46 protein-coding genes, 1 tRNA gene and 2 pseudogenes (1 of these 49 running past the window's edge) are annotated in these 57,671 nt (G+C 73.7%); 9 read left to right on the top strand and 40 right to left on the bottom strand.

What is annotated here, in order from left to right; genetic code table 11:
* The 5 genes in view from tal to pgl are tightly spaced (at most 35 nt apart) and all read left to right on the top strand, a layout consistent with a single transcriptional unit that may run on beyond the window.
* Positions 1 to 825, top strand: the 3' portion of a protein-coding gene (gene tal / locus ACYVI6_RS02830) for a transaldolase (RefSeq protein ID WP_460444911.1). 285 nt of this gene lie to the left of the window's left edge; the window shows 825 of its 1,110 coding nt (coding positions 286-1,110); its start codon lies beyond the left edge, outside the window; it ends in the stop codon at positions 823 to 825.
* A gap of 35 nt (positions 826 to 860) precedes the next feature.
* Complete coding sequence (locus tag ACYVI6_RS02825; protein ID WP_460444934.1) at positions 861 to 2,519, top strand: glucose-6-phosphate isomerase; 1,659 nt, start codon at positions 861 to 863, stop codon at positions 2,517 to 2,519.
* Positions 2,516 to 4,057 carry a glucose-6-phosphate dehydrogenase gene (zwf, locus tag ACYVI6_RS02820; RefSeq protein ID WP_460444910.1) on the top strand — a complete coding sequence of 514 codons (1,542 nt, stop codon included), beginning with the start codon at positions 2,516 to 2,518 and terminating at the stop codon, positions 4,055 to 4,057. Before ACYVI6_RS02825 ends, zwf begins: the two co-directional genes overlap by 4 nt.
* Positions 4,054 to 5,349: a glucose-6-phosphate dehydrogenase assembly protein OpcA gene (locus ACYVI6_RS02815; RefSeq protein WP_460444909.1), complete on the top strand. Its 1,296-nt coding sequence runs from the start codon at positions 4,054 to 4,056 to the stop codon at positions 5,347 to 5,349. The genes zwf and ACYVI6_RS02815 overlap by 4 nt, the downstream gene beginning before the upstream one ends.
* On the top strand, positions 5,346 to 6,134 hold the full coding sequence (pgl, locus tag ACYVI6_RS02810) for a 6-phosphogluconolactonase (protein WP_460444908.1): 789 nt from the start codon (positions 5,346 to 5,348) through the stop codon (positions 6,132 to 6,134). The genes ACYVI6_RS02815 and pgl overlap by 4 nt, the downstream gene beginning before the upstream one ends.
* A gap of 338 nt (positions 6,135 to 6,472) precedes the next feature.
* On the opposite strand, the gene ACYVI6_RS02805 is transcribed toward pgl, so the two are convergent.
* The 11 genes from ACYVI6_RS02805 to uvrA form a co-directional block, all read right to left on the bottom strand.
* Positions 6,473 to 6,823, bottom strand: a complete 351-nt coding sequence (locus ACYVI6_RS02805) for an RNA polymerase-binding protein RbpA (protein WP_460444907.1) — start codon at positions 6,821 to 6,823, stop codon at positions 6,473 to 6,475.
* 52 nt (positions 6,824 to 6,875) lie between these two features.
* Complete coding sequence (gene secG / locus ACYVI6_RS02800) at positions 6,876 to 7,121, bottom strand: preprotein translocase subunit SecG (protein WP_284287084.1); 246 nt, start codon at positions 7,119 to 7,121, stop codon at positions 6,876 to 6,878.
* Between the two features lie 98 nt (positions 7,122 to 7,219).
* Positions 7,220 to 8,071, bottom strand: coding sequence for a triose-phosphate isomerase (gene tpiA / locus ACYVI6_RS02795; RefSeq protein WP_460444906.1), 852 nt, complete (start codon positions 8,069 to 8,071; stop codon positions 7,220 to 7,222).
* A 39-nt stretch (positions 8,072 to 8,110) separates the two neighbouring features.
* Entirely contained in the window at positions 8,111 to 9,298 is a 1,188-nt protein-coding gene (locus tag ACYVI6_RS02790) for a phosphoglycerate kinase (RefSeq protein ID WP_460444905.1), read from the bottom strand.
* Positions 9,298 to 10,302 (bottom strand): type I glyceraldehyde-3-phosphate dehydrogenase, encoded by a 1,005-nt coding sequence (gap, locus tag ACYVI6_RS02785; RefSeq protein ID WP_460444904.1) that lies wholly within the window; start codon positions 10,300 to 10,302, stop codon positions 9,298 to 9,300. The genes ACYVI6_RS02790 and gap overlap by 1 nt, the downstream gene beginning before the upstream one ends.
* Positions 10,303 to 10,429: 127 nt before the next feature.
* Complete coding sequence (gene whiA, locus ACYVI6_RS02780) at positions 10,430 to 11,410, bottom strand: DNA-binding protein WhiA (RefSeq protein ID WP_460444903.1); 981 nt, start codon at positions 11,408 to 11,410, stop codon at positions 10,430 to 10,432.
* 108 nt (positions 11,411 to 11,518) lie between these two features.
* Positions 11,519 to 12,577, bottom strand: coding sequence for a gluconeogenesis factor YvcK family protein (locus ACYVI6_RS02775; RefSeq protein WP_460444933.1), 1,059 nt, complete (start codon positions 12,575 to 12,577; stop codon positions 11,519 to 11,521).
* Positions 12,466 to 13,344 (bottom strand): RNase adapter RapZ, encoded by an 879-nt coding sequence (gene rapZ / locus ACYVI6_RS02770; protein ID WP_460444902.1) that lies wholly within the window; start codon positions 13,342 to 13,344, stop codon positions 12,466 to 12,468. The genes ACYVI6_RS02775 and rapZ overlap by 112 nt, the downstream gene beginning before the upstream one ends.
* A 90-nt stretch (positions 13,345 to 13,434) precedes the next feature.
* On the bottom strand, positions 13,435 to 15,378 hold the full coding sequence (gene uvrC, locus ACYVI6_RS02765) for an excinuclease ABC subunit UvrC (protein ID WP_460444901.1): 1,944 nt from the start codon (positions 15,376 to 15,378) through the stop codon (positions 13,435 to 13,437).
* Between the two features lie 75 nt (positions 15,379 to 15,453).
* On the bottom strand, positions 15,454 to 16,038 hold the full coding sequence (locus ACYVI6_RS02760; RefSeq protein WP_460444900.1) for a Rieske (2Fe-2S) protein: 585 nt from the start codon (positions 16,036 to 16,038) through the stop codon (positions 15,454 to 15,456).
* A 188-nt stretch (positions 16,039 to 16,226) separates the two neighbouring features.
* Positions 16,227 to 19,331, bottom strand: coding sequence for an excinuclease ABC subunit UvrA (gene uvrA, locus ACYVI6_RS02755; RefSeq protein WP_460444899.1), 3,105 nt, complete (start codon positions 19,329 to 19,331; stop codon positions 16,227 to 16,229).
* Between the two features lie 130 nt (positions 19,332 to 19,461).
* Between uvrA and ACYVI6_RS02750 the strand changes: the two genes are divergently transcribed.
* Both ACYVI6_RS02750 and ACYVI6_RS02745 read left to right on the top strand, forming a co-directional pair.
* Positions 19,462 to 20,175 (top strand): maleylpyruvate isomerase family mycothiol-dependent enzyme, encoded by a 714-nt coding sequence (locus tag ACYVI6_RS02750; RefSeq protein ID WP_460444898.1) that lies wholly within the window; start codon positions 19,462 to 19,464, stop codon positions 20,173 to 20,175.
* Positions 20,176 to 20,184: 9 nt separating this feature from the next.
* Positions 20,185 to 20,850, top strand: a complete 666-nt coding sequence (locus ACYVI6_RS02745) for an MBL fold metallo-hydrolase (protein WP_460444897.1) — start codon at positions 20,185 to 20,187, stop codon at positions 20,848 to 20,850.
* Positions 20,851 to 20,864: 14 nt separating this feature from the next.
* On the opposite strand, the gene ACYVI6_RS02740 is transcribed toward ACYVI6_RS02745, so the two are convergent.
* From ACYVI6_RS02740 to ACYVI6_RS02705, 8 genes and pseudogenes are all read right to left on the bottom strand, one after another.
* Positions 20,865 to 21,644 (bottom strand): MBL fold metallo-hydrolase, encoded by a 780-nt coding sequence (locus ACYVI6_RS02740; RefSeq protein ID WP_460444896.1) that lies wholly within the window; start codon positions 21,642 to 21,644, stop codon positions 20,865 to 20,867.
* A gap of 5 nt (positions 21,645 to 21,649) precedes the next feature.
* Positions 21,650 to 23,758 (bottom strand): excinuclease ABC subunit UvrB, encoded by a 2,109-nt coding sequence (gene uvrB, locus ACYVI6_RS02735; protein ID WP_460444895.1) that lies wholly within the window; start codon positions 23,756 to 23,758, stop codon positions 21,650 to 21,652.
* 57 nt (positions 23,759 to 23,815) lie between these two features.
* Positions 23,816 to 24,421, bottom strand: a pseudogene (gene coaE / locus ACYVI6_RS02730) (dephospho-CoA kinase); the annotation flags it as partial.
* A gap of 31 nt (positions 24,422 to 24,452) precedes the next feature.
* Positions 24,453 to 24,977: an SRPBCC domain-containing protein gene (locus ACYVI6_RS02725; RefSeq protein WP_460444894.1), complete on the bottom strand. Its 525-nt coding sequence runs from the start codon at positions 24,975 to 24,977 to the stop codon at positions 24,453 to 24,455.
* Positions 24,974 to 25,291 (bottom strand): ArsR/SmtB family transcription factor, encoded by a 318-nt coding sequence (locus ACYVI6_RS02720; protein ID WP_460444893.1) that lies wholly within the window; start codon positions 25,289 to 25,291, stop codon positions 24,974 to 24,976. Before ACYVI6_RS02720 ends, ACYVI6_RS02725 begins: the two co-directional genes overlap by 4 nt.
* 119 nt (positions 25,292 to 25,410) lie before the next feature.
* A complete protein-coding gene (rpsA, locus tag ACYVI6_RS02715; RefSeq protein ID WP_460444892.1) occupies positions 25,411 to 26,946 on the bottom strand; it encodes a 30S ribosomal protein S1 in 1,536 nt (511 codons plus the stop codon).
* A gap of 110 nt (positions 26,947 to 27,056) precedes the next feature.
* Positions 27,057 to 28,115: a phosphotransferase gene (locus ACYVI6_RS02710; RefSeq protein ID WP_460444891.1), complete on the bottom strand. Its 1,059-nt coding sequence runs from the start codon at positions 28,113 to 28,115 to the stop codon at positions 27,057 to 27,059.
* 91 nt (positions 28,116 to 28,206) lie between these two features.
* Positions 28,207 to 30,018, bottom strand: coding sequence for a VWA domain-containing protein (locus tag ACYVI6_RS02705; RefSeq protein WP_460444890.1), 1,812 nt, complete (start codon positions 30,016 to 30,018; stop codon positions 28,207 to 28,209).
* 224 nt (positions 30,019 to 30,242) lie between these two features.
* Between ACYVI6_RS02705 and ACYVI6_RS02700 the strand changes: the two genes are divergently transcribed.
* On the top strand, positions 30,243 to 31,061 hold the full coding sequence (locus tag ACYVI6_RS02700) for a class I SAM-dependent methyltransferase (protein WP_284287096.1): 819 nt from the start codon (positions 30,243 to 30,245) through the stop codon (positions 31,059 to 31,061).
* A gap of 100 nt (positions 31,062 to 31,161) precedes the next feature.
* On the opposite strand, the gene ACYVI6_RS02695 is transcribed toward ACYVI6_RS02700, so the two are convergent.
* The 10 genes from ACYVI6_RS02695 to ACYVI6_RS02650 all read right to left on the bottom strand — a co-directional run bounded on the left by ACYVI6_RS02695 (position 31,162) and on the right by ACYVI6_RS02650 (position 44,367).
* Positions 31,162 to 33,957 carry a hypothetical protein gene (locus ACYVI6_RS02695; RefSeq protein ID WP_460444889.1) on the bottom strand — a complete coding sequence of 932 codons (2,796 nt, stop codon included), beginning with the start codon at positions 33,955 to 33,957 and terminating at the stop codon, positions 31,162 to 31,164.
* The gene (locus ACYVI6_RS02690; protein ID WP_460444888.1) at positions 33,957 to 34,538 is read right to left on the bottom strand and encodes a hypothetical protein; all 582 of its coding nucleotides are present in this window, start codon (positions 34,536 to 34,538) and stop codon (positions 33,957 to 33,959) included. Before ACYVI6_RS02690 ends, ACYVI6_RS02695 begins: the two co-directional genes overlap by 1 nt.
* A gap of 452 nt (positions 34,539 to 34,990) precedes the next feature.
* Positions 34,991 to 37,726 carry a DNA polymerase I gene (gene polA, locus ACYVI6_RS02685; RefSeq protein ID WP_460444932.1) on the bottom strand — a complete coding sequence of 912 codons (2,736 nt, stop codon included), beginning with the start codon at positions 37,724 to 37,726 and terminating at the stop codon, positions 34,991 to 34,993.
* Between the two features lie 85 nt (positions 37,727 to 37,811).
* On the bottom strand, positions 37,812 to 38,393 hold the full coding sequence (locus ACYVI6_RS02680; RefSeq protein WP_460444887.1) for a GNAT family N-acetyltransferase: 582 nt from the start codon (positions 38,391 to 38,393) through the stop codon (positions 37,812 to 37,814).
* 148 nt (positions 38,394 to 38,541) lie between these two features.
* Positions 38,542 to 39,261, bottom strand: coding sequence for an ABC transporter ATP-binding protein (locus ACYVI6_RS02675; RefSeq protein ID WP_460444886.1), 720 nt, complete (start codon positions 39,259 to 39,261; stop codon positions 38,542 to 38,544).
* Entirely contained in the window at positions 39,258 to 40,025 is a 768-nt protein-coding gene (locus ACYVI6_RS02670) for an ABC transporter ATP-binding protein (protein ID WP_460444931.1), read from the bottom strand. Before ACYVI6_RS02670 ends, ACYVI6_RS02675 begins: the two co-directional genes overlap by 4 nt.
* A 55-nt stretch (positions 40,026 to 40,080) precedes the next feature.
* Positions 40,081 to 41,250, bottom strand: coding sequence for a branched-chain amino acid ABC transporter permease (locus ACYVI6_RS02665; RefSeq protein ID WP_460444885.1), 1,170 nt, complete (start codon positions 41,248 to 41,250; stop codon positions 40,081 to 40,083).
* The gene (locus ACYVI6_RS02660) at positions 41,247 to 42,242 is read right to left on the bottom strand and encodes a branched-chain amino acid ABC transporter permease (protein WP_460444884.1); all 996 of its coding nucleotides are present in this window, start codon (positions 42,240 to 42,242) and stop codon (positions 41,247 to 41,249) included. Before ACYVI6_RS02660 ends, ACYVI6_RS02665 begins: the two co-directional genes overlap by 4 nt.
* A 107-nt stretch (positions 42,243 to 42,349) precedes the next feature.
* Positions 42,350 to 43,495 carry a branched-chain amino acid ABC transporter substrate-binding protein gene (locus ACYVI6_RS02655; RefSeq protein WP_460444883.1) on the bottom strand — a complete coding sequence of 382 codons (1,146 nt, stop codon included), beginning with the start codon at positions 43,493 to 43,495 and terminating at the stop codon, positions 42,350 to 42,352.
* A gap of 260 nt (positions 43,496 to 43,755) precedes the next feature.
* Complete coding sequence (locus ACYVI6_RS02650) at positions 43,756 to 44,367, bottom strand: ANTAR domain-containing response regulator (RefSeq protein ID WP_460444882.1); 612 nt, start codon at positions 44,365 to 44,367, stop codon at positions 43,756 to 43,758.
* Positions 44,368 to 44,415: 48 nt separating this feature from the next.
* On the opposite strand from ACYVI6_RS02650, the gene ACYVI6_RS02645 reads away from it, so the two are divergent.
* Positions 44,416 to 44,498 (top strand) — tRNA-Leu (locus ACYVI6_RS02645).
* Between the two features lie 25 nt (positions 44,499 to 44,523).
* On the opposite strand, the gene pyk is transcribed toward ACYVI6_RS02645, so the two are convergent.
* From pyk to ACYVI6_RS02590, 11 genes and pseudogenes are all read right to left on the bottom strand, one after another.
* Entirely contained in the window at positions 44,524 to 45,993 is a 1,470-nt protein-coding gene (gene pyk, locus ACYVI6_RS02640) for a pyruvate kinase (RefSeq protein ID WP_460444881.1), read from the bottom strand.
* Positions 45,994 to 46,071: 78 nt separating this feature from the next.
* Positions 46,072 to 47,529 (bottom strand): glutamate synthase subunit beta, encoded by a 1,458-nt coding sequence (locus tag ACYVI6_RS02635; protein WP_460444880.1) that lies wholly within the window; start codon positions 47,527 to 47,529, stop codon positions 46,072 to 46,074.
* The gene (gene gltB, locus ACYVI6_RS02630; RefSeq protein WP_460444879.1) at positions 47,522 to 52,087 is read right to left on the bottom strand and encodes a glutamate synthase large subunit; all 4,566 of its coding nucleotides are present in this window, start codon (positions 52,085 to 52,087) and stop codon (positions 47,522 to 47,524) included. The genes ACYVI6_RS02635 and gltB overlap by 8 nt, the downstream gene beginning before the upstream one ends.
* Positions 52,088 to 52,239: 152 nt before the next feature.
* On the bottom strand, positions 52,240 to 53,163 hold the full coding sequence (lgt, locus tag ACYVI6_RS02625) for a prolipoprotein diacylglyceryl transferase (protein ID WP_460444878.1): 924 nt from the start codon (positions 53,161 to 53,163) through the stop codon (positions 52,240 to 52,242).
* Positions 53,160 to 53,990 (bottom strand): tryptophan synthase subunit alpha, encoded by an 831-nt coding sequence (gene trpA / locus ACYVI6_RS02620; RefSeq protein ID WP_460444877.1) that lies wholly within the window; start codon positions 53,988 to 53,990, stop codon positions 53,160 to 53,162. The genes lgt and trpA overlap by 4 nt, the downstream gene beginning before the upstream one ends.
* Positions 53,987 to 55,294 (bottom strand): tryptophan synthase subunit beta, encoded by a 1,308-nt coding sequence (gene trpB / locus ACYVI6_RS02615; protein WP_460444876.1) that lies wholly within the window; start codon positions 55,292 to 55,294, stop codon positions 53,987 to 53,989. Before trpB ends, trpA begins: the two co-directional genes overlap by 4 nt.
* A 61-nt stretch (positions 55,295 to 55,355) precedes the next feature.
* The gene (trpC, locus tag ACYVI6_RS02610) at positions 55,356 to 56,165 is read right to left on the bottom strand and encodes an indole-3-glycerol phosphate synthase TrpC (protein WP_460444875.1); all 810 of its coding nucleotides are present in this window, start codon (positions 56,163 to 56,165) and stop codon (positions 55,356 to 55,358) included.
* Positions 56,166 to 56,303: 138 nt separating this feature from the next.
* Positions 56,304 to 56,741: a DUF2752 domain-containing protein gene (locus tag ACYVI6_RS02605; RefSeq protein ID WP_284287117.1), complete on the bottom strand. Its 438-nt coding sequence runs from the start codon at positions 56,739 to 56,741 to the stop codon at positions 56,304 to 56,306.
* A 2-nt stretch (positions 56,742 to 56,743) separates the two neighbouring features.
* On the bottom strand, positions 56,744 to 57,100 hold the full coding sequence (locus ACYVI6_RS02600) for a CD225/dispanin family protein (RefSeq protein ID WP_284287118.1): 357 nt from the start codon (positions 57,098 to 57,100) through the stop codon (positions 56,744 to 56,746).
* Positions 57,101 to 57,222: 122 nt separating this feature from the next.
* Positions 57,223 to 57,456 (bottom strand): HGxxPAAW family protein, encoded by a 234-nt coding sequence (locus ACYVI6_RS02595; RefSeq protein WP_460444874.1) that lies wholly within the window; start codon positions 57,454 to 57,456, stop codon positions 57,223 to 57,225.
* 35 nt (positions 57,457 to 57,491) lie between these two features.
* Positions 57,492 to 57,671: pseudogene (locus tag ACYVI6_RS02590) on the bottom strand (hypothetical protein); the annotation flags it as partial.

Here is a 57,671-nt window from a genome sequence, read left to right as displayed (position 1 = left end):
TACGACGCGACCGACGGTCTCGACGGCCGGGTGTCGCTGGAGGTCGACCCGCGGCTGGCGAAGGACACGGACAAGACGGTCGAGACCGCGAAGCTGCTGCACGCCGAGGTCGACCGGCCCAACGTCATGATCAAGATCCCGGCGACCGTCGAGGGGCTGCCGGCCATCACGCAGGTCACGGCCGAGGGCATCAGCGTCAACGTGACCCTGATCTTCAGCCTGGACCGCTACCGGGGTGTCATGAACGCGTACCTCACCGGCCTGGAGCAGGCCCGCGAGGCCGGCAAGGACCTGTCGCAGATCCGCAGCGTCGCCTCCTTCTTCATCAGCCGCGTCGACTCCGAGGTCGACGGCCGGCTGGACGCGATGGGCACCGACGAGGCCAAGGCGCTGCGCGGCAAGGCGGCGCTGGCGAACGCCCGCCTGGCCTACCAGGCGTACGAGGAGGTCTTCTCGACCCCCCGCTGGCAGGTGCTCGCCGACGACGGCGCGCACACCCAGCGCCCGCTGTGGGCCTCGACCGGCGTCAAGGACCCGGCCTACCCCGACACCATGTACGTCACCGAGCTGGTCGCGCCGAACACCGTGAACACGATGCCCGGCAAGACGATCGACGCCGTCGGCGACCACGGCGAGGTGCACGGCGACACGATCCACGGCACCTACGACGAGGCGCGCGCGCAGCTCGACGCCCTCGAGCGCCTCGGCGTCTCCTACGCCGAGGTCACGGACCAGCTCGAGCGCGAGGCCGTCGAGAAGTTCGAGAAGAGCTGGGGCGAGCTGCTCGAGACCGTGCAGGGCGAGCTGCAGAAGGCCGCCAAGTGAGCGCCGCCGACGCCGGGCGCCCCGGCTCCGGCTGGTTGCTGGCCTGGGCCGGTGACGACGGTGCGGCGCAGCTGGAGGTGACGGCCAGCGGTGACGCCGCCGTCGCCGTGCGCACGCACGTGCCGCAGCTGGTCGCCGACCAGGTCGCGTCCAAGCTGTTCGCCCAGGACGCCACGCTCTGGGGCCCGGACGCCGAGTCCGAGTCGGCGATCCGGCTGTCCTGGACCGGGCTGGCCCGCTCGTCCCGGCCGCTCGTGGGCGAGATCGCCGCGATCCGCGAGGAGCTGCAGGCGGCCGGAGTCGACCACGTGGTGCTGGCCGGCATGGGCGGCTCGTCGCTGGCTCCCGAGGTCATCTGCGCCACGGCCGGCGTGCCGCTGACCGTGCTCGACAGCAGCGACCCCGACCAGGTGTCGGCCGCCGTCGCCGAGCACCTCGAGCGCACGGTGCTCGTGGTGTCGAGCAAGTCCGGCGGCACCGTCGAGACCGACAGCCAGCGCCGCGCCTACGAGGACGCCTTCGCGAAGGCGGGCATCGAGGCCACCGGTCGCATCGTCGTGGTCACCGACCCGGGCTCCCCGCTCGAGCAGAGTGCCCGCGAGGCCGGCTACCGCGTCGTGCTCGCCGACCCGAACGTGGGCGGCCGCTACTCGGCGCTGACGGCCTTCGGCCTGGTGCCGAGCGGCCTGGCCGGCGTCGACGTCGGCGCGCTGCTCGACGAGGCCGAGTCGGTCACCGACCTGCTCGCCGACGACGGCGAGGGCAACCCCGGCCTGGTGCTCGGGGCCGCGCTCGGCGGCACGTCGCCGCTGCGCGACAAGATCGTGCTCGCCGCCGACGGCACCCCGCTCGCCGGGTTCGGCGACTGGACCGAGCAGCTCATCGCCGAGAGCACCGGCAAGCTGGGCACCGGCGTGCTGCCCGTGGTGGTCGAGGGCCCGCAGGCTCCCGAGCTGCAGCAGCGCGCGGCCGACGTGCTGCCGGTGCGCCTGGTGTCCGGGGCCGACGAGACCGGTGACGAGGCCGACGGCAGCGAGTCGAGCGACCCGCTCACCGAGGTCACCGTCGCCGGCACGCTCGGCGGGCAGCTGCTGCTGTGGGAGGTCGCGACCGCCGTCGCCGGCCGCCTGCTCGGCATCAACCCGTTCGACCAGCCCGACGTCGAGAGCGCCAAGAAGGCGGCCCGCAGCCTGCTCGACGGCACCCCCGACGACACCCCGGCGGCGTTCGTCGACGGCGGCATCGAGGTGCGCGGCACCGAGGGCCTGCTGGACGGCGTGAGCGACCTCGAGGGCGCCGTGGCGGCGCTGCTCGGGCAGCTCGACCCCGAGCACGGCTACCTCGCCGTGATGGCCTACCTCGACCGCCTCGTGCAGGCCGAGCTGGCCGACGTCCGGCCGCGGCTGGCCGAGCGCACCGGGCGCCCGACCACCTTCGGCTGGGGCCCGCGGTTCCTGCACTCCACCGGGCAGTTCCACAAGGGCGGCCCCGCGGTCGGCGTGTACCTGCAGGTCACCGGCGCCCCGGCGTCCGACCTCGAGGTGCCGGGCCGGCCGTACAGCTTCGGCAAGCTCATCTCGGCGCAGGCGGCCGGCGACGCCAACGTGCTCGCCGACCACGGCCGTCCCGTGCTGCGCCTGCACCTGACCGACCGCGCCGAGGGCGTGCGGCGGCTGCTGGAGGCGCTGCGTTGAGCCCTGCCCGGGTGACGAAGGACCGCAACCCCCTGCGGGACCCCCGTGACAAGCGGCTGTCGAGGATCGCCGGGCCCAGCAGCCTGGTGATCTTCGGCGTCACGGGGGACCTCGCCCGCAAGAAGCTGCTGCCCGCCGTGTACGACCTGGCGAACCGCGGCCTGCTGCCGCCGGGCTTCTCGCTGGTCGGCTTCGGCCGGCGCGACTGGACCGACGAGGGCTTCGCGCAGGTCGTGCACGACGCCGTCCGAGCGTCGGCCCGCACGCCGTTCCGCGAGGACGTGTGGCGTCAGCTCGCCGAGGGCGTCCGGTTCGTGCAGGGCGGTTTCGACGACGCCGAGGCGTTCGACCAGCTCGCCGAGACGCTGGCCGCCCTCGACGTCGAGCGCGGCACCGGCGGCAACCACGCCTTCTACCTGTCGATCCCGCCGCGCAACTTCGCGCAGGTCTGCGAGCAGCTCGAGCGGTCCGGCCTCGCCGTCGCCGGCGACGACCGGTGGCGGCGCGTGGTCATCGAGAAGCCGTTCGGCCACGACCTGGCCAGCGCGCGCGAGCTGAACGAGGTCGTCTCGCACGTCTTCCCGGCCGACGCCGTGTTCCGCATCGACCACTACCTGGGCAAGGAGACGGTGCAGAACATCCTGGCGCTGCGCTTCGCGAACCAGATGTTCGAGCCGGTGTGGAACGCCCACTACGTCGACCACGTGCAGATCACCATGGCCGAGGACATCGGCATCGGCGGGCGCGCCGGGTACTACGACGGCATCGGCGCCGCGCGCGACGTCATCCAGAACCACCTGCTGCAGCTGCTGGCGCTCACCGCCATGGAGGAGCCGGTCTCGTTCGACGCGCAGGACCTGCGCGCCGAGAAGGAGAAGGTGCTCTCGGCGGTGCGGCTGCCCGACGACCTCGGCGAGGCGACGGCCCGCGGGCAGTACGCCGCCGGGTGGCAGGGCGGGCAGCCGGTGATCGGCTTCCTCGACGAGGACGGCATCCCCAAGAGCACCGGCACCGAGACCTACGCCGCCGTGAAGCTCGAGATCGACACCCGGCGCTGGGCCGGCGTCCCGTTCTACCTGCGCGCCGGCAAGCGCCTCGGCCGCCGCGTCACCGAGATCGCCGTGGTGTTCAAGCGGGCGCCGCACCTGCCGTTCGAGTCGACGGCCACCGAGGAGCTCGGCCGCAACGCGCTCGTGGTGCGCGTGCAGCCCGACGAGGGCATCACCATGCGGTTCGGGTCGAAGGTGCCCGGCACCGCCATGGAGGTGCGCGACGTCACGATGGACTTCGGGTACGGGCACGCCTTCACCGAGTCGAGCCCCGAGGCCTACGAGCGCCTGATCCTCGACGTCCTGCTGGGCGACCCGCCCCTGTTCCCGCGGCACGAGGAGGTCGAGCTCAGCTGGAAGATCCTCGACCCGATCGAGGCGTTCTGGGCGACGCAGGCCCAACCCGAGCCCTACCCCGCCGGCACCTGGGGCCCGGCCGGTTCCGACGAGATGATGGCCCGCGACGGCCGCGCCTGGAGGCTCCCGTGATCGTCGACCTGCCCGGCACGACGACCGCCGCCGTGGCGCGCGAGCTCGTCGACCTGCGGGACGCCGGCGGGGCCATCGCCCTGGGCCGGGTGCTCACGCTGGTCGTCGTGTCCGACGAAGCCGGCGCCGAGGAGGCCATCGACGCCGCGAACGAGGCGAGCCGCGAGCACCCCTGCCGCGTCATCGCCGTGGTGCAGGGCGACCGCCGCGGCGACGACCGCCTCGACGCGCAGCTGCGGGTCGGTGGCGACGCCGGTGCCAGCGAGGTCATCGTGCTGTGCCTGCACGGGCGGCTCACGAAGCACGGTGCCAGCACCGTCACCCCGCTGCTGCTGCCCGACTCCCCCGTCGTGGCGTGGTGGCCCAGCAACCCGCCCAAGGTGCCCAGCCAGGACCCGATCGGCCGGATGGCGCAGCGGCGCATCACGGACGCCGCGACCGCCCGCAACCCGCGCCGGGCGCTGGCCGACCGCCGCGACGGCTACGCCGCGGGCGACACCGATCTGGCCTGGACCCGCGTCACGAAGTGGCGCGGCCTGCTGGCCGCCGCGCTCGACCAGCCGCCGTACGAGTCGGTCGAGCAGGCGACCGTCACCGGCGCGTCCGACTCCGCCAGCACCGACCTGCTCGCCGCCTGGCTGGGCGACCGGCTCGGCTGCACGCTGGTACGTGGACGCGACGGCGCCGGCAGCGGGCTGCACAGCGTACGGCTGCACCGGTCCGGCGGGTCGATCGACCTGGTGCGGTCCGACGGCAGCGTGGCGGTGCTCGTCGCCCCCGGGCAGCCCGACCGGCGCATCCCGCTCCCCCGCCGGCCGCTCGCCGAGTGCCTCGCCGAGGAGCTGCGCCGACTCGACCCCGACGAGACGTACGAGCGCACCCTGCGCGCCGGGCTCGACCGGCTCGCGGCAGGTCGCCAGGTCACCGCGCGACAGGCCGCCGCCGAGGGCACCGGCGTCCAGCCCGGCGCTGCCGCAGCCGCCACGACGAGGGCCGCCAGGCGCACGACGGCGACCGCCGGGGCCGAGACGGCATCCAGCAGCACACAGGCTCAGGGCACGTCGGCGTCGCGCGGCAGCGCGAGCACCAGGTCCGCTACGAGAACCGAGGCAGCCACCGGCACCAGGGCCACGGGCAACAAGGCCTCGGGCACCAGGGCCACGAACACCGAGGCGGCCACGAGGACCACGGCCGCCACGGGCGCGAAGACCGTCGGCAGGACGACGGCACCTGCTGGTGCAGCTGCCTCGAAGCGGACGCCGCGCCGCCGAGCGAACGGAGCATCGTCATGAGCCCTTCCCCCCGCGTCGTGGTGCACCGCGACAAGCAGCTGCTGGTCGAATCGGCGGCAGCGCGACTCGTCACCCGCCTCGTCGACGCGCAGGCGTCTCGCGGCGTCGCCAGCGTCGTGCTGACGGGTGGCGGGGCCGGTACCGGCCTGCTCGCCGCGCTCGCCGCGAGCCCGGCGCGCGACGCCGTGGACTGGTCGCGCGTCGACGTGTGGTGGGGCGACGAGCGCTTCCTGCCGAGCGGTGACCCGGAGCGCAACGAGACGCAGGCGCGCGAGGCGCTGCTCGACCACGTGCCGGTCGACCCGGCTCGGGTGCACGCCATGGGGGCGAGCGACGGCCCCGATGCCGACGTCGACGCCGCAGCAGCCCGCTACGCCGACGAGCTGGCGGCCGCGGCCCGTGCGTCCGGCACCGCCCGCGACACCGTGCCCGCGTTCGACGTGCTCATGCTCGGTGTCGGACCGGACGCCCACGTGGCGTCGCTGTTCCCCGAGATGGCCGGCGTGCACGAGACCGAGCGCACCGCGGTCGGGGTGCACGGGTCGCCGAAGCCACCGCCGCTGCGCGTCTCCCTGACGCTGCCGGCCATCGCGCACGCCGAGGAGGTCTGGCTCGTGGTCGCCGGCGCCGACAAGGCCCAGGCCGTCGGCCTCGCCCTCAGCGGCGCCGGACCGGTGCAGGCGCCTGCAGGAGCGGTCGCCGGCCGACGGTCCACCCTGTGGCTGCTCGACCGCGACGCCGCAACGCACGTGCCAGCCGCCCTCGTGCGCATCGCCAGCGCCTAGGTCCCCAACGCTCCCTGCCGCTGCGGGGCGTCGCGGGCCGCCAGCTGTCGTCCGCAGCAGCCCCGACCGAGCGTGCTGCTCGCCGTACGAGCAGCGCATGCACCGGCCCACGACACAAGGACCCGGACTGCCGAGTTGCCACTTCCGGGGGTCGCCAGGCTCCAGACGACCCCCGAAAACGGCAACTCGGCTGGTGGGACCACGTCGTGCGCTGGGGCGACGTGCCGGTCCTGACGCGCCGGTGCAGACCTCGGCCGGTCCAGAGCCACGAACTTCCCCAGAGACGCCGACGGCGGCGCCCCGTGCGGGACGCCGCCGTCAGCGGTGGTGCGGGTGGGTCAGCGGATGAGGCCGCGACCGCGGAGCTGCTCGAGGGCCTCGTCGAGGATCGCCTTGCCGTCGGTGTCGGAGCGGCGCTCCTTCACGTAGGCGAGGTGCGTCTTGTAGGGCTCGACCTTCGGCGGTGCCGGGGGGTTCTGCTCGTCCTGGCCGGCGGGGAAGCCGCAGCGCGGGCAGTCCCAGGTGACCGGGGCCGAGCTGCCGGACTCCTCGGCGAAGCTGGGGCGCGTCTCGTGCCCGTTCGCGCACCAGTACGAGACGACGAACCGCGGTGCGGCGTCACCCCGCTCGGCCTCGCCCATGGGGCCTGCGCCCACCCGGCTGCCTCGGATCGCGTTGCCGCCAGCCATCACAGACCACCCTTCGTGCCGTCGTCATGGACCTGCACACCGTGCCCACCGGTCATCGGGTGAACCGCTCGATCAGCCCGAGGCCCACGACCGCCGTGATCCACACGAGCGCGATCGTGATGGTGAACCGGTCGAGGTTGCGCTCGGCGACCGACGAGCCACCGAGGCTGCTCGAGACACCGCCGCCGAACATGTCGGACAGGCCCCCGCCCTTGCCCTTGTGCAGCAGGATGAGCAGGACCTGGAACAGGCTGGCGATGACGAGCACCACCTGCAGGGCGATGCGGACTGCGGTCACGAGGAGTCGCTCCGTGCGGGTCGAGGGCGGATCGAGAACGGTCGGACGGGCCGTGGGGCCGGGCGTGCAGCCACCAGGATAACGCGCCGGTCGGGCGCTCAGGAGCCCGACGCGGCGGGGGCCGCCCCGGCGGTCGCACCGGTGCGGTGCGAGTGGTAGCGGCAGATGCTGGCGAACTCGCCCGCCTGCAGGCTGGCGCCGCCCACCAGCGCGCCGTCGACGTCCGGCTCGGCCATGAGCTCGGCGACGTTCGCGGCCTTCACCGAGCCGCCGTAGAGCACGCGGACGGCGTCGGCGACCCCGCCGCTGAACCGCTCCGCCAGGCGGGTGCGCAACGCGGCGCAGACCTCCTGCGCGTCGTCGGCCGTCGCGGTCTCGCCGGTGCCGATGGCCCAGCGCGGCTCGTAGGCGACGACGAGCGTGGCGGCCTGGTCGTCGGTCACCGACGCCAGGGCCGCGTCGAGCTGCGCCAGCACGTGCTCGACGGCGCCGCCGGCGTGCCGCACCTCGAGCGGCTCGCCGACGCACACGATCGGCGTCAGGCCGTGCCGGAGCGCCGCCTGCACCTTGGACCCGACCACCTCGTCGGACTCGCCGTGGTGCTCGCGCCGCTCGCTGTGCCCGACGACGACGTAGGTGCAGCCGAGCCGGGCGAGCATCAGCCCGCTGACGTCACCGGTGTGCGCGCCCTCGTCGTGGGGCGACAGGTCCTGCGCGCCGTACCGGATGTCGAGCCGGTCGCCGTCGACCAGCGTCTGCACGGTGCGCAGGTCGGTGAACGGCGGCAGCACCACGACCTCGACGGCACCGAAGTCGTGCTTGGCGTCCTTCAGCGTCCAGTCGAGCTTCTGCACCAGGTGGGCGGCCCCCACGTGGTCGAGGTGCATCTTCCAGTTGCCGGCCATCAGGGGCGTGCGCCCGCCGGGGGCGGCCGCCTTCGATCGGGACATCGTCGTCCTCCGCGGTCTGGGACGGGCAGGTCGGGTGCGTCAGTCGAGGACGGTGAGGCCGGGCAGCGTCCTGCCCTCGAGGTACTCCAGGCTCGCGCCGCCGCCGGTCGAGATGTGGCCGAAGCCGGCCTCGTCGAACCCGAGGGTGCGCACCGCCGCGGCCGAGTCGCCGCCGCCGACGACGCTGAACGCGTCGGCGTCGACGAGGGCCTGGGCGACGGCACGGGTGCCGTGGCTGTACGGCTCGAGCTCGAAGACGCCCATCGGGCCGTTCCAGAACACCGTGGCCGCCCCGGCGAGCTTCGCCGCGAACGCCGCGCCGGAGTCGGGCCCGATGTCGAGCCCGAGACGGTCGGCGGGGATCTGGTCGGCCGGCACCACGTCGTGCTCGGCGTCGGCCGCGAACGCCGTGGCCGCGACGACGTCGGTGGGCAGCACGATCTCGACGCCCTGCTGCTGCGCGCGCTCGAGGTAGCCGCGCACGGTGTCGAGCTGGTCGGCCTCGAGCAGGCTCTTGCCGACCTCGTGGCCCTGGGCGGCGAGGAAGGTGAACACCATGCCGCCGCCGACGAGGATCTGGTCGGCCAGCCCGAGCAGGTTGTCGATGACGCCGAGCTTGTCGGACACCTTCGAGCCACCCAGGACGACGGCGTACGGCCGCGCCGGGCTCTGCGTGAGCCGCTGCAGCACCTCGACCTCGGCCAGCACGAGCCCGCCCGCGGCGTGCGGCAGCAGCTTGGCCACGTCGTAGACGCTGGCCTGCTTGCGGTGCACCACGCCGAAGCCGTCGCTGACGTAGGCGTCGGCCAGCGCGGCGAGCTGCGCGGCGAACGCGCCGCGCTCGGCGTCGTCCTTGCTGGTCTCCCCCGCCTCGAAGCGCAGGTTCTCGAGGAGCACGACGTCGCCGTCGGCGAGCGCGGCGACCCGCTGCTGCGCGTCGTCGCCGACGGTGTCGGACGCCACGGCGACCGGTGCGCCGAGCAGCTGCGAGAGCCGCTCGGCGACCGGCGCCAGGGAGTACCGGGCCTCGGGCGCGCCCTTGGGCCGCCCGAGGTGCGCGCAGACGACGACCCGGGCACCCGCCTCGCGCAGGCGCTGGATCGTCGGCACGGACGCGCGGATGCGCCCGTCGTCGGTGATCGTCGTGCCGTCGAGCGGGACGTTCAGGTCGCTGCGGACCAGCACGCGCCGCCCGCGCAGGTCACCCAGGTCGTCGATCGTGCGCACTACAGGCTCGCCCCGACCTTCACCACCAGGTCGACGAGGCGGTTCGAGTAGCCCCACTCGTTGTCGTACCAGCCGACGACCTTGACCTGGTTGCCGGTGGCCTTCGTCAGGCCCGCGTCGAAGATGCAGGACGAGGGGTCGGTGACGATGTCGCTGGAGACGATCGGGTCCTCGGTGTACTTGAGGTAGCCCTTCAGCGGGCCCTCGGCGGCGGCCTTGACGGCGGCGTTCACCTCGGCCGCGGTGACCTCGCGCGACAGGTTGACCGTGAGGTCGGTGGCCGAGCCGGTGGGGATCGGCACCCGCAGCGCGTAGCCGTCGAGCTTGCCCTTGAGCTCGGGCAGCACGAGGCCGATCGCCTTCGCCGCACCGGTGGACGTCGGCACGATGTTCAGCGCGGCAGCCCGGGCGCGACGCAGGTCCTTGTGCGGACCGTCCTGCAGGTTCTGGTCCTGCGTGTACGCGTGGATCGTGGTCATCAGACCGCGCTCGATGGTGAACGCGTCGTGGATGGCTTTCGCCATGGGCGCCAGGCAGTTCGTGGTGCACGAGGCGTTCGAGATGATCGTGTGCTTCGCCGGGTCGTACTGGTCGTCGTTGACGCCCAGCACCACGGTGAGGTCCTCGTTGGTGGCCGGCGCGGAGATGATGACCTTCTTGGCACCGCCGTCGACGTGCGCCTGCGCCTTCTGCGCGTCGGTGAAGAAGCCGGTCGACTCGATGACGACGTCGACGCCGAGGTCGGCCCAGGGCAGCGCCTTCGGGTCGCGCTCGGCGAGGACCTTGATCTCCTTGCCGCCGACGGAGATGCCGCCGTCGGTGACCGCGACGTCCTGCTGCAGGCGGCCCAGGATCGAGTCGTACTTCAGCAGGTGGGCCGTGGTCGTGTTGTCGGTGAGGTCGTTGGCGGCGACCACCTCGAGGTCGGCGCCGGACGCGAGCGCGGCGCGGAGGAAGTTGCGACCGATGCGGCCGAAGCCGTTGATGCCGACGCGAACAGTCACGCTGGAGCCTCCTGGAAGGTGTTCGGGGTGGGCGCTGCGTCGAGCCCGTTGACGTCGTCCCGACCCTATCCCCCGACGACGTGACCCCCGTCACGTGGGTCGCATCGTGGACCGTGTGCTCCGGTGGTCAGGCGTCCAGCATGTCGGGCGTCAGGTTGGCGTCGGTGCCCGGCACACCGTCGTCCTGCGCGCGCTTGTCGGCCATCGCCAGCAGCCGGCGGATCCGGCCGGCCACGGCGTCCTTGGTCATCGGCGGGTCGGCGAGCTGCCCGAGCTCCTCGAGGCTCGCCTGCTTGTGCGCCAGCCGCAGCTCGCCGGCCTCCTTCAGGTGGTCGGGCACGTCGGCGCCCAGGATCTGCAGCGCCCGCTCGACCCGTGAGCCCGCGGCCACGGCGGCGCGCGCCGAGCGGCGCAGGTTGGCGTCGTCGAAGTTGGCCAGCCGGTTGGCGGTGGCCCGCACCTCGCGGCGCATCCGGCGCTCCTCCCAGGCCATGAACGCGTCGTGCGCGCCGAGCCGGGTGAGCATGGCCCCGATGGCGTCGCCGTCGCGGATCACCACCCGGTCGACGCCGCGCACCTCGCGGGCCTTCGCCGCGATGCCGAGCCGACGCGCGGCACCGACCAGCGCGAGGGCCGCCTCGGGACCGGGACAGGTCACCTCGAGGGACGACGAGCGGCCGGGCTCGGTGAGCGAGCCGTGCGCCAGGAACGCGCCGCGCCAGGCCGACTCGGCGTCCTGCAGCGCGCCGCTGACCACCTGCGGCGGCAGGCCGCGCACCGGGCGGCCGCGACCGTCGATCAGCCCCGTCTGGCGGGCGAGGGCCTCGCCGTCCTTCACGACGCGGACGACGTACCGGGTGCCACGACGCAGGCCGCCGGGGGCGAGCACCACCACGTCGCTGGCGTGCCCGTAGACGTCGGCGATGTCGCGCCGCAGCCGTCGGGCGGCCTGCCCGGTGTCGAGCTCGGCCTCGACCACGATGCGCCCGGCGACGATGTGCAGGCCGCCGGCGAAGCGGAGGATCGTCGACACCTCGGCCTTGCGGCAGCTCGTCCTGGTGATCTGGAGCCGGCTCAGCTCGTCCTTGACCATCGCCGTCATCGCCATGGGGGTCATCCTGCCACCGGCGCGCGAGGTGCAGACCCCCCGCCCGGAGATCGTTGTGCCGCACCGCCTCTGGGCCCACGACGCCTCGCGCGGGGGCCGTCTGGTGTGCTAACGGAGCAGGTCGCGGTAGGCCGCGGCGAGCCGGAACGGGTCGTGGGTCGCCGCGGCGAACGACGCCGCGACGGGCAGCACGACGAGCCGGGCGCCCAGGGCGGCGGCCGCCTGCTCGAGCGCCGGCCGGTCGGTGACCACCCCGGGGTCGGCCAGCACGACGTCGAAGCGCAGGTCGGGTGCGTGCCGGGCCAGCACCTCGACGAGCGCGGTGGTGCTGAACCCGCCGGTCTCGTCGTCGCTCGACACCAGGTTGAGGGTGAGCACCCGACGGGCGGTGGTCTCGCACAGCGCGGCGGCGAGGTCGGGCACCAGCAGGTGCGGCATGACCGAGGTGAACCACGACCCGGGGCCGAGCACGACCCAGTCGGCGGCGCGCACCGCCTCGACGGCCTCGGGGCGGGCCGGCGGCTGCTCCGGCAGCAGGTGCACCGACTCGACCCGACCGGGCGTGGTGGCGACGGCGCTCTGGCCGCGCACCGTCTGCAGGTCGTCCGGGCGCGCGGGGTCGATGCCGCGCACGACGGCCTCGATGTCGAGGGGGACGGCGCTCATCGGCAGCACCCGCCCGCGGGCGCCGAGCAGCCGGCCCACCCAGTCGAGGCCCTCGACGCTGTCGCCCAGCAGCTCCCACAGGGCCACGATGAGCAGGTTGCCGACGGCGTGGTTGTGCAGCTCGCCCTGGCTGGCGAAGCGGTGCTGCAGCACGTCGCGCCAGGTGCTGCCCCACTCGTCGTCCGCGCACAGGGCGGAGAGCGCCATCCGCAGGTCGCCGGGCGGCAGCACCCCCAGCTCGCGGCGCAGGCGGCCGCTCGACCCGCCGTCGTCCGCGACCGTGACGATCGCGGTGAGGCGGTCGGTGAGGTGCCGCAGGGCGGCGAGCGAGGCGGCCAGCCCGTGCCCGCCGCCGAGGGCGACGACCGCGGGCCGGCTGACCGGGGCGATCACTCGCGACCCAGGTCGCGGTGCAGCGTGCCGACCTGCACGCCGAGCCGGCTCAGCCGGCCGGCCAGCTCGCGCACCATCGCCACCGACCGGTGCTTGCCGCCGGTGCAGCCGACGCAGATCGTGACGTAGCGCTTGCCCTCGGCCTGGTACCCCGCGACGACCGGCTCGAGGCTCTCGACGAACCGGTCGAGGAAGACCTGCGCGCCGCCCTGGGCCAGCACGAACGCGCTCACCGGCTCGTCGAGCCCCGACTGCGGGCGCAGCTCGGGCACCCAGTGCGGGTTCGGCAGGAACCGCACGTCGACCACGAAGTCGGCGTCGAGCGGCACCCCGTACTTGAACCCGAACGACATCACGGTGGCGCGCAGCAGCGGCAGACCGCCCGCCTCGAACACCTGCGACACCTTCGCGCGCAGCTGCGTGACGTTCAGGCCGGAGGTGTCGACGAGCACGTCGGCGTCCTCGCGCAGGTTCTCGAGCAGCTGCCGCTCGCGGTGGATGCCGTCGAGGATGCGGCCGTGGCCCTGCAGCGGGTGCGGTCGGCGCACGCTCTCCTGGCGGCGCACCAGCACGTCGTCGCTCGCGTCGAGGAAGACCACCCGAGGGTGCACGCCGCGCTCGCGCAGCTCGGCGAACGACTGGCGCAGCGCCTGGAAGAACGACCGGCTGCGGACGTCGACCACCGCCGCCAGCTGCCGGACGCCCGCGGAGGGTGCCGACGTGACGTCGAGCATCGTCGGCAGCAGCTGCGGCGGCAGGTTGTCGACGACGTACCAGCCGAGGTCCTCCAGCACGGACGCCGCGGTGGAGCGACCGGCGCTGGACATGCCGGTGACGATGACGAGCTCGGGCGGCACGGGACCGTCGTGGCTCACGGGCGTCCCCTTCGGGTGGCGACTCGGGCGGGCGGGGTCTGGCAGGACCGGCGGGCTGCGGCGCGGCAGGGCCTCGCCGACGGGTGCAACCTATCCGTCGAGCACCTCGCCCGTCGTGACGTTGACGGCGGGTTCGGGCCGCGACCCGGCGAGGGCGGCCACGACCGCGTCGGCGGTCGCCGGCCCGATGCCCGGCACGGCCGCGATCTGCTCGGCGTCGGCCGCCCGCAGCTTCTTCAGGCTGCCGAAGTGCTTGAGCAGCGCGGCGCGGCGGGTCTGGCCGAGCCCGGGCACGTCGTCGAGCGCCGACGTGGTCATCTTCTTCGAGCGACGACGACGGTGGCTGGTGATGGCGAACCGGTGCGCCTCGTCGCGGACGCGCTGCAGCAGGTACAGGCCCTCGCTGGTGCGGGGCAGGACGACGGGGTGGTCGTCGCCCGGCAGCCAGACCTCCTCGAGCCGCTTGGCGAGCCCGACGAGCGCGATGTCGTCGACCGCCAGCTCGTCGAGCGCGGCCTTCGCCGCCGCGACCTGCGGCGGGCCGCCGTCGACGACGATGAGCTGCGGCGGGTACGCGAACCGCCTGGGTCGGCCGGTCTCGGGGTCGATGGGGCCGTCGAGCTCGCCTCCGTCCTCGACGCGGTCGTCGAGCAGGCGGCGCAGCCGCCGCACCATCACCTCGTGCATCCACGCCGTGTCGTCCTGGCCGTCGGTGCCGCGCACGTTGAAGGTGCGGTACTCGGACTTGCGGGGCAGGCCGTCCTCGAAGACCACCATCGAGGCGACGACCTCCGACCCCTGGATGTGCGAGACGTCGTAGCACTCGATGCGCAGCGGCGCCTCGGGCAGCTCGAGGGCGTCCTGCAGCTCCTGCAGCGCCTGCGAGCGGGTGGTGAGGTCGCCAGCCCGGCGGGTCTTGTGCAGCGTCAGCCCCTGGCCGGCGTTGCGCTGCACCGTCTCGAGCAGGGTCCGCTTGTCGCCGCGCTGCGGCACCCGCAGGTCGACGTTGGCCCCGCGCAGGCCGGTGAGCCACGCGGTGACCTGCTCGGCGTCCGGCGGCAGGGCCGGCACCAGCACCTCGCGCGGCACCGACTCGGGCGACTCGCCGTACACCTGCTGCAGCAGGTGCTCGACCAGCCCGTCGGTGCCGACGTCCTCGACCTTCTCGACGACCCAGCCGCGCTGGCCGCGCACCCGGCCGCCGCGCACGTGGAACACCTGCACCGCGGCCTCGAGCTCGTCCTCGGCCAGGGCGAACACGTCGGCGTCGGTGCCGTCGGGCAGCACCACGGCGCTGCGCTCGAGCGCCCGGTTCAGCGCGCCCAGGTCGTCGCGCAGCCGGGCCGCCTTCTCGTACTCCATCGCGGTCGACGCGGCGCGCATCTCGGCCTCGATGCGCTTCACGAAGCGGCCGGTCTGCCCGGCCATGAAGTCGCAGAAGTCCTGGGCGAGCTCGTGGTGCTCGTCCTGCGTGATGCGGCCGACGCACGGCGCCGCGCACTTGCCGATGTAGCCGAGCAGGCACGGCCGCCCGACCTGACCCGCCCGCTTGTAGACGCCGTTCGAGCAGGTGCGCACCGGGAAGACGCGCAGCAGCTGGTCGACGGTCTCGCGGATCGCCCACGCGTGCGCGTACGGACCGAAGTAGCGGGTGCCCTTGCGCTTGGCGCCGCGCATCACCTGCACGCGCGGCACCGCGTCGCCCATCGTGACCGCGAGGTACGGGTAGGACTTGTCGTCGCGGTACTTGACGTTGAACCGCGGGTCGAACTCCTTGATCCAGGAGTACTCGAGCTGCAGCGCCTCGACCTCGGTGGTGACCGTCGTCCACTCGACGCTGGCCGCCGTGGTCACCATCGTCTGCGTGCGCGGGTGCAGCGCGGCGACGTCCTGGAAGTAGCTGTTCAGCCGCTGCCGGAGGCTCTTGGCCTTGCCGACGTAGATGACCCGGCGGTGCGCGTCGCGGAACCGGTAGACGCCCGGATCGACCGGGATCTCGCCCGGTGCGGGGCGGTACGTCGACGGGTCGGCCACGTCGACAACCCTACGATCCGCCACCGACAGCGACGCCCCCGGGCCGCCGCCCGCGGCGCGCCGCGAGCGGGCCGGCTAGCCCAGCACGACCTCGCCGCCGGAGACGGTGACGGTCTTGGCCTCGAGGGCGCTCTTGGCGGGGCTGTCGGACGTCGGGGCGCCGTCGGCCACCGCGAACCGGCTGTTGTGGCACGGGCAGACGATGAAGCCGTCGGCCACCGACGTGACGGCGCACCCCTGGTGCGGGCACGTGGTCGAGAAGGCCTTGACCTCCCCCTCGGTGGGCTGCGTCAGCACGACCTTCTGCGCCGCGACGATGAGCCCGCCGCCGACCGGCACGTCGGCCACCTTCGCGATGGCGCCGCCCGCACCACCCGAGCCGGCGGACCCGCTCGCCGCACCCGAGGCACCACCCGAGCCGGCGTCGCTGCTCGCGTCGTCGGAGCCGCAGGCGGCCAGCGCCAGGCCCCCGGCCCCCACGGCCGCGACGACGCCCGCGCCGCGCACCACGGCCCGTCGGCTGCTGCCCGAGGGCCGCGGGGCTGCGCACGACCCGCACGCGTCGGCGCAGCCCCCGGCGTCGCTCGGCGCACCGCTGAGGCGCTCCGTGCGGTCGTCGGGGCGGTCGTCGGTGCGGGTGTCGGTCGAGGTGGCGGTCATGGTTCCTCCAGGTCGGCGCGAGCGGTCGGCGCCGCTCCGTCGCGGCCGTACGGTGACGCTGGCAGCCCAGCCTGTGAGCCACCTGCGTGCCACCTGCAGCGCCCCGGGGAGCCGGCCACCCGGGACGCGCTCCACGTCACGACGGACCGCGGCGCGGCACCGCGCCCGCGGGGCCGCGACGCCCGACGTCAGGCCGACCGGCGCCCCGCCGCGCCGCGCTTCGCCGGCGCCGTGCTCTTCGCCGCGGTCTTGCTCGCGGTCTTGCTTGCGGTCTTCGCGGTGGTCTTGCTGGCGGTCTTCGCCGGCACCTTGGACGTGACCCCGGTGCCGCCCGTCGCCGCCTTCGTCGTGCGTCGGGTGGTGGCCGTCGTGGTGCCGGTCGTCGAGGTCGCCGCCGCGACCCGGCCGACCGCCGCGCGCGCCGCCACCGTGCCCGAGCCGCCGACGCGCGTCGTCTCGGCCAGCACCGGTCGCAGGAACGCACCGGTGTGGCTGCCCTCGTGCTCGGCGACCTGCTCGGGCGTGCCCTCGGCGACCACGAGGCCGCCCCCGGAGCCACCCTCTGGCCCCATGTCGACGACCCAGTCGCTGCTCTTGATCACGTCGAGGTTGTGCTCGATGACGATGACGGTGTTGCCCTTGTCGACCAGGCCCTGCAGCACCAGCAGCAGCTTGCGGATGTCCTCGAAGTGCAGACCGGTGGTCGGCTCGTCGAGCACGTAGACCGTGCGGCCGGTCGACCGCTTCTGCAGCTCGCTGGCCAGCTTCACGCGCTGCGCCTCGCCCCCGGACAGGGTGGTGGCCGGCTGACCCAGCCGCACGTAGCCGAGGCCGACCTCGACCAGCGTCGACAGGTGGCGGCTGATCGCCGGGACGGCCTCGAAGAAGGTGGCCGCCTCGCTGATCGGCATGTCGAGCACGTCGGCGACGGTCTTGCCCTTGAAGTGCACCTCGAGCGTCTCGCGGTTGTAGCGCGCGCCCTGGCAGACCTCGCACGGGACGTAGACGTCCGGCAGGAAGTTCATCTCGATCTTGATGGTGCCGTCGCCGGAGCAGGCCTCGCAGCGGCCGCCCTTCACGTTGAACGAGAAGCGCCCGGGCTGGTACCCGCGCACCTTCGCCTCGGTCGTCTGCGCGAACAGCTTGCGCACGTGGTCCCAGACGCCGGTGTAGGTCGCCGGGTTGCTCCGCGGCGTGCGGCCGATGGGGCTCTGGTCGACGTGCACGACCTTGTCGAGCTGGTCGAGGCCCTTGACCGTGCGGTGCCGGCCGGGCACCCGGCGGGCACCGTTCAGCTTGTTGGCCATGACGTTGTAGAGGATGTCGTTGACCAGCGTCGACTTGCCCGAGCCGGACACCCCGGTGACCGAGACGAAGCAGCCCAGCGGGATCGACACGTCGATGCCGCGCAGGTTGTGCTCGCGGGCGCCCACCACGGTCACCTGCCGCTTGGGGTCGATCGGACGACGGACGGCCGGCATCGCGATCTCGCGACGGCGGGACAGGTACTGACCGGTCAGCGAGGTCTCGTGCTCGAGCAGACCCTGCACGGTGCCGGAGTGCACGACGTGGCCGCCGTGCTCGCCGGCGCCCGGGCCGATGTCGACCACCCAGTCGCTCGCCTGGATGGTGTCCTCGTCGTGCTCGACGACGATCAGCGTGTTGCCGAGGTCGCGCAGCCGGGTGAGGGTGCCGATCAGCCGGTGGTTGTCGCGCTGGTGCAACCCGATGCTCGGCTCGTCGAGCACGTAGAGCACGCCGACCAGGCCGGAGCCGATCTGCGTCGCCAGCCGGATGCGCTGCGCCTCGCCGCCGGACAGCGTGCCGGACGGGCGGTCGAGCGAGAGGTAGTCGAGCCCGACGTCGAGCAGGAAGCCCAGGCGGGCGTTGATCTCCTTCAGCACGGCGTCGGCGATGCGGCGCTCGCGCGGCGACAGCTCGAGCTCGGCCAGGTAGGCGGCGCACTCCCGGATGGGCAGCGCGCAGGCCTCGGCGATCGAGCGGCCGCCGACCAGCACGGCCAGCACCTCGGGCTTGAGCCGCGCGCCCTTGCAGGTCGGGCACGGGATCTCGCGCATGTAGCCCTCGTAGCGCTCGCGCGACCACTCGGAGTCGGTCTCGCCGTGCCGCCGCTGCACGAACGGGATCGCACCCTCGAACCCGGTCGTGTACGACCGCTCGCGCCCGAACCGGTTGCGGTAGCGGACGTGCACCTCGTAGTTCTCGCCGTGCAGCAGGGCGTCCTTCGCCTTCTTCGGCAGCGCGCGCCACGGCACGTCCATCGAGAAGCCGAGCTGGTCGGCGAGCGCTGCCATCAGGCGCTGGAAGTAGTCGGCGGAGCCGAGCGTCCACGGCGCGATCGCGCCCTCGGCGAGGCTGATCTCGTCGTCCGGCACCAGCAGGTCGGGGTCGACCTCGAGCCGGGTGCCGATGCCGCTGCAGACCTCGCAGGCGCCGTACGGGGCGTTGAAGGAGAACGTGCGCGGCTCGATCTCGTCGAGCGAGAGCGGGTGGTCGTTCGGGCAGGCCATCTTCTCGCTGAAGCGGCGCTCGCGCTCGGGGTCGTCGGCAGGGAGGTCGACCAGCTCGACGGTCAGCAGGCCGCCCGCAAGGCCGAGCGCCGTCTCGACGGAGTCGGTGAGCCGCTGCTTGGCGGTCGACTTCGCCACCAGGCGGTCGACCACGACGTCGATGCTGTGCTTGAGCTTCTTCTCGAGAGTGGGGGGGCTGGACAGCGAGACCACCTCGCCGTCGACGCGCGCCCGGGACAGGCCCTTGGTCTGCAGCTCGGCGAAGAGGTCGGCGTACTCGCCCTTGCGGCCGCGGACGACCGGCGCGAGCACCTGGAAGCGGGTGCCCTCGGGCAGCTCGAGCAGCCGGTCGACGATCTGCTGCGGGGTCTGCCGGCCGATCGGCTCGCCGCAGACCGGGCAGTGCGGGCGGCCGGCGCGGGCGAACAGCAGTCGCAGGTAGTCGTAGACCTCGGTGATGGTGCCCACCGTGGACCGCGGGTTGCGCGAGGTGGACTTCTGGTCGATCGAGACCGCCGGCGACAGCCCCTCGATGAAGTCGACGTCCGGCTTGTCCATCTGCCCGAGGAACTGCCGGGCGTACGCCGACAGCGACTCGACGTAGCGGCGCTGCCCCTCGGCGAAGATGGTGTCGAACGCCAGCGACGACTTCCCCGACCCGGACAGGCCGGTGAAGGTGATCATGGCGTCGCGGGGCAGGTCGAGCGAGACGTCCTTGAGGTTGTGCTCGCGGGCACCGCGCACGATGAGGCTGTCGGCCACGAGGGCGTGCTCCTGAGGTCTGGGAACCGGTCTTGTGAGGTCGCCGACCACTGTAGGCGGCACCACCGACAACGCCGAGCGAGCCGCTGGGCTTCCGGTCACCGGGCCGACCGCGCGCTAGGTTCGGGCCGTGCCCACCCTCGGTGACGACGTCCTGACCCGGCTCCTGCACGAGCAGACCGACGTGCTGCTCGCCGCGGTGGGCCGGCTCTCCGACGACGAGGTCGCGGCGCGGTCCGGGCTGCCGGGCTGGACCCGCGGCCACGTGCTCACCCACCTGTCGCGCAACGCCGACGGGCTGGCCCGCGTGCTGCGCAGCGCGATGACCGGTGAGGTCACGCCCATGTACGCGTCCGCCGCGGCGCGCGACGCCGACATCGAGGCCGGCGCCGCGCGAGACGCGAGCGAGCAGCTCGCCGACCTGCGGCGCGGCTCCGAGGAGCTCGCCGGGCTGCTCGCCGAGGTGCCGGACGACGTGCTCGACGTCACGGTGCCCGACGGCCGCGGCAAGCGGGTGCGGGTGCGCGCGGTCCCCTGGCTGCGGCTGAAGGAGGTGGCGCTGCACCACGTCGACCTGCGGCTCGCTCACCGCCTCGCCGACGCGCCGCAGCAGCTGCTGCGGCGGGCGATCGAGGAGTGCGCAGACCGCTTCGCCGACCTCTCCCCCGGCGTCGACGTGCAGGCGCTGCTGCCGGACGGGCTCGTCGTCGAGGTGCGGCTCGGCGACGGGCGGGTGCGGGCACAGGGTGACGCCGCCGACGTGCTCGGCTGGCTGACCGGGCGCACCGACGGCGTCGGCCTGCGCTCGGCCGACCCGCTGCCCGACCTGCCGAGCTGGGGCTAGGTTCGACGCGTGCCCGACTACACCGGTGACGTGCGGCCCGGCGGCCCCGCCGACGTCCGCGAGCTCGACGCCCTCACGATCCGCAAGGTCAGCGTCGGCGACATGGACAACGACGCCTACCTGCTCACCTGCCGTGCCACCGGCGAGCAGCTGCTCGTCGACGCCGCGGACGACGCGCCCCGGCTGCTGCGGCTGGTCGAGGAGGGTGGCGGCGGCCTCGCCCTCGTCGTCACCACCCACCAGCACCGCGACCACCACCGCGCGCTGCCGGCCGTGGTCGAGGCCACCGGTGCCCGCACGGCCGCGGGTGCGGAGGACGCCGACGCCCTGCCGGTGCCCGTCGACGTCCGGCTCGCGGACGGCGACGAGGTGCGGTTCGGCGAGGTCGTGCTGCAGGTGACGCACCTGCGCGGCCACACCCCCGGCTCGGTCGCCCTGCGCTACGACGACCCGGCCGGACGCCCGCACCTGTTCACCGGCGACTCGCTGTTCCCCGGCGGCGTGGGCAACACCCGCGGCGACGCGGCGGCCTTCACCTCGCTGCTGCGCGACGTCGAGGAGCGGCTGTTCGACGTGCTGCCCGACGACACCTGGGTGTACCCGGGGCACGGCGCCGACACCACGCTCGGCGCCGAGCGCCCGCACCTCACCGAGTGGCGCGAGCGCGGCTGGTAGACCGGGCCGCCGGATCAGCGCCCGATGAGCTCGCGGGCCAGTGCGGCGACCCGGTCGTGCACGGCCGCCATGCCGGGGTTCGCGCGGCGCGGGTCCGCCGGGTCGCGGCCGGCGAGCAGGTCGTCGAGGTAGCGGCGGTCGGCGTCGAGCCGGGTGAGGGGCTCGGACGTCCGGTGCCCGTGGCCCGGCACCAGCACCTCGGCCCGAGCCACGACGGGTGCCAGCCGGTCGAGGCCGGCGAGGTAGGCCGGCAGGTCGTCGGGCCACAGCGGCAGCGGCAGCTCGACGTCGCTCAGCAGGTCGCCGGCCAGCAGCACCCGGCGCTCGGGCGACCAGACCGCCGCGTGTCCGGGCGCGTGCCCGTCGTGCACCACCAGCTCGACCGGCTCGCACCACGGCACGACGTCACCGGGCGCCTCGCCCACGTCGGCGAACACCGTGAGCAGGTCCGCGGGCCACGACGGTCCGAGCGCCTCGACCAGCTCGACGCGGTGGGTCGCGACCGTCTGCACCGTGCCAGCCGAGGCGTACCGCGGTTCGGTGCCGAGCGCCGGGTGCCACAGCAGGTGGTCGTGATGGGCGTGCGTCGCGACGCCGGCGGTGACCCGGAGCCCGCGCTGCTGCACGAGCACGGCGAGCGCCGCCAGCTCGTCCGGGTCCCAGGCGGGGTCGACGACGAGCACCTCGTCGCCGTGCACCACCAGGGTGCTGGTGGTGAGCTCGCGACGGCTGGTCGCGACCAGCACGCCCGGCGCGACCTCCTCGACCGCGCGCGGCTGCGGCAGACCAGGCACCCGGTCTAGGCGTGCCCGGCCGACTGCATGCCGCGCAGCTCCTTCTTCAGGTCGCCGATCTCGTCGCGCAGCCGCGCGGCCAGCTCGAACTGCAGCTCGGCGGCCGCGCCCTTCATCTGGTCGGTCAGCTGCTGGATGAGGTCGGCCAGGTCGGCGGCCGGGAGGTCGGCGAGCCGAGGCTCGTGGGTGCCGTGGCCGGCCCTCGACGAGAGGCCGGGGACCGGCGCCTTGCCACGGGACTGCTGCCGGCCGGATCCGCCGAGCAGCGCCTCGGTGTCGGCGGCCTCGCGGTTGATCAGGTCGGTGATGTCGCCGATCTTCTTGCGCAGCGCGGTCGGCTCGATGCCGTGCTCGGTGTTGTAGGCGACCTGCTTCTCGCGCCGCCGGTTCGTCTCGTCGATCGCACTCGCCATCGACGGGGTCACGGTGTCGGCGTACATGTGCACCTGGCCCGAGACGTTGCGGGCCGCGCGGCCGATGGTCTGGATGAGCGACGTCGCCGAGCGCAGGAACCCCTCCTTGTCGGCGTCGAGGATGCTGACCAGCGACACCTCCGGCAGGTCGAGGCCCTCGCGCAGCAGGTTGATGCCGACCAGCACGTCGAACTCGCCCATCCGCAGCTCGCGCAGCAGCTCGACCCGGCGCAGCGTGTCGACCTCGGAGTGCAGGTACCGCACCCGCACGCCGTGCTCGAGCAGGTAGTCGGTGAGGTCCTCGGACATCTTCTTCGTGAGGGTGGTGACCAGCACCCGCTCGTTGCGCTTCGACCGCTCGCCGATCTCGTGCAGCAGGTCGTCGATCTGGCCCTTCGTCGGCTTGACGACCACCTCGGGGTCGATGAGGCCGGTCGGCCGGATGACCTGCTCGACGTACCCGTCGCCCTTCGCCAGCTCGTAGCTGCCGGGGGTGGCCGACAGGTAGACGGTCTGCTCGATGCGCTCGAGGAACTCCTCCCAGCGCAGCGGACGGTTGTCCATCGCGCTCGGCAGCCGGAACCCGTGGTCGACCAGGGCGCGCTTGCGGCTCATGTCGCCCTCGTACATCGCACCGATCTGCGGCACGGTCTGGTGCGACTCGTCGATGACCAGCAGGAAGTCGTCCGGGAAGTAGTCGAGCAGCGTGTTGGGCGCCGTCCCGGGGCCGCGGCCGTCGATGTGCCGGCTGTAGTTCTCGATGCCCGAGCACGATCCGACCTGGCGCATCATCTCGATGTCGTAGGTCGTGCGCATGCGCAGCCGCTGCGCCTCGAGCAGCTTCTGCTGGCTCTCGAGCTCCTTGAGCCGCTCCTCCAGCTCGGCCTCGATGCCCGCGATCGCCCGCTCCATCCGCTCGGGCCCGGCGACGTAGTGGGTGGCCGGGAAGACGTACATCTCGGTCTCGTCGTGCACCACCTCGCCGGTCAGCGGGTGCAGCGTGGAGATCGCCTCGATCTCGTCGCCGAAGAACTCGATGCGGATCGCGAGCTCCTCGTAGACCGGGATGATCTCGACCGTGTCGCCGCGCACGCGGAACGTGCCGCGCTGGAAGGCGAGGTCGTTGCGGGTGTACTGCATGCCGACGAAGCGGCGCAGCAGCTGGTCGCGCTCGATCTCCTGCCCGACCTTCAGCCGCGCCATCCGGTCGACGTACTCCTGCGGGGTGCCGAGGCCGTAGATGCACGACACCGACGCCACGACGATGACGTCGCGGCGGGTGAGCAGCGAGTTGGTCGCCGAGTGCCGCAGCCGCTCGACCTCGTCGTTCACCGACGAGTCCTTCTCGATGTAGGTGTCGGTCTGCGCGATGTACGCCTCGGGCTGGTAGTAGTCGTAGTACGAGACGAAGTACTCGACCGCGTTGTTCGGCAGCAGCTCGCGGAACTCGTTCGCCAGCTGCGCGGCCAGCGTCTTGTTCGGCGCCATCACCAGGGTGGGCCGCTGCACCTGCTCGACCAGCCAGGCCGTGGTCGCGGACTTGCCGGTGCCGGTGGCACCCAGCAGGACGACGTCCTGCTCCCCGGAGTTCACCCGGCGGGTCAGCTCGGCGATCGCCGTCGGCTGGTCACCGGACGGCGTGTACTCGGACACCACCTCGAACGGTGCCACGCGGCGCTGCAGGTCGGTCTTCGGACGCATGGCTCCACGGTAGGCGGCGCCACCGACAACCACCGCACCGCGTGCTCCGCCGGGTCAGCGGGTGGCGCGCTCGGCCGGCAGCAGGCGCTCGGTCCAGAGCCGGTCGACGTCGGCCAGCACGTCGGCGACGGGCCGGTCGGTGTCGACCCACACGTCCGCCACGGCCCGGCGGGCGGCGTCGTCGGCCTGCGCGGCGATCCGGCGGCGGACGTCGTCCTCGGCCATGCCGCGCTGCTCGACCAGCCGGCGCACCCGCACCTCGACCGGCGCGTCGACCACGACCACCACGTCGTAGCGTGCAGCCAGGTCCCGCTCGACGAGCAGGGGCACGTCGTGCACCACCACGGCGTCCGGCGCCGCCTGCTCGAAGGCCTGCTGCGTGGCCGCGGCGATCCGCGGGTGCGTGATCGCCTCCAGCGCGCGGCGCCGGTCGTCGCTGCTGAACGCGGCGCGGGCGAGGGCGGCCCGGTCGAGCACGCCGTCCTCGGTGAGCACCGCGGCGCCGAACTCGCGCACGACCTCGGCCAGCCCCGGTGTGCCCGGCTCGAGCACCTGGCGGGCGAGCACGTCGGCGTCGACCACGACCGCGCCCAGCTCGGCCAGCCGGCGCGCGACGGTCGACTTGCCCGCACCGGTCCCGCCGGTCAGCCCCACCCGAAGCACGACGCGAGCCTAGCCGGGCCCGAGGGCCCGGTCAGCCGACCGGCTGCCCGCCGTCGGCCGGTGTCAGCTGCTGCCAGCGGGCGTGCCAGGCGGGCGCCGGGGCCTCGCCGGACCAGCCGTCGACGTGCACCGGGCCGTCGAGCTCGAGGGACCGCGCCAGGTCCTCGAGGTGCACCTGCCACCCGGCGTCGTAGAAGTGCAGGGCCGCGATCGGCAGCCCGCGCTCCTCGACGACGAGCCGGGTGCCGGCACCCTCGGCCGTCAGCCAGACCTCGATCTGCGTCTCGTCGTCGGTGCCCGGCTGGCCGGTGACCAGCAGGTGGTGCGGGGCCTCGCACACGTCGACGCGCAGGGGTCCGTTCCACGAGCTGGTGAAGACCGCCTGCACGGTGCTGCCCTCGTGCAGGTCACCCGTCACCCGGGCGATCCAGCGCGCCAGCCGGTCGGGCGTCGTGCACGCGGCCCACAGGTCGTCGATGCCGGTGTCGTAGCGCTCCTCGAGGCGCACCGCGCCGCGCTCCTCGTCGAGCGCGCTCGTCGTGCCGTCGGTGGTCATGAGCCTGCCTTCTTCCCTCGGGCGATCTCGGTGTGCAGGGCGTCGAGTCGGTGCTGCCACAGCGCCCGGTACCCGGCGAGCCACTCGTCCACCTCGACGAGGGCCTCGGGGCGGAGGCGGTAGATGCGTCGCTGCGCGTCCTGCCGGACGTCGACCAGGCCCGCCTCGCGCAGCACCCGCAGGTGCCGCGAGACGCCCGGCCGGGCGATGGGCAGCGCGTCGGACAGCTCGCCCGCCGTCGCCGGGTGGTCCCGGAGGATCTCCAGGAGCGTCCGGCGGCTCGGGTCGGCCAGGGCCTGCAGCACCGCGTCCACCCCACCAAGGTAACGCCTCGGGTACGTAACCACAAGGGTACGGAAACGCCACCGGGACGCACGAGGGGCCCCGCACCGGTCGGTGCGGGGCCCCTCGGGTCATGCGGTGGTGCCGTGGATCAGGCGCCGGTGAGCTTCTCGCGCAGGGCGGCGAGCGCCTCGTCCGAGGCCAGCGTGCCCTCGTTCGCCGGCTCGGCCGGAGCGGCCGAGCTGGTCGAGCTCGAGCTGCTGGACGAGCTCGAGCTGCTGCTGCTGGTGCTGCTCGAGGTCTCCGAGGAGTACGACGTCGCGCCGTCGCCGCCGTCGCGGGCCTCCGAGTCGGCCTTCGCGGCGTCCTCGACCTGCTGCTTGTGCGCCTCCCAGCGGGAGTGCGCCTCGGCGTACTGCTTCTCCCAGACCTCGCGCTGCGACTCGTAGCCCTCGAGCCACTCGTTGGTCTCGGAGTCGAAGCCCTCGGGGTACTTGTAGTTGCCCGCGTCGTCGTACTCCGCGGCCATGCCGTAGAGCGTCGGGTCGAACTCGGTGACCTGCGCCGACGCGGCGTCGTTGGCCTGCTTCAGCGACAGCGAGATCCGCCGACGCTCGAGGTCGATGTCGATGACCCGCACGAAGATCGAGTCGCCGACCTGCACGACCTGCTCGGGGATCTCGACGTGGCGCTCGGCCAGCTCGGAGATGTGCACCAGGCCCTCGATGCCCTCGTCGACGCGCACGAACGCACCGAACGGGACGAGCTTGGTGACCTTGCCGGGCACGACCTGACCGATGGCGTGCGTGCGGGCGAACTGCTGCCAGGGGTCCTCCTGCGTCGCCTTGAGCGACAGCGAGACCCGCTCGCGGTCCATGTCGACGTCGAGGACCTCGACGGTGACCTCCTGGCCGACCTCGACGACCTCGCTGGGGTGGTCGATGTGCTTCCACGACAGCTCGGAGACGTGCACCAGACCGTCGACCCCACCGAGGTCGACGAACGCGCCGAAGTTGACGATCGAGGAGACGACGCCCGACCGGACCTGGCCCTTCTGCAGGGTCTGCAGGAAGTTCTGGCGGACGGCGGACTGGGTCTGCTCGAGCCACGCGCGGCGCGACAGCACGACGTTGTTGCGGTTCTTGTCGAGCTCGATGATCTTGGCCTCGAGCTGCTGACCCACGTAGGGCTGCAGGTCGCGCACGCGCCGCATCTCGACGAGCGACGCCGGCAGGAAGCCGCGCAGGCCGATGTCGAGGATCAGGCCGCCCTTGACGACCTCGATGACGGTGCCGGTGACGATGCCGTCGTCCTCCTTGACCTGCTCGATCGTGCCCCAGGCGCGCTCGTACTGCGCGCGCTTCTTGGACAGGATGAGCCGACCCTCCTTGTCCTCCTTCTGGAGGACCAGGGCCTCGACCTCGTCGCCGACCTTGACGACCTCGTTCGGGTCGACGTCGTGCTTGATGGAGAGCTCGCGCGAGGGGATGACGCCCTCGGTCTTGTAGCCGATGTCGAGCAGGACCTCGTCACGGTCGACCTTGACGATGACGCCCTCGACGATGTCGCCGTCGTTGAAGTACTTGATCGTCTCGTCGATGGCGGCGAGGAAGTCCTCGGCCGACCCGATGTCGTTCACCGCGACCTGGGGGGCGCGGCGGGTCTGCTCAACAGTGGGGGCAGTCATGTAGTTGGGGCTCCGATGCGGACAGGAAGTCGGGGACGTGGTGCGTGTGCCGCACAGGACGTGCGGACCCTCCATGCTACCCGATCCGGCCAGCCCCCCGCGAGGTCGCCTCAGGCGTCGCCGAGCACGCGGTCGGGCACGCCGGCCAGGCGCCGCAGCGAGGCGCGGGCCCGGGCCACGGGCGCCGGCGCGGCGGGCCCGCGAGCCGGGCGGGCGGCCAGCTCCAGCAGCGCGAAGAGGTCGGCGTCGGCGGCCTGCCGCAGCCAGTCCTCCGACCCGGGCGCCCGGCCGGTGCCACCGACCAGCAGCCCCTCGTGGAGGCCGTCGACGAGGCCGTGCCGCAGCGCCTCCCACGAGCGGACGACGTCCGCGCGCGACGTCGCGCCGCGCGGCAGCGGCGCCTGCTCGGCCAGGTGCAGGCCCTGGTCGACGGCGCGCAGCAGGTTGCCGACGTCCTCGAGCCAGCTGCCCCCGTGCGCGTGCTCCCAGTCGAGGACGGCGCGCAGCCGGCCGGTGTCGGGGTCGACCACGAGGTTCTTCGGGTTCAGGTCGCCGTGCACCAGCGACGGCGGCCCGGACGGGGCGTGCTGCAGGCGCACGGAGGCGGCGTCGAGCGCCGCGAGCAGGCCCGGGGCCGAGCGCGGCCCCAGGCCGGCGGCGGCGAGGTCCGGCTCGAGGTGGCGGGCCCAGGCGGACAGCGTGCTGAGCGGCGCCGGCCACTCGCCGACGGCGAGCGCGCCGTCCACGAACGGCCCCGCCCCGTCGACGCGCGTCTCGCGAAGCACCGTCACCAGCCGGGCCAGCTGCCGGGCGAGCGCGGTCGCCGCCGGCACCGTGGCCCCCCGCTCGAGCAGCAGGTCGCCGCGTACGCCGGGGACGGCCGCGGTGACCAGGTGCGGCGGCAGCCCGTCGACGGGTCGGGGCTCGGCCGCCAGCAGCCGGGCCTGGGGCACGCTCCCGGTCAGCCGTCGGCGCACCCCCAGGTCGACGACGGCCCGGGAGGGGTCGCGCAGGTAGAGCCGGACGAACGCCCGCTCGCGGAACCACTGACCGGCGAACGTCTCGCCGCTGAACCCGCCGAGCGCCGGCTGCGGGTCGTGCAGCACCCGCCGGGCGAGCTGCTGCGGGGGCGCCGCGTCGACCTGGCGCACGGCGCTGCTGGCGGGCATCGCCCCATCGCAGCACAGCGACCCGCGGCCTGTCGCGCCGCCCCGCGCCGGGTCACCCGCGGGACGCAGCGGCGGCCGCGGCCCGGCGTCGTCACTCGGTCAGGCTGGCGAGCAGCACGCGCTGCAGGTCGGCGGGGCTGCTGGCCTCGAAGCTGCGGCCCTGGGTGGCCTGCGCGATCCGTCGCAGCGACGCCCGGTCCGCCTGCCCGCCGTACGCGATCGTGTAGACCCGCACGGGGTGCGCCGTGTCGCGCTCGCGCTCGAGCGTGCGCAGCAGCTTCTCGAGACCGATGCTGCCCGGGTCGTCGTCGCGGCCGTCGCTGAGCAGCACCACGACGCCACCGCTCTCGGGCGCCTTGGCGCGGACGTCGCGGGTGGCCGCGAGGGCGGTGTCGTAGAGCCCGGTGTCGCCCGCGGCCCGCAGCTTCGAGGCGGCGGCGCGGATGGCCTCGCGGCGCGAGCGGCCGTCGACCCGGTCGTCGGCCCGGCCCAGCGGCACCACGACGTCGTAGTCCCTGTCGCCGTCGAGCCGTCGCGAGAACGCCCACAACCCCAGCCGGCTGCGGTCGGAGAACGACACGACGGAGGCGCGGATGGCCGCCCGCGCCAACCCGATCCGGGTCTCGCCGCCCTTCGACACCCGCGCGTTCATCGAGCCCGAGGTGTCGACCGCCAGCAGCACGGCGCTCTGCCGGTCGAGGGCCGACCACGCCTGCAGCGCCTCGGTCACGACCGTCTCCCCCGGCTCGCCGGGCTCGAGCCGCGGCAGCGGGGCCAGCGACCCGGCCGACCCGGACCGCGCGGTGGCGGTGGCGGGCACGACCGTCCACCCCGCGTCGTCGAGCGGCTGCGACCCGGCGCGCGTCGTGAGGTAGTCGCCGAAGGCGCCCGCCGCGTCGACCCTGCGATCGTGGTCGTCGCGCGGACCGTAGACGGCCAGGTACCCGACGCGGGCCTCGGTGGCGTCGCCGCGCAGGTTCACCGGGGTCAGCGGGATCGCCGGGTTCGTGCGGTTGAACGCGTCGACCTCGCGGCGCGTCGACGGCAGGGCCACCGCCCTCGCCAGGGCCTTCGACTCGGACAGCGACTCGTCGCGCAGCGGCCCGAGCGCCGCACCGGGTGCCGCGTCCAGCGCGCGCAGCGACCCCTGCACGTCGAGCAGCCCCGCACGCAGCTGCTCCGGCGAGGAGGTGTCGGCCTGCAGCGCGGCGTACAGGGTGACCAGCGTGTCGAGCCCGCTGGTCGACGTCCGGACGTCGGTCCACGACATCCGGACGGCGCCCCAGGCCGCGTGGCCGTAGCGACCCCAGCCGCGCGGGTCGTGGGCGGCCGCCAGCAGCTGCTGCAGGGTCGGGTCGTCGTCGTCCCAGCCGGCGGCGCGCGCCATCGGCTCGGGCACCGCCATGACGGTCGGCGAGGACGCCAGCACCGGGAAGACGTCGGGCAGCAGGCGGTCGACCTCGGGACGCCGGGACGCGACGCGCGCCCAGGTGCTCGAGTCGGGCACCCAGACGTCGAAGCCGGGGTCGGACCCGCTCGAGGCCGCCAGCGCCAGCACGTCCGCGGCCGACGTGGGCGCGAGGTAGCGCACTTCCACCGTGGCGCACGCGGCCCGGGCCCGGGCGGTGCCGGCGAAGCCCTTGGCCGCGCGCTGCAGCGGCACCAGCAGCGACTCGGAGGTCACGACACGGAGCACCGCGGGCCGGTCGCAGCCCGCGGCGGTCGGCTGGTCGGAGCGTCGGGACGCCAGCGCCCAGCCGGCGGTGCCCACGACCAGCGCGGCCACCAGCGCGAGCAGGGGGACGGTGCGGCCACGGCGGCGCGACCGGGTCGAGCGGCGCCTGGCCGTGCGCGATGACGCCGCGTCGTCGACGTGCGACGACGCGCTGCGGTGACTGCCCATGCCTGGCGACTCCCCCGAGCGCTGTCTGATCGACCGTCATCTTGACCGTTCCTTGACGTCCGCACAACGCTGTCGGCGCAAGTGGTGCCGGCCGTGCTTGCCGGGATGCACTGATCGTGCCGACGACGTGACGCACAGTGAGAGCACTCTGCGCAGACCGGACACTTGCGGCACGTCGCCACCCGGCGTCGACGTCCCGTCCGACGCGCGCGACACTCCCCGGCATGGACGAGCACCACCGCCCGCCGCAGGCCACCCGGCGCCGCGCACCCGTCGACGAGACCCGGCGGGCGAACCGCACGTGGTGGGACGGCGAGTCGACCGCCTACCAGGCCGAGCACGGGCGCTTCCTCGGCGACGTCCGGTTCGTCTGGGGCCCGGAGGGTCTCGACGAGGCGGACGCCGGCCTGCTCGGACCGGTCTCGTCGCTGGCCGGGCTGCGGGTGCTCGAGATCGGGTGCGGTGCGGCACCGTGCGGCCGCTGGCTGGCGGCGCAGGGCGCGCAGGTGGTGTCGAGCGACCTGTCGGCCGGGATGCTCGCGCAGGCCCGGCTCGCCGACGTCCGCGCCGGGGTGCGCACTCCCCTGCTGCAGGCCGACGCCTGCCGGCTGCCGCTCGCCGACGCGAGCGTCGACCTCGCCTGCTCCGCCTACGGCGCGGTGCCGTTCGTCGCGGACTCGGCCGGGCTGATGGCCGAGGTGGCACGGGTGCTGCGGCCCGGCGGGCGGTGGGTGTTCTCGGTGACCCACCCGGTGCGCTGGGCCTTCCCCGACGAGCCGGGCCCCGAGGGCCTGGTGGCCCGCGAGTCGTACTTCGACCGCACGCCGTACGTGGAACAGGGAGCCGACGGGGTCGCCGAGTACGTCGAGCACCACCGCACGCTGGGCGACCGGGTGCGCGAGCTGGTCGCCGCCGGGCTGGTGCTCGACGACCTGGTCGAGCCCGAGTGGCCGGCCGGGCACGACGAGGCGTGGGGCGGCTGGAGCCCGCTGCGCGGCCGGGTGCTGCCCGGCACCGCGATCTTCGTCAGCCACCGCCCCTGACCCGCGGCACCCCCCGCGACACCTTTCCGCGCGTCAACCCGCTTCCGACGGCCGGAGAGCGGGCTGACGCGCGGAACGCGGGACGACGCGCGGAACGGGGTCAGGCGAGGCGGCGGCGGACGGCGGCGGCCGCCCCCGCGCCGATCGCGAACAGCGCCAGGGCCCCCAGGCCGCGGCCGAGGTCGCGGCTGCGCTCGCCGTCCGCCGACGCCAGCTCGAGCCGGTACGCCGTGGAGCCGGCCGCGCCCTCGGGTGCGCCGTACGCCATGCCCTCCGCCTTCGCGCGCTCGGCGCCGGCGGTGATCGTGGCGTACTTCTCGCCGTAGTCGGCCGCGGTCTCCTTGCCTGCAGCGACCAGCTTGGTGGTGCCCTCCGTCGAGAGCCGCTGCGCGCCGTCCTCGAGACCCGGCGCCTTCTCGGTCGCCGTGTCGAGGCCGTCGGCGATCTGCCCCGACCCGTCGGCGGCGTCCTGCAGGCCGCTGCTCAGGTCGCCCGCGCCGTCCGACACCTTCGAGGCGCCGTCGGCGAGCTTCGTCGAGCCGGCGCGGGCCGTGCCCACGCCGTCGCTGAGCTGCCCGGCGCCGTCCGCCAGCTGCTGCGTGCCGTCCGCGAGCTTCGTGTTGCCGTCCGACACCTGACCGGCGCCGTCCGCCAGCTGGCCCGCCGAGTCGGCGAGGGTCGCGTTGCCGTCGGCCACCTGCCCGGCGCCGTCGGCGACGGCACCCGCGCCGTCGGCCAGCTCACCGAGCCCACCGGCCAGGTCGGCGTTGCCCTCGGCGACCTGCCCGGCGCCGGCGCTGAGCTGCGCCAGCCCGGCGACGAGCTGCCGGCTGCCGGCGTCGATGGCGTCGACCCCCGTCTGCAAGCCGTTGACCCCGCCGCGCAGCGTCTCGTCCGCCGGGGTGTCGGCGTTGGTGCCGACACCCGCCTGGACGTTCGCGACCACCGTGTCCACCAGCAGGCTGACGCCCGCGTCCACCTGGCCGACGCCCTGCAGCAGCCCGGCGCGGTCGGCGTCGCACGCGGCCAGGGCGGTGTTGCTGAGACCGCACTCGACCGCCGCCAGCCCCGCGGCCGCGCCGGTCAGGCTGGTCTTCAGCGCGCCGAGGCCGTCCGAGACGTCGCCCAGCCCGCCTGCTGCGGCCTGCGTGTTCGTGCGGAGCGTGCCGACCCCCGTCTGCACCTGGGCCAGCGTGCCGGCGCAGACCGGGTCGGCCGTGCAGCCGGTCGTGCCGCGCGCAGCGGCCACGCCGCCGGCGAGCTGGTCGATCGAGTGGCCCGGCTCCAGCGCGTCCTGCAGGCCGCCGCGCACCTGGTCGGTGCCACCCCGCAGCCGGTCGAGCGACGAGCCCGTCGCGACCGCGCCGGCCAGCCCGGCGCGCACCTGGTCGACGCCGTACAGCAGCGTGCCCGCGTCGCCCTTCGTGCCGATGCCGGCACGCAGCTTCGCGATGCCGCCGTGCAGCTGCGCGACCCCGGAGTTCTCCGGCAGGTCGCCGATGTCGCCGTACAGCTTGGCCAGGCCGGCGTCGACCTGGTCGAGGCCGTCGCCCACCTGCGTCAGACCGGTGATCAGCGCGGGCGCCTTCGAGCCGGCGGCGGTGAGGCCGTCGGCCACCTGCTTCGACCCGTCGGCGAGCTGCCCCGCGCCGTCCGCGGCGAGCGCGTTGGCGCCGGCGACCTGCTCGGTGCCGTCGGCGACCTGCCCCGACCCGTCGGCCAGCTGCCCCGCGCCGGCCGCGAGCAGGCCGGCGCCGTTCGAGACCTTGAAGGCGCCGCCGGCGAGCGTGCTGGCGCCGGTCGAGGCCTCGTGCAGCTTGACGTCGAGCGTCGACGCGCCCTTGTCGAGCTTGAACAGACCGGCGTTCAGGTCGCCGGCGCCGGTCGACACCTGCGAGGCACCGTCGGCGAGCTGCGCCGATCCGGAGTCGGCGTCGCCGAGCCCGTCGTCGAGCCGGTGCGCGCCGTCGCGCAGCTTGATGAGCCCCGCGATGAGGTCGGAGGCGCCGTCGCGCAGCTTCAGCAGGTTGGTGTCGATCTCGCCCGCGCCGCCGGTGAGCTCGACGCCGGTGGCCGCACCCGACTTGTAGCTCGCGGCGCCGCCCTTGAACGACGGGCTGTCGAGCGGGCTGACCGGCAGCGCGGACACCGTCGCGGCCGGCACCACGCCGTCGCGGATCCGCGCGGTGTAGCCGAACGACGCCTCGGGCGCCCCGATCGGGCCGAACAGCGTCATCGTGAACGTCAGCGACGTGCCGCCGCGACCGTCGCCCGCGACGCTCGCCTGCGGGGAGGCGACGTCGGTGAACTGCGCCGGCAGCGTCGTCGTCAGCGACCCGACCATCGGGATGACGACCGGCACCTCCTTGGTGACCCGCTTGCCGGTGCCGTCGTCGTAGCTGACCGACTGCGGCTTCGCCGTCACGTTGCGCACCGTGTAGCGCACCTCGAGGTCGCCGGTACGACCGACGACGTCCTTCGGCAGCACCTGCTCGCCGTCGAGCAGGTAGATCGCCGACACCGTCAGCGGCAGCTGCTTGTCGAAGTCGCTGACCGTGCGCAACCGCTTCGCGCCGTCGACGTCGACCGTCGTCGTCAGCCGCCCGTCCTGCACCGTCGGCGTGCCGAAGCCGTCGAGGTTGCGCAGCCCCTTCGTCGACACCGGGTCGGCGACGGTGGCCTTGCCGTGGCCGGTGAACGCGAGCTGCTCGTAGACCCGGGCGTCCTGCACGCCACCGGACGGCGACAGGTGGGCCTGCACCGTCTCGGTGTTCGTGACGACGACGTCGGACGTGCCCGCCGCGCCGAGCGCGACGGCGGGGCCGGCGGCGATCAGGCAGGTGGCGGGCAGGGCGGCGCCGACCAGGGCCAGTCGCAGCATCGGGGTGCGGCGCATCAGAGGGCCTTCTCCGTGAGGGGGGCGTCGCCGGCGGGGTGCGCCGACGGGGCGGGCGAGGCGTCGCCGGCGCGGTGCTCGCGCGAGCGGCTGGCCGCGACCTGCGGCCCGAGGAAGGCGGTGGCCAGGAACCCGCACGCGGCGGCCAGCAGCACGGTGGTCGCCGCGGTGGGCGACTCGCGCACGAACGTGGACGGCGAGCTGGTGTACGTCTCCTCGTAGCTGGCGACGACGGCCGCCACGCCCACGAGCAGCGACCACAGCGGCACCCGGGTGCCGGTGGCGACGCAGACGGCGAGGCACACCACGACGACGAGCAGCGCGGCGACGGCCCGGCCGGACGCCGAGTCGGGCAGCAGCGCGGCCCGCAGCGCGTACCCCAGCCACCCGGCGAGCACCCCGGCCAGCAACCCGATCACCCGCGCCAGCGGCGTCCGGTCGGGCACCAGCCCGATCACCGCACCGAGCGCGGCCCCGACCAGCGCGACGTGCTGCAGGTCGAGCCCGAGCACCTGCCCGAGCGCCACGACGAGCGCCGCCACGACCGCGAGGACCGCACCGCCCACCACGTTCTGCTTCATCGATCATCCGTCCGAGGAGCGCCGCGGCACGTCGCATCGTCGGTGAGGCGACAGCGGCTCGGGCGGATGTCTACCACGGAGTAACTTGCGCGCGGCACCCCCCGACGCGCGACACGCGGTCACCGACGAGCCACGCTCACCCGCCCGGTCGACCCACCCCGCCCCTGCGTCGACCGGCGCTCACCCACGGCGACACCGGACGAACCCGGCACACCGGACCTCTCGTCTCGACCACCAGGCGAGCAGGCGGTGCCGCGCACCGGGCCACGGCACCCGGGAGGTCGCAGCGGGCGGCACCGAGGTCGTCGGGCCAGGGCCGGGAGCGGTCAGGCAGAGGGCAGGCCGCGGTCTCCGGAGGGCGACGTCAAGGCGAGCTCTCGCGAGCCAGTCGGCCGGAGGAGGCCGCGGCCGGCCCGGACGCGGACCCGACCGAAAGGGACAGGAACGAAGAACTAGTGCCCAGCCCGCTCCCACGACCGCCCGGTGCCGAGGCTCACGGTGAGCGGCACCGACAGGTCAGCCGCCGACCCCATGGCCTCGCGCACGAGCTGCTCGAGCGCCTCGCCCTCGCCCTCGGCCTGCTCGAGCACGAGCTCGTCGTGCACCTGCAGCAGCACCCGCGAGCGCAGGCCCTCGGTCTGCAGGCGCTCGTGCACACGCAGCATGGCGACCTTGATGATGTCGGCGGCGGAGCCCTGGATCGGTGCGTTCAGGGCCATCCGCTCGGCGGCTTCCCGGCGTTGACGGTTGTCGCTCGTCAGGTCGGGGAGGTAGCGGCGGCGGCCGATCATGGTCTCGGTGTAGCCGGTGCGGCGGGCGACCGCGACGACGTCGGTGAGGTAGTCGCGCACCCCGCCGAAGCGCTCGAAGTACTCGTCCATGAGGCCGCGGGCCTCGTCGGTGGGGATGCGCAGCTGCTTGCTGAGCCCGAACGCGGACAGGCCGTAGGCGAGGCCGTAGCTCATGGCCTTCACCTTGGAGCGCATGGCGTTCGTGACGTCCTCGGGCGCGACGCCGAAGACCCGGGCACCGACGAAGCGGTGCAGGTCCTCGCCGGTGCGGAAGGCCTCGATGAGCCCCTCGTCGCCGGACAGGTGCGCCATGATCCGCATCTCGATCTGGCTGTAGTCGGCGCTGACCAGCGTCTCGTACCCGGGGCCGACGACGAAGGTCTCGCGGATGCGCCGGCCCTCGTCGGTGCGGATCGGGATGTTCTGCAGGTTGGGGTCGGTCGAGCTGAGCCGACCGGTCGCGGCGATCGTCTGGTGGTAGGTCGTGTGGATGCGGCCGTCGTCGGAGACGGTCTTGAGCAGGCCCTCGACGGTCTGCCGCAGCCGCGAGACGTCGCGGTGTCGCAGCAGCGCCTCCAGGAACGGGTGGGGGCTCTTGACGTAGAGGTCCTGCAGCGCGTCGGCGTCGGTGGTGTAGCCGGTCTTGGTGCGCTTGGTCTTCGGCATGCCGAGCTCGTCGAACAGCACGGTCTGCAGCTGCTTGGGCGACCCGAGGTTCAGGGCGCGGGCGGGCGCCGGCTCGCCGTCCTCCCCCGCCGGCCCGGGCGGCAGGGCGGCGTGCGCGTCGGCGTGCGCCTGCTGCACCTGGGCGGCGAAGTACGCCTCCATCTCGCGCAGGCCGTCGACGTCGACGGCGATGCCGAGCTCCTCCATCTCGGCGAGCACGCCGACGAGCGGGATCTCGACGTCGCGCAGCAGGGCGGTCGCGTTGTGCTGCTCGAGCTCGGCGTCGAGGCTCTCGGCGAGGTCGAGCACCGCGCGGGCGCGCACCATCGCCTGCTCGTCGTCGGCCGGGCCGGTGTCGCCGGCCAGCTCGAGCTCGAACGCGCCCTGCGACTGCTCGGCCGCGGCGGGCGCGTCGAGCCCGCCACCGGGGACGTCGAGACGCAGCTCGCGGTGCAGGTGGCGCAGCACCAGGTCGGCCAGGTCGTAGGAGCGCTGGTCGGGCTTGACGAGGTAGGCCGCGAGCGCGGTGTCGCTCACCACGCCCTGCAGCGGCAGCCCGCGAGCGGCGAGCGCGTGGCCGGGGCCCTTCGCGTCGTGCAGCGCCTTGGGCCGGTCGGCGTCCGCCAGCCACCCGGCCAGCGCCTGCTCGCCGTCGGTGCCCAGCGCGACGAGGTCGAGGTAGGCGGCGTGCCCGTCGGGCGAGGCCACGGCGAGGCCGTGCGCGTCGCCGGTGCCGGCACCCCAGCTGCCCACGACGTCGACGCCGCAGCGCAGCCCCTCGTTCGCGTGCGCGGCCAGCCACTCGCCGACCGCCGCCCCGGTGGGCCGCTCGACGTTCAGGTCGAAGCCCGACTCGGCCTCGGGCAGCGCCGCCTCGACGGTGGCGAACAGCCGCTCGCGCAGCACCCGGAACTCGAGGCCGTCGAAGACCTGGTGCACCTCGTCGCGGTCCCACTGGCGGCGCTCGAGGTCGGCGGGCTTCAGCGGCAGCTCGAGGTCGCGCACCAGTCCGTTGAGGCGCCGGTTGCGCAGCACGCCCTCGAGGTGCTCGCGCAGGTTGTCGCCGGCCTTGCCCTTGATCTGGTCGACGTTGGCCACCACGCCCTGCAGGCCGCCGTACAGGTTGATCCACTTGGCGGCCGTCTTCGGCCCGACGCCCGGGACGCCGGGCAGGTTGTCGCTGCTCTCGCCCACCAGCGCCGCCAGGTCGGGGTAGCGCTCGGGGGGCAGGCCGTAGCGCTCCTCGACCGCGGCCGGGGTCATGCGCGACAGCTCGCTGACGCCGCGCACCGGGTAGAGCACGGTGGTGCCCTCGTCGACCAGCTGGAAGGTGTCGCGGTCACCGGAGCAGACCAGCACGTGCAGGCCCTCGGCGCGGGCCTGGGTGGTGAGCGTCGCGATGACGTCGTCCGCCTCGAAGTGCTCGGCCTCGACCACGGGGATGCGCAGCGCGGCCAGCACCTCCTTGACCAGCGCCACCTGGCCTCGGAACTCGTCGGGCGTGGCCGAGCGGCCCGCCTTGTACTCCGCGTACTCCTCCGTGCGGAACGTCTGCCGGGAGATGTCGAAGGTGACCGCCACGTGCGTGGGGTCCTCGTCGCGCAGCAGGTTGATGAGCATCGAGGTGAAGCCGTAGACGGCGTTCGTCGGCTGCCCGGTAGTGGTCGAGAAGTTCTCGACCGGCAGGGCGAAGAAGGCCCGGTAGGCCAGCGAGTGGCCGTCGAGCAGCATCAACGTCGGCGTGCGCTGGGACCGGTCGGTGGTGGCTGGGCTCACGCGGCCACCCTAGGACGTGCCGCCGACAGCGCCGAACCGCTCAGCCGGTGGAGCGGGTGCGCAGCGCCAGCGCCCGGCTGCGGGCCCGCAGCGCGCGCCGCGCGGCCAGCGTGATGTCGATCGCCTCGTGCTCGCCGGCGGCCAGCCGACGCCGCAGGGCGGGGACCGAGGCCACCCGGCGCACGACGAACGGGCTGAACCCGAGCCGGGCGAAGAAGCGCTGGCAGTCGCGGCCGGACGCCGGGGCGCTGGTCGAGATCTGCCCGGCGCCGGACGCCTCCGCCGAGGTCGTGGCCCGGGCGATGAGCGCCCGGCCGACGCCCTTGCGCCGCACCTCGTCGAGCACGAAGAGGTGCTCGATGGCGACGGACGGTTCGTCGAGCAGCGGCATCAACGGCCCGTGCGACAGCACCACGAAGCCGACGTCGGCGCCGTCGACCCGGGCGAGGTGGGCCTCGACGCCGTCGCGGCGCAGCGCCGTGCTCAGCATCTGGCCGACCTCGTCGGCGTCCGAGACGCCGCGCTGCGACGTCCGCGACGCCACCCACAGCGTGGTCAGGGCCTGCACGTCGCCTGCGTCGTCGGGGTGCACCGACCGCACGAGCACCGAGCCTTGGGGCACTGCGCCTCCTCCTCGAGGTCCCAGGGCCCCACCCGGGACGAGCCGTCCGCTCACCGATCCGTCGCGAAACATAGCCCGTCCGGGCGGGTGGTGGAAGCCCTCCGGACGGGTCTCACGGAGCGTCACCGGACGCCGTGCAGGACGGTGACTAGACGTCGCCGCCCAGGTACGCGGCGCGGATCGAGTCGTCGGCCGCGAGGGCCTTGCCGGTGCCCTCCCGGACGATCTCGCCGGTCTCGAGGATGTACGCCTGGTCGGCCGTCTTCAGCGCCTGCGCGGCGTTCTGCTCGACCAGCAGGATGGTCGTGCCCTGCGCGTGGATCTCGCGGATGATGCTGAAGATCTGCGCGATGAGCTTGGGCGCCAAGCCCATCGACGGCTCGTCGAGCAGCAGCAGCCGCGGGTGCCCCATGAGGGCGCGACCCATCGCCAGCATCTGCTGCTCGCCGCCCGACATCGTGCCGGCGGCCTGCCCCACGCGCTCCTGCAGCCGCGGGAACAGCCCGAAGACCCGGTCGAGGTCGGCCCTGGCCGTCGCCTTGCGGTCCTTGCGGGTGTAGGCGCCCATCTCGAGGTTCTCGAGCACCGTCATGCCGGGGAACGTGCCGCGACCCTCGGGCGACTGGGTGATGCCCAGCTCGACCCGCTTGTGCGCCGGCATCGACGTGATGTCGTGACCGTCGAAGAGGATCCGCCCGGCCCGCACCGGGCGCAGGCCGGAGACGGTCTTCATCGTCGTGGTCTTGCCGGCGCCGTTGGCCCCGATCAGCGTCACGACGCTGCCCTCGGGCACCGTGAACGACACCTCGCGGATCGCCTCGATGCGGCCGTAGTTGACGCACAGGCCCTCGACCTCGAGCAGCGTCATGACGCACTCTCCTCGTCGTCCTCGTCGACGCCGAGGTACGCCGCGATCACCGCCGGGTTGTCGCGGATCTCGGCGGGCAGGCCCTCGGCGATCTTCTTGCCGAACTCCAGCACCACGATGCGGTCGGTCACGCCCATGACCAGCCGCATGTCGTGCTCGATGAGCAGCACGGTGTAGCCCTGGTCGCGGATGCGCCGGATGAGCTCCATGAGCTCGACCTTCTCGGCCGGGTTGAAGCCGGCCGCCGGCTCGTCGAGGCACAGCAGCTTCGGACCGGTGGCCAGCGCGCGGGCGATCTCGAGCCGCCGCTGGTCGCCGTACGGCAGGTTGCGGGCCAGCTCGTCGGCCCTCTTCGACAGCCCCATGAACTCGAGCAGCTCGCGGGCCCGCTCGTGGCCCTGCGCCTCCTCGTGGCGGTGCTGCGGCAGCCGGAACAGCGCCGACACCAGGCCCGTGCGGTGCCCGGCGTCCGCCCCGACGAGGATGTTCTCCAGCGCCGTCATGTTGCCGAACAGCCGGATGTTCTGGAACGTCCGCGCGATGCCCATGCGGGTGATCTCGAACTTCTTGCGGCGCCCCAGGTCGGCGCCCTCGAACTGCACCCGGCCGGACGTCGGGGTGTAGACCCCGGTCATCGCGTTGAAGCAGGTGGTCTTGCCGGCGCCGTTCGGGCCGATCAGCCCGAGGATCTCCCCCGGGCGGATGTCGAACGTCACGCCGTCCAGCGCGACCACGCCGCCGAAGCGGATCGTGACGTCCTGCATCGACAGCAGCGGCGCGGCGTCGGACGTCGGGCGCGACGCGGCGTCCGTCGTGAGCTCAGGCACGGGAGGCTCCTTCCTCGAGCTGCTCCAGGCGTTCGTCGACCTTCTTGGCGCGCACGCTGCGGCGCGGCGGGATGAGGCCCTGCGAGCGGAAGTTGGCCAGCACGATGAGCAGCACGCCGAAGATCAGCACGCGGTAGTCGGCGAACGGGCGGAACAGCTCGGGCAGGTACGACACCACGACGGCGCCGATGATGACGCCCCAGCGGTTGCCGGCGCCGCCCACCACGACGGCGGCGACGAACAGGATCGACAGCTGCGCGGTGAACGTGTCGGGGTTGATGAACCCCTGTCGGGTGGCGAACAGCGCCCCGGACAGGCCGCCGACGAAGGCGCCGATGGCGAACGCCAGCAGCTTGAACCGGAAGGTCGGCACGCCCATCAGCTCGGCGGCGTCCTCGTCCTCGCGGGTGGCCTCCCACGCCCGGCCCACCCGGCTGTTCTGCAGCGCCTTGTCGGCGAACAGGATCAGGATGATGACGGTGAGGGCCAGCCAGTAGTACGGGATGTAGTCGAGGATCCCGAAGGTCAGCACGCTGGTCTTCGTGCCGAGGTCGACCGACGCCGTGGCGCCCTGCCAGACCAGGTGCGGGATGCCGAAGAACTCGTGGCTGGGCGGCTTCGGGATGCTGCTGATGCCGGGCGCACCGCCGGTGAAGTTCGTGCTGTTCAGCAGGATCAGCCGGATGATCTCGCCGAAGCCGAGCGTCACGATGGCCAGGTAGTCACCGCGCACCCGCAGGGTGGGGGCGCCGAGCAGGATGCCGGACACCGTCGCCAGCAGCGCCGCGAGCGGCAGCAGGACGAGGAACGGGATCTTGCCGTGCAACGACCCCAGGATGCCGACCGTGTAGGCGCCGATGGCGTAGAAGCCGACGTACCCCAGGTCGAGCAGGCCGGCGTACCCCAGCACGACGTTCAGGCCGAGCGCGACGAGCACGTACGCCGCGACGTTGAACAGCACGCCGCCGAAGTCGCTCTCGGACGGCGACAGGTACGGCGGGTCGAGCAGCGGCAGCGCGTAGAGCAGCACGGCCAGCGCGACCATCAGCAGGATCTTGACCGGGCGCGGCAGGTCGGCCAGCCGGGCGAACGGGTTGCGGCGCCCGGGTTGCGTGCGACCGCCGTCGTTGGCCGGGCTCTTGGCGGTGGTGCTGGTGCTCATGCGCGGGACCTCCCGAGGGACTCGCCGAGCAGGCCGGTGGGCCGGAACAGCAGGATGACGACCAGCAGGAGGAACGCGACGACGTCCTTCCACTGCGAGCCGATGAGGGCGGAGCCGTAGTTCTCGGCGAGACCGAGCACGAACCCGCCCAGCAGCGCGCCGCGCACGTTGCCGATGCCACCGAGCACGGCGGCGGTGAACGCCTTGACGCCCAGGATGAAGCCGGCGTTCCAGCGGGTGGCACCGAACTTCATGACGTACAGCAACGCTGCACCGCCGGCCATCATGCCGCCGAGCAGGAAGGTGATCTGCACGACGCGGTCCTTGTTGACGCCCATCAGGGCGGCCGCCTCCTGGTCCATCGAGACGGCGCGGATGCCGCGGCCCAGGCGCGAGCGCCGGATGAACTGGTCGAGGGCGATCATCATCACGAGCGCGCCGACGATGACGATGATGTCCATGTTGCGGACGCTGTAGCCGCCGACGTCGAACAGCGGCACGGTGTTCACCGGGTTGGGGAAGCTCGCGTTGTCACGCGCCTTGCCCACGTAGGCCTGCAGGTTGTCGGCGAGCCCGAACCAGCCGGCGATCCGGTCGCGCAGACCCATGATCTCGCCGAGCACGAACGACGCGCCGATGGCGCTGATGAGCGCGACCAGCGGCGGGGCGTTCATCCGGCGCAGCCGCCGGTAGGCGACGCGCTCGACGAGCAGCGCCACCAGGCCGCTGGCGACCATGGCCGCGGCCAGCGCCAGCACGACGAGCGCGATGGTGGTGCCGACGCTGTGGTCCTTGCCGCCGCCGACGGCGACCATCGTCCACACCGCCGCGAAGCTGCCCCACATCCACACCTCGGAGTGGGCGAAGTTGATGAGGCGCAGGACGCCGTACACGAGCGTGTAGCCGAGGGCCACCAGCGCGTACACCGCCCCGAGCACGAGCGCCGTGACGGTCAGCGCCACGAAGTTGTCGAACAGGAAGCTGAAGTTCATCGGATCAGAGCTCTCCTCGCCCACCTGGACACGGCGACGCGGCCGGGGCTGCCCCCGGCCGCGTCAGCGTGTTCACGGACCTGCGGTCTCAGCGGTTCGCGCGGGTGCTACTTGATCTCCTGGTCGGGGACGATCTTGCCGCCCTCGACCTTGTAGGCCCACACCGAGACCTCGCTCGGCTCGCCCTTGTCGTCGAACTTCAGCTGCTTGGTGACGCCCGGCTGGTCGTAGCTCTTCACGAAGGAGAGCAGGTCGGCGCGGGTGGTCTTGCCGGCGGCGATGCCGTTCAGCAGGATCGTCGCGGCGTCGTAGCCCTCGGCCGAGTAGGTGGCCGGCTCGGCGTTGAAGGTCTTCTTGTAGTCGGCGTAGAACGTGCCGCCGGCCTTGTCCGGGGGCAGGCACGGGCAGGTCATGATCGTGCCCTCGGCGGCCTTCTCGCCGGCGGCCACGACGAAGCCCTCGTCCTTCACGCCGTCGCCCACGACCAGGGTCGCGTCGACACCGGCGTCGGTCATCTGCTTGCGGAGCAGGCCGGCCTCGGCGTAGTAGCCGCCGAAGAACACCGCGTCGGCGCTGGCCGCCTTGATCTTGGTGACGGTCGGCGAGAAGTCGGTCTGCTTGACCTGGATGGTGTCGGTCGCGACGACCGAGCTGCCCAGGGTGGACTTCACGATGTCGCCCAGGCCCTTGCCGTACTCCGAGGCGTCGTCGACGACGACGACCTTCTTGGCGTTCAGCACGGTGGAGATGTACTTCGCGGCGGCCGGGCCCTGCGAGGCGTCGTTGCCGAGCACGCGGAAGAAGGTCTTCCAGCCGTTGTCGGCCAGCGCCGGGTTCGTGGCGGACGGCGTGATGGTCACCAGGCCGGCCTCGTTGAACGCGGGGTCGGCGGCCTTGGACTCACCGGAGAACGCCGGGCCGACGATGCCGACTACCGACTTGTCGTCGATGGCCTTCTTGGCGAGCGCGGGGGCCTGCTCGGGTGCACCCTGGGAGTCGATGGAGTCCAGGGTGACCTTGCACTTCGGGCTCTTGGCGCTGTACTGGTCCAGGGCGAGCTTCACGCCGTTCTGGATGTTCTGGCCGAGGTTGGCCGCGTCACCGGTGAGCGCGCCGAAGAAGCCGATCTTCAGGGCGCAGCTCGAGCCGGACCCGCTGTCGCTGGCCGAGTCGGAGCCGGTGGTGCCGCCGCAGGCGGTCAGCGCGAGCGCTGCGACCGCCACCGGAACGGCGAGCTTGACGATGGAACGCACGTGGGTCCTCCACTGCTTGGTGACAGGACAGGCCGCGTCGGACGCCCCCGAGGGAGTCGCCCGGCCTGGATTCCCCGAACCCTAGACCGAAGGGCCGTCGATCCGACCCCACCCCGGCGCACGTGTGACCGTGTCGTGACCTAAGCCGTCATCGGGCAGGCGGAGCCGTGGACGCGGTCACCGCCGGGCACGCGCGACCCGGCCGACCGTCCAGGACGTGACCTGCGCCAGACCGACGGAGGACGGAACCTTGACCGACGTCAGTGCTTCGGGGTGCTCATGCCGGAGACGACGGCGTCGGCCACCTCGCGCATGCTGAGCCGGCGGTCCATCGACGTCTTCTGGATCCAGCGGAACGCCTCGGGCTCGCTCAGCCCGAGCCGCTTCATGAGCTCGCCCTTGGCGCGGTCGATCCGCTTGCGGGTCTCGAAGCGCTCGGTGAGGTCGGCGACCTCGGACTCGAGCGCGCGCATCTCGGCGTGCCGCGACAGCGCGATCTCCATCGCCGGCAGCAGGTCGGCCTTGGTGAACGGCTTCACCACGTAGGCCATCGCCCCCGCGTCGCGGGCCCGCTCGACCAGCTCGGCCTGGGAGAAGGCGGTGAGCATGACGCAGGCCGGTCCGCCGCCGGCGCCGATCGCCTCGGCCGCGGACAGACCGTCCATGACGGGCATCTTCACGTCGAGCACCACCAGGTCGGGGTCCAGCTCCTTGGCGAGCGCCACCGCCTGCTCGCCGTCGCCGGCCTCGCCGACGACGTCGTAGCCCTCCTCGCGCAGCATCTCGACCAGGTCGAGGCGGATCAGCGCCTCGTCCTCGGCCACGACGACGCGGCGGGTGGGGCGGGGGGCGGGGGCTGCGCTGTCGGCCATGCGCCGGAGTCTACTGACGACCCGTTACCCTCGTGGAGCCACTCCGGCGCCGGGTTGGTGGAACGGCATACACGGTGGTCTCAAACACCACTGCCCGAGAGGGCTTGCGGGTTCGAGTCCCGCACCCGGCACCCCTGCAGCGCTCCCCCGGCGGGGTCAGTGCTCGATGTCGCCCGGCTCGCCGCTGTCGCGGTACGCCGGCGCCACGCCGTCCGTCGCGTCACCCAGCCGGTGCACGCGCAGCGCGTTCGTCGAGCCGGGGATCCCGGGCGGCGAGCCGGCCACGACGACCGCGACGTCGCCGCGCTCGAGGCGGTGGTCGGCGAGCATCAGCTGGTCGACCTGGCGCACCATCTCGTCGGTGTGCTTCACCGTGGGCGTCAGGAAGGTCTCGACGCCCCACGACAGCGCCAGCTGCGAGCGCACGACGGGCTCGGGGGTGAACGCCAGCAGGGGGATCTTCGACCGCAGCCGCGACATGCGCCGCGCCGAGTCGCCGCCCTGCGTGAAGACCGCGAGCACGTCGACGTCGAGCTGCTCGCCCACCGTGGTGGCGGCCAGGGTGATCGCCCCGCCCTTCGTGCGGGGCGACGTGCCCAGCGGCACGATGCGCTCGAGGCCGTGCTCCTCGGTGTTCTGGATGATGCGGGCCATCGTCTCGACGGTGTGCACGACGTGCTTGCCGACGCTGGTCTCCCCCGACAGCATCAGCGCGTCGGCGCCGTCGAGCACCGCGTTGGCGGCGTCGGAGGCCTCGGCGCGGGTGGGCCGCGAGTTCTCGATCATCGACTCGAGCACCTGCGTGGCGACGATGACCGGCTTGGCGTTGCGGCGGGCCAGCTCGACCGCGCGCTTCTGCACCAGCGGCACCTGCTCGAGCGGCAGCTCGACGCCCAGGTCGCCGCGGGCGACCATGATGCCGTCGAAGGCGCGCACGACCTCCTCGAGGTTGTCGACGGCCTGCGGCTTCTCGACCTTCGCGATGACCGGGAGCCGCACGCCCTCCTCGTCCATGATCTTGCGGACGTCGTCGGCGTCGGCGGCGGTGCGCACGAACGACAGCGCGATCCAGTCGGCGCGCAGCTTCAGCGCCCAGCGGAGGTCCTGCTCGTCCTTCTCCGACAGCGCCGGCACGCTGACCGCGACGCCGGGCAGGTTCAGGCCCTTGTGGTTCGAGACCGGCCCGCCCTCGACGACCCGCGTGGTGACCCGCGGCCCGTCGACCGACACGACCTCGACCATGACCTTGCCGTCGTCGATGAGCACCTTGTCGCCGGGGCCGACGTCGCCGGGCAGCCCCTTGTAGGTGGTGCCGCACAGCTCCTTCGTGCCCTCGACGTCCTCGGTGGTGATCGTGAACAGGTCGCCGGGCTCGAGCACCTCGCGGCCGTTCACGAAGTTGCCCAGGCGGATCTTCGGGCCCTGCAGGTCGACCAGGACGGCGACCGCGCGGCCGGTCTCGTCGCTGGCCCGCCGCACGTGCGCGTAGGTCTCCTCGTGCACCTCGTAGGCACCGTGGCTGAGGTTCAGCCGGGCGACGTCCATGCCCGCCTCGACGAGCTGGCGGATGGTGTCGTAGTCCGAGCTGGCAGGCCCGAGGGTGCAGACGATCTTCGCGCGACGCATGGGTGTGAGCCTAGTCACCGGCCCGCGCCCCCGGACGTCGGGGCCCACCTCGTGGACACCCGTCGTCGTGCGCCGCGGTCAGGCCGTGAGCGGCCGGTCGGTGGGCCGGATCGGGCTCGGCAGCCGGGTGGCCCCGGACAGGAAGCGGTCGACCGCGGCGGCGCACGACCGCCCCTCGGCGATCGCCCACACGATGAGCGACTGGCCGCGCCCGGCGTCGCCGGCGACGTAGACCCCGCGCTGCGTGGTGGCGAAGTCGCCGTCGCGGCGCACGTTGCCGCGCTCGTCGAGCTCGACGCCCAGCTGGGCCACCACGCCGTCGCGCTCGGGACCGGTGAAGCCCATGGCCAGCAGCACCAGCTGCGCGGGGATCTCGCGCTCGGACCCCTCGACCGGCTCGAACCGACCGTTGCGCAGCTCGACCTCGACCAGCCGCAGCGCCCCGACCCGCCCGGTGCCGTCGTCGACGAGCGCCTGGGTGTTCACGGCGTACTGCCGGTCGCCACCCTCCTCGTGCGCGCTGGCCACCCGGTACGTCATGGGGTAGGTCGGCCAGGGCTGGTGCCCAGGACGCTCCTCCGGCGGGCGCGGCATGATCTCGAGCTGCGTCACCGAGCGGGCGCCCTGCCGCAGGGCGGTGCCCAGGCAGTCGGCACCGGTGTCGCCGCCGCCGATGATCACGACGTCCTTGCCCTCGGCGGTGACCTGCCCCTCGGGCTGGGCACCCAGGGCGGCGCGGTTCGCCGGCGGCAGGAAGTCCATGGCCTGCAGCACGCCGTCGAGCTCGCGCCCGGGCACCGGCAGGTCGCGCGGCACGGTCGAGCCGGTGGCCAGCACCACGGCGTCGTAGCGGTCACGCAGCTGCTGCCCGGTGATCTGGGTGCCGACGGCCACGCCGGGGCGGAACCGGGTGCCCTCGGCCTCCATCTGCTGCAGGCGGCGGTCGAGCACCGCCTTCTCCATCTTGAACTCGGGGATGCCGTAGCGCAGCAGCCCGCCGATGCGGTCGGCGCGCTCGTAGACCGCGACCGTGTGGCCGGCCCGGGTGAGCTGCTGGGCGACCGCGAGGCCGGCCGGGCCGCTGCCGACGACGGCCACCGTCTTGCCGGTGAGCCGCTCGGGCGGCAGCGGCGCGATGCCGCCGGCGGCCCAGGCGCGGTCGACGATCGACACCTCGATCTGCTTGATGGTCACCGGCGGCTGGTTGATGCCGAGCACGCAGGCCGACTCGCACGGGGCCGGGCACAGCCGCCCGGTGAACTCCGGGAAGTTGTTGGTGGCGTGCAGCCGCTCGATGGCGTCGCGCCAGTCCTCGCGCCAGGTGAGGTCGTTCCACTCCGGGATGAGGTTGCCCAGCGGGCACCCGCTGTGGCAGAACGGGATGCCGCAGTCCATGCAGCGCCCGGCCTGCCGCCGCAGCTGGTCACCCGGCTGCTGCTCGTAGACCTCGCGCCAGTCCTGCAGCCGCAGCGGCACCGGCCGGCGGGTCGGCAGCTCGCGCTCGCGCGTGACGAGGAAGCCCTTCGGGTCAGCCACGGGAAGCCTCCACGATCCGTGCGAACACCTCGTTGCCGTCGGGGTCGAGCCCCTCGGCCACCGCCTGCTCGCGCACCTCGACCACCACGCGGTAGTCGCGCGGCAGCACCTTCGTGAACCGGGCCCGCCCGGCGGTCCAGTCGTCGAGCAGCGCGCCGGCGACCGCCGACCCCGTCTCGTCGCGGTGCTCGACCAGCAGCGCCCGCACCACCTCGGCGTCGGCGTCGGTGAGCGCGGTCAGCTCGAGCTCGCCCGCGGCGAGCGAGCTGGGGTTGACCCGGGCGCGGTCGAGGTCGAGCACGTACGCCGTGCCGCCGGACATGCCCGCGGCGACGTTGCGGCCGGTGGGGCCGGCGATCACCACGGTGCCGCCCGTCATGTACTCGAGCGCGTGGTCGCCCACGCCCTCGACGACCGCGGTGGCGCCGGAGTTGCGCACGCAGAACCGCTCCCCCGCCAGGCCGCGCACGAACACGCTGCCGGCGGTGGCGCCGTACGCGACCACGTTGCCGGCGACCACGTTCTGCTCGGCGACGAGGGTGCTCTCGTGCTGCGGGCGGACGACGAGCCGGCCGCCGGACAGCCCCTTGCCGAGGTAGTCGTTGGTGTCGCCGAGCAGCCGCAGCGTGACGCCGCGCGGCACGAAGGCCCCGAACGACTGGCCGGCCGAGCCGGTGAGCGTGACGTCGACCGTGCCCTCGGCCAGCCCCTGCGGGTACCGCTTGGTCACCTCGTGGCCGAGCATCGTGCCGACGGTGCGGTTCACGTTGCGCACCGGCAGCGTGATGCGCACCGGCTCGGCGTGCTCGAGCGCGTCGCGGCTCAGCGCGATCAGCTCGTGGTCGAGCGCCTTCTCCAGGCCGTGGTCCTGCCCGACGACCCGATGGCGCGGGGTGCCCTCGGGCAGCCCCGGGTCGGCGAGCACCGGCCGCAGGTCGAGGCCGGAGGCCTTCCAGTGGTCGACGGCGCGGCGGGGGTCGAGCAGGTCGACGCGGCCGACGGCCTCGTCGATGCTGCGCAGCCCGAGCGCGGCCAGGTGCTGGCGCACCTCGGTGGCGACGTACTCGAAGAACGTCTCGACGAACTCCGGCTTGCCGCTGAACCGCTCGCGCAGCTGCGGGTTCTGCGTGGCGACGCCGACCGGGCAGGTGTCGAGGTGGCAGACGCGCATCATGATGCAGCCGCTCACCACGAGCGGTGCGGTGGCGAAGCCGAACTCCTCGCCGCCGAGGAGCGCGGCCACCACGACGTCGCGGCCGGTCTTCAGCTGGCCGTCGACCTGCACGACGATGCGGTCGCGCAGCCCGTTGAGCATCAGCGTCTGCTGGGTCTCGGCCAGCCCGAGCTCCCAGGGCGCGCCGGCGTGCTTGAGGCTGGTGAGCGGCGAGGCGCCGGTGCCGCCGTCGTGCCCGCTGATCAGCACGACGTCGGCGTGCGCCTTGCTGACGCCGGTGGCGACCGTGCCGACCCCGACCTCGGACACCAGCTTCACGTGCACCCGAGCCGCCGGGTTGGCGTTCTTCAGGTCGTGGATGAGCTGGGCGAGGTCCTCGATCGAGTAGATGTCGTGGTGCGGGGGCGGCGAGATGAGGCCGACGCCGGGCGTGCTGTGCCGGGTCTTGGCGACCCACGGGTACACCTTGTGCGCCGGCAGCTGACCGCCCTCACCCGGCTTGGCACCCTGCGCCATCTTGATCTGCAGGTCGTCGGCGTGGGTGAGGTACAGGCTGGTGACGCCGAACCGGCCGGACGCCACCTGCTTGATGGCGCTGCGCCGCACCGGGTCGAGCAGCCGGTCGTCGTCCTCGCCGCCCTCGCCGGTGTTCGACCGGGCGCCGATCCGGTTCATCGCGACGGCGAGCGTCTCGTGCGCCTCCTGGCTGATCGAGCCGTAGCTCATGGCGCCGGTCGAGAACCGGCGCATGATCGACTCGATCGGCTCGACCTCCTCCAGCGGGATCGCACGCTGCTCGTCGGCCCGCAGCCGCAGCAGCCCGCGCAGCGTCATGAGCCGCTCGCTCTGCTCGTCGACCCGGCTCGTGTACTGCTGGAAGACGTCGAACCGGCGCGCCCGCGTGGCGTGCTGCAGGCGGAACACCGTCTCGGGGTCGAACAGGTGCGGCTCGCCCTCGCGCCGCCACTGGTACTCGCCGCCCACGTCGAGCCGGCGGTGCGCCAGCTTCACGCCGTCCGGCGGGTACGCGCTGGCGTGCCGGCGGGCGGTCTCGGCGGCGACGACGTCGAGGCCGATGCCGCCCAGCTGCGAGGTGGTGCCGGTGAAGAACTCGTCGACGAGCGCCTGCGACAGGCCGATCGCCTCGAACACCTGCGCCCCGCGGTACGAGGCCACCGTCGAGATGCCCATCTTGCTCATGACCTTCAGGACGCCCTTGCCGAGCGCCTTGATGAGGTTGCGGACGGCGACCGCCGGGGCGACGTCGCCGAGCCGGCCCTGCCGGGCGAGCACCTCGGCGGACTCCATCGCGAGGTAGGGGTTGACCGCCGCCGCGCCGAACCCGATGAGCAGCGCGACGTGGTGCACCTCGCGCACGTCGCCGGCCTCGACCAGCAGGCCGACCTGGGTGCGGGTCTTGGCGCGGATGAGGTGGTGGTGCACCGCCGAGGTCAGCAGCAGGGACGGGATCGGCGCCAGGTCGCGGCCGGAGTCGCGGTCGGAGAGGACGACGAAGCGCGCGCCGGCCTCGATGGCGTCGCTGACCTCCTCGAAGATCGCGTGCAGTCGCGCCCGCAGCGCCCGGCTGCCGCCGCGCACGTCGTACAGCCCGGACACCACGGTGGTCGCGTAGCCGGGGAGGTCGCCGTCGGCGTTGACGTGCACGATCTTGGCCAGCTCGTCGTTGTCGATCACCGGGAACGGCAGCGACAGCAGGCGCACGTGGGCCGGCGTGGCCTCGAGCACGTTGAGCTCGGGCCCCATGAAGGTGCCGAGCGAGGTGACGAGCTCCTCGCGGATGGCGTCCAGCGGCGGGTTGGTGACCTGCGCGAAGAGCTGCGTGAAGTAGTCGAAGAGCAGCCGGGGGCGCGCCGACAGCACCGCGATGGGCGAGTCGGTGCCCATCGACCCGATCGGCTCCGCACCGGCGCGCGCCATCGGCGCGACCAGCAGGCGCAGCTCCTCCTCGGTGTAGCCGAAGGTCTGCTGGCGCCGCACGACGGACGCCGGGGTGTGCACGACGTGCTCGCGCTCGGGCAGGTCCTTCAGCTCGATGACGCCGGCGTGCAGCCAGTCGGCGTAGGGGTGCTCGGCCGCCAGCTGCGACTTGATCTCGTCGTCGTCGACCAGCCGGCCGTGCTCGGTGTCGACGAGGAACATCCGGCCCGGCTGCAGCCGGCCCTTGCGGACGACGGTGGCCGGGTCGAGGTCGAGCACGCCGACCTCGCTGGCCAGCACCACGAGGCCGTCGTCGGTCACCCAGTAGCGCCCGGGCCGCAGGCCGTTGCGGTCGAGCACCGCGCCGACCAGCGTGCCGTCGGTGAACGTGACGCAGGCCGGGCCGTCCCACGGCTCCATGAGCGCGGAGTGGAACTCGTAGAACGCCCGCCGCGCGGGGTCCATCTCGGTGTGGTTCTCCCACGCCTCGGGGATCATCATCAGCACGGCGTGCGGCAGCGGGCGCCCCGCCAGGTGCAGCAGCTCGAGCACCTCGTCGAAGGACGCCGAGTCGCTGGCGTCGTCGGAGCAGATCGGCAGCACCCGCTCGAGGTCGCCGCCGGCCAGCAGCTCGCTGCTGAGCAGGCTCTCGCGGGCCGCCATCCAGTTGCGGTTGCCCTTGACGGTGTTGATCTCACCGTTGTGCGCGATCATCCGGAACGGGTGCGCCAGCGGCCACGACGGGAAGGTGTTCGTGCTGAACCGCGAGTGCACGATCGCCAGCTCGGTGGCGAACCGGCGGTCGGACAGGTCGGGGAAGAACGGCTCGAGCTGGCCGGTGGTCAGCATGCCCTTGTAGACGAGCGTGCGCCCCGACAGCGACGGGAAGTAGACGTCGAGCTCGTGCTCGGCGCGCTTGCGCAGCACCCAGGACCGGCGCTCGAGGTCGAGCCCGCTCACCGGGGCGCGGTCGGCGGCGCCGCTCACGACGACCTGCGCGAACCACGGCATGCAGCGGCGGGCGGCCTCGCCCACCAGGTCGGCGGTCACCGGCACGTCGCGCCAGGCCAGCACCTGCAGCCCCTCGGCGGCGGCCAGCGCACCGATCCGGGCGACGACGGCCGCCCGCTCGGTGGCGTCGGTCGGCAGGAACGCGTTGCCGACGGCGTACGACCCGGCCGGCGGCAGCTCGACGTCGAGCACCGCGCGGAGGAACTCGTCGGGGACCTGCGACAGGATGCCGGCGCCGTCGCCGACGTCGGGGTCGGCGCCGACCGCGCCGCGGTGGTCGAGGTTGCGCAGCGCCGTGAGCGCGTGCTCGACGACGTCGTGGCCGGCGTGGCCGCGCATCGTGGCGATGAGCGCGACACCGCAGGCGTCGTGCTCGTGGCGGCCGTCGTAGAGGCCGCTGGGGGCGGGTCGCGCAGAGAAGCTGGAGATCCCCACGGGTGTCACCGTCCTCACCGTCGTGCTGTGACACCCCGGCCGGCGGCCGGGGTCACGGGTGCGGCCGCCCGGTGCGAACCACCCCGGCACGGCCCCACGGAGGCGGCGTCGACCCGTGGTTCGCGGTCACTCTACCCCGCGTTTCCAGCGGGTTACACGTCTTGCGGAGTGGGAACCTCGTCCAGATGGTGAGATCTCCTGCGGGCCGCCCGCTCCTGCCGGACGAACATCGCGAGGCCGCCGAGGAAGACCAGGACGGACACCCAGTCGTTGAGCCGCAGGCCCAGGACGTGGACCGCCTCGTCGATGCGCAGGTACTCGAACCAGAACCGGCCGAAGGTGTAGAGCATCACGTAGAGCGCGAAGGCCCGGCCCCCCGACAGGTCGCGCCGGCGCCCGACCAGCACGATCACCAGCGCGATCACCAGGCACCACAGCGACTCGTACAGGAACGTCGGGTGGTAGGTGCCCGGCAGCAGCACCGGCTGCCCGCTCGCGTCGGTCACCGCGCGCCCGGCGGACTGGTCCCACTCGTGCACCTGCAGGCCCCAGGGCAGGTCGGTGCGTCGGCCGAACAGCTCGTTGTTGAACCAGTTGCCGAACCGGCCCGCGGCCTGCGCGACGGCGAGGCCCGGCGCCGCGGCGTCGGCGAACAGCACGAACTGCACGCCGGCCCGGCGGCAGCCGATCCAGGCGCCGAGCGCGCCCAGCGCCACCGCGCCCCAGATGCCGAGGCCGCCCTGCCACAGCTTGAGCGCGTCGACCGGGTGCCCGCCCTCGCCGAAGTACGCGGCCGGTGAGGTGATCACGTGGTAGATCCGCGCGCCGACGATGCCGAACGGCACGGCCCACGCCGAGACGTCGAGCACCAGGCCGGACGGTCCGCCGGCCGCGGCCACGCGCCGCTCGGCGATGCGCACCGCCAGCACGATGCCGAGCAGGATGCACAGCGCGTAGGCCCGCACCGGCAGCGGGCCGAGGTGCCAGACCCCCTGCGAGGGGCTGGGGATGGCCGCCAGCACCTGACCCGACAGCGCCGGCAGCGCCGAGACCCCGGCCACCAGCCCCGCGCTCACCCCGCCACCGCCGCCCGGCCCGAGCGCACGCCCTCGGCGAGCTCGGCGGTCAACCGCGCGACGGCCTCGACCCCCCGCTGCGGCGACCCCGCGTCGACGGCCTCGACCAGGCAGCGCACCAGCGCCGAGCCCACGATCACGCCGTCCGCGAAGCCCGCGACCTCCGCGGCCTGCCGGCCGTCGGCGACGCCCACCCCGACGCACACCGGGACGTCGGTGACGCCGCGGGTGCGCTCGACGAGCACCCTCGCCGCGTCGTCGAGCCGGGCGCGCTCGCCGGTGACCCCCATGACGGCGGTCGCGTAGACGAAACCGCGGCAGGCCGCGGTCGTCGAGGCCAGGCGCGCGTCGGTCGAGCTCGGGGCCACGAGGAAGACCCGGTCGAGGTGGTGCCGGTCGGACGCCGCGAGCCAGTCCTCGGCCTCGTCCGGGATGAGGTCGGGGGTGATCAGCCCGGCGCCCCCCGCGGCGGAGAGGTCGGCGGCGAAGGCGTCGACGCCGTGCCGGTCGACGAGGTTCCAGTACGTCATGACCTCGGCCGGCGCCCCGGCCGCGGCCACCGCCTCGACGGCGGTGAAGACGTCGTGCACCCGGCTGCCGCCGCGCAGCGCCGCCTCGACCGCGTGCTGGATGATCGTGCCGTCCATCAGCGGGTCGCTGTACGGCACGCCGATCTCGACGACGTCGGCACCGGCCTCGACCATCGCCTGCATCGCCGCGACCGACGTCGGCACGTCGGGGTAGCCCACCGGCAGGTAGGTGATGAGCGCCGCCCGCCCCTCGGCGCGGGCCCGCTCGAGCGCCTGCTGCGCCGACCGGCCGCTCACCAGCCGCTCCCCTCGGCCTCGTCGACCGGCTCGGACGCCTTAAGCGCCTCGGCCTCGACCAGCTCCTGCGGCTCGACCAGCCCGAACCAGCGCGCCGCGGTGTCGACGTCCTTGTCGCCGCGGCCCGACAGGTTGACCAGCAGCACGGCGTCCGGGCCGAGCTCGCGGCCCACCTGCATGGTGCCGGCCAGGGCGTGCGCGCTCTCGATCGCCGGGATGATCCCCTCGGTGCGGCACAGCAGGCCGAACGCCTCCATGGCCTGCGCGTCCGTGACCGGGCGGTACTCGGCGCGCCCGGTGTCGTGCAGGAACGAGTGCTCGGGGCCGACGCCCGGGTAGTCGAGCCCGGCCGAGATCGAGTGGCTCTCGACGGTCTGCCCGTCGTCGTCCTGCAGCACGTAGGTGCGCGAGCCGTGCAGCACGCCGGACGAGCCGCCGGTGATGGACGCCGCGTGCCGGCCGGTCTCGACGCCGGCGCCGCCCGCCTCGAGACCGACCAGCCGGACGCCGTCGTCGTCGAGGAAGGACTGGAAGATGCCGATCGCGTTCGAGCCGCCGCCGACGCAGGCCAGCACGACGTCGGGCAGCCGGCCGACGAGCTCGAGGGTCTGCGCGCGCGCCTCGTCGCCGATCACCTTGTGCAGCCGGCGCACCAGCGTGGGGAAGGGGTGCGGGCCGGCGACCGTGCCGATCAGGTAGTGCGTGCTGTCGACGCTGGCGACCCAGTCGCGCATCGCCTCGTTCATCGCGTCCTTGAGGGTGCGCGACCCGCTGGTGACCGGCACGACCTCGGCACCCAGCAGCTTCATGCGGGCGACGTTCAGCGCCTGGCGGCGGGTGTCCTCCTCGCCCATGTAGACCACGCACTCGAGACCGAGCAGCGCCGCCGCGGTGGCCGAGGCGACGCCGTGCTGGCCGGCGCCGGTCTCGGCGATGATCCGCGACTTGCCCATCCGCTTGGTGAGCAGCGCCTGCCCGAGCACGTTGTTGATCTTGTGCGAGCCGGTGTGGTTCAGGTCCTCGCGCTTGAGCAGCACCCGGGCGCCGCCGGCGTGCTCGGCGAAGCGCGGCGCCTCGGTCAGCAGGCTCGGCCGGCCGGTGTAGGTGCGGTGCAGCTCGTCGAGCTGCGCCACGAAGGCCGGGTCGTCGAAGGCCGCGGCCGCCGCGGCGTCGAGCTCGTCGAGCGCCGCCACCAGCGCCTCGGGCACGTAGCGGCCGCCGTACGGGCCGAAGCGCCCCGGGCGGGCGGCCGGGTCCGCGGGCGGGACGGCGGGACGACCGGGTGCGGCGGTGGGGCCTGTCATGGGGTGATCCTCTCAGGCCCCGGGCCCCGCGGTCACGGGCCCGCCCCGGTGCGACCCGGCGTCAGGGGCGGTGCGAGCGCAGCGCCGGGTGCGCACCGGCGGCGACCAGGTCGTCGACCACGGCGCGCGGGTCGTCGCCGCGCACCAGGCTCTCGCCGACGAGCACGGCGTCGGCGCCGTGGCGGGCGTGCTCGATGACGTCGCGGGTGTCGCGGACGCCGGACTCGGCGACCCGCACCACGCCGTCCGGCACGTGGGGTGCCAGCCGGGCGAAGGTGTCGCGGTCGACCTCGAGGGTGCGCAGGTTGCGGGCGTTCACGCCGATGATGCGGGCGCCGGCGTCGACCGCGCGCTCCAGCTCGTCGCGGTCGTGCACCTCGACCAGCACCGACAGCCCGAGGCTGAGCGCCCGCTCGTGCAGGCTGACCAGGGCCTCCTGCTCGAGCGCGGCGACGATCAGCAGCACGACGTCGGCGCCGTGGGCCCGTGCCTCCCACAGCTGGTAGCTGGTGACGATGAAGTCCTTGCGCAGCACCGGCACGTCGACGGCGCCACGCACCGCGACCAGGTCGTCGAGGCTGCCGCCGAAGCGCCGGCCCTCGGTGAGCACGCTGATCACGGCGGCCCCGCCGGCCTCGTACTCGGCGGCCAGGTGGGCCGGGTCGGCGATGGTCGCCAGCGCACCCTTGCTGGGGCTGGCCCGCTTCACCTCGGCGATCACCTGCACGCCGTCGGCGCGCAGCGTCGCCAGCCCGTCGACGCAGGGACGGGCGCGCTGCGCCTTCTCGCGCAGGTCGTCGAGCGAGACCGCGGCCTGGCGCAGCGCGAGGTCCTCGCGGACCCCCGCGACGATGTCGTCGAGCACGGTCATCGTGCCGTTCCCCTCAGTCGGTCGCGCGCCCCGCTCGCGGACGCCGCTGCCGGGATCCTAGGCGGTGCCCCGCCCGGGTCGCGTGACGGGTGCGTGGGCGACCACCACGTGGGACGGCGCCGTCGGTCGTGCTCGTCGTCAGGGCGCGAGCCAGGCGGTCGCCGGCACGTTGCGCAGCACCCAGAACGCGACGACGACGCCGAGCGCCGTCCAGATCAGCCACGCCGGCGCCACCCGCGTGCGGACGCCGCCGGTGACCGCCCGCCGGGTCCAGCGCAGCCAGGTCGCGGCGAGCACGACGAGCGCCACGACGCCGAGCGGGTTGCGGGCCACCATCGTGGCGGGGTCGCCGTGCGCCAGGGCGTGCACCATGCGCAGCGACCCGCAGCCGGGGCAGTACAGGCCGGTGACGGCGAGGAAGGGGCAGGTCGGGTAGTGCCCGGCCTGGTTGGGGTCGACGGTGCCGACCAGCGCGACGGCCGCGGCGGCAGCCGCCGCGACCGTCGCCGGGCCGACGCCGCGGCGCCACGCCGGCCGGGGATCCCGGCCGACGGGCGCCTGCAGCGTCGAGGTCATGCCTAGTTGCTGATCGAGCTGCTGCTGCTGCCGACCACGCCGAGCACGACGACCAGCACGATGTACAGCACGGCCACGATCACACCGGCGATCGCCGACCAGATCGCGAACTGCTTCGCCTTGCGCGACGAGTCCTGGGCCCCCGCCACGTCGCCGCCGGCGTACTTGCCGTTCACCTGGGCCGAGAACACGATCGACACCACGCCGAGCGGCAGGCAGCAGAAGATCGTGGTCAGGATGGCCCACACCAGGTAGTTCGGCGGGGGCGGACCGGCCGGTCCGCCGTACCCACCGAAGCCGCCGCCCTGAGGCGGCGGGCTGCCGTAGGACGGCCCGTCCCCTCCCGGGAACTGCGTCATGTCTGTTCTCCCCTCCAGAGGTGCGCGCGAACGCGCACGACGACCGACGGTCGTCGACGGAGGGACCCTAGCGGGCGGTCGTGGCCCGGCGCTGGCGTCCGCGCAGGTCGGGCCCGGTCGGCTCAGCCCTTGGACTGCGCGGAGTCGGCCTCGACAGCCGGCTTGAACGAGCCGTAGCCGGCCATCGACAGCACCTTGCCCACGACGAGCCCGGCGACGACCACGACCACGCCGATCACGGTGAGCAGCACCGAGGTGAACACCACCGCGAGGGCGACCACGAGCGCGCCGATCATGATCAGGCCGACGCAGGCCCAGGCGGCTGGGGTGTTGCCGTGGTCTTCGTGCTCGGCCATGGGTGCTCCTCGGGCGTGCGGGGGTCGGACGGCACTCAGTCTGCCAGGCCGGGTGCGGGGCCGCGGCCCGGCGGGCGCGTGGCGACGTCGGTGCGGAGGTCGGTGCCGGCGTCGGCGGGGTCGGACGCCGGCTCGGCGTCGGTCGGGTCGTCGCCGCGGCTCAGGGCGTCCCAGGCCAGGCCGGGGTCGTCGGACGGCGCGGCGGCGGCCGGTCG

The sequence above is a fragment of the Angustibacter aerolatus genome, from assembly GCF_054776675.1.
This window is presented reverse-complemented; position numbering and strand designations above follow the sequence as displayed.

What these genes read in the sequence shown, in the direction of transcription:
- pgl (WP_460444908.1), top strand. Translation starts at nt 5,346, where the DNA reads ATGAGCCCTTCCCCCCGCGTCGTGGTGCACCGCGACAAGCAGCTGCTG.
- ACYVI6_RS02805 (WP_460444907.1), bottom strand. Translation starts at nt 6,823, where the DNA reads ATGGCTGGCGGCAACGCGATCCGAGGCAGCCGGGTGGGCGCAGGCCCC.
- tpiA (WP_460444906.1), bottom strand. Translation starts at nt 8,071, where the DNA reads ATGTCCCGATCGAAGGCGGCCGCCCCCGGCGGGCGCACGCCCCTGATG.
- whiA (WP_460444903.1), bottom strand. Translation starts at nt 11,410, where the DNA reads ATGGCGATGACGGCGATGGTCAAGGACGAGCTGAGCCGGCTCCAGATC.
- ACYVI6_RS02760 (WP_460444900.1), bottom strand. Translation starts at nt 16,038, where the DNA reads ATGACCGCCACCTCGACCGACACCCGCACCGACGACCGCCCCGACGAC.
- uvrB (WP_460444895.1), bottom strand. Translation starts at nt 23,758, where the DNA reads ATGCGTCCGAAGACCGACCTGCAGCGCCGCGTGGCACCGTTCGAGGTG.
- ACYVI6_RS02725 (WP_460444894.1), bottom strand. Translation starts at nt 24,977, where the DNA reads ATGACCACCGACGGCACGACGAGCGCGCTCGACGAGGAGCGCGGCGCG.
- rpsA (WP_460444892.1), bottom strand. Translation starts at nt 26,946, where the DNA reads ATGACTGCCCCCACTGTTGAGCAGACCCGCCGCGCCCCCCAGGTCGCG.
- ACYVI6_RS02710 (WP_460444891.1), bottom strand. Translation starts at nt 28,115, where the DNA reads ATGCCCGCCAGCAGCGCCGTGCGCCAGGTCGACGCGGCGCCCCCGCAG.
- ACYVI6_RS02705 (WP_460444890.1), bottom strand. Translation starts at nt 30,018, where the DNA reads ATGGGCAGTCACCGCAGCGCGTCGTCGCACGTCGACGACGCGGCGTCA.
- ACYVI6_RS02700 (WP_284287096.1), top strand. Translation starts at nt 30,243, where the DNA reads ATGGACGAGCACCACCGCCCGCCGCAGGCCACCCGGCGCCGCGCACCC.
- ACYVI6_RS02695 (WP_460444889.1), bottom strand. Translation starts at nt 33,957, where the DNA reads ATGCGCCGCACCCCGATGCTGCGACTGGCCCTGGTCGGCGCCGCCCTG.
- ACYVI6_RS02690 (WP_460444888.1), bottom strand. Translation starts at nt 34,538, where the DNA reads ATGAAGCAGAACGTGGTGGGCGGTGCGGTCCTCGCGGTCGTGGCGGCG.
- polA (WP_460444932.1), bottom strand. Translation starts at nt 37,726, where the DNA reads ATGCTGCTCGACGGCCACTCGCTGGCCTACCGGGCCTTCTTCGCCCTG.
- ACYVI6_RS02675 (WP_460444886.1), bottom strand. Translation starts at nt 39,261, where the DNA reads ATGACGCTGCTCGAGGTCGAGGGCCTGTGCGTCAACTACGGCCGCATC.
- ACYVI6_RS02670 (WP_460444931.1), bottom strand. Translation starts at nt 40,025, where the DNA reads ATGCAGGACGTCACGATCCGCTTCGGCGGCGTGGTCGCGCTGGACGGC.
- ACYVI6_RS02665 (WP_460444885.1), bottom strand. Translation starts at nt 41,250, where the DNA reads ATGAGCACCAGCACCACCGCCAAGAGCCCGGCCAACGACGGCGGTCGC.
- ACYVI6_RS02660 (WP_460444884.1), bottom strand. Translation starts at nt 42,242, where the DNA reads ATGAACTTCAGCTTCCTGTTCGACAACTTCGTGGCGCTGACCGTCACG.
- ACYVI6_RS02650 (WP_460444882.1), bottom strand. Translation starts at nt 44,367, where the DNA reads ATGGCCGACAGCGCAGCCCCCGCCCCCCGCCCCACCCGCCGCGTCGTC.
- pyk (WP_460444881.1), bottom strand. Translation starts at nt 45,993, where the DNA reads ATGCGTCGCGCGAAGATCGTCTGCACCCTCGGGCCTGCCAGCTCGGAC.
- trpB (WP_460444876.1), bottom strand. Translation starts at nt 55,294, where the DNA reads ATGACAGGCCCCACCGCCGCACCCGGTCGTCCCGCCGTCCCGCCCGCG.
- trpC (WP_460444875.1), bottom strand. Translation starts at nt 56,165, where the DNA reads ATGACCGTGCTCGACGACATCGTCGCGGGGGTCCGCGAGGACCTCGCG.
- ACYVI6_RS02605 (WP_284287117.1), bottom strand. Translation starts at nt 56,741, where the DNA reads ATGACCTCGACGCTGCAGGCGCCCGTCGGCCGGGATCCCCGGCCGGCG.
- ACYVI6_RS02600 (WP_284287118.1), bottom strand. Translation starts at nt 57,100, where the DNA reads ATGACGCAGTTCCCGGGAGGGGACGGGCCGTCCTACGGCAGCCCGCCG.
- ACYVI6_RS02595 (WP_460444874.1), bottom strand. Translation starts at nt 57,456, where the DNA reads ATGGCCGAGCACGAAGACCACGGCAACACCCCAGCCGCCTGGGCCTGC.